We start from the raw sequence: 57,399 nt of genomic DNA on the forward strand, positions 1-57,399 counted from the left end.
CTTCGAGGTCCTTTCCGACATGTTGCATCACCTCGAGACGTTGGGCTGAAAGTACAATGTCCATTATTCAGTTTGTTTAAAATTCAAAAATAGGCAGGGCAAAGTAAGTGAATTTCGGCTAAGTTCCACATGAGATTTCTCATTTACTTCGTTACATTTTTTCGAATCAAGCGAGTTTTAAGCTATTTTTGCAAAAAAAACCGGCATGAAGAAGATTATAGATTACCTGCTTAGCGTCATATATCTGATACACTTTGGATTAACTCTGCTGGTATTCCATGTAATACAAGTTGTTGCATATAATTGCTTCGGAAAGAAGGCGCATAAGATTGTGGTAGACTATCTAAATTTCAGTCTGAACTTCGGATTATATCTGACCGGCACACGAATTTCACATCAGGCTGCAGAAAAAATTCCTACCAATCGCCCGATTATATTTATCGCCAATCATCAGAGTATGTTTGACATTTCGGGAATGGTTTGGTACTTCCGCAAAAACTCTCCAAGATTCGTCTCTAAAATAGAACTGGCTCACGGCATACCCAGCATATCGTACAATTTAAGGAAAGGAGGGGCTGCTATTATCGATCGTAAAGACGGAAAACAGGCGATTAAGGAAATTGCCCGATTGGGGAAATTGATAAATGATGAAAACGCAGCGGCAATGATTTTTCCGGAAGGAACGCGCACCGCTTCTGGAAAAATGCGGGACTTCCAGCCTGGCGGTGTCGCCACGCTTCTGAAGCGTGCGCCGGGCGCGCTTATTGTTCCTGTTGCCATCAGCGGAACAGGCAAGTTAAATCCGAAAGGTATGTTTCCACTTACCTCATTCACTCCGATATCATGGACTTCCCTAAAAGGTATCGAACCATCAGGGAAAAGTGTAGATGATATCCTGATGGAGGCTAAATCCGCCATCCAGGCGAGCCTGGATGGGCTGGAGTATGAAAAGCAAACCACAAAAAGCTAAAACAACTTCTTTGAGTTTTTAATATTTGAATGTAAAATGTTTACGACAGAAAGGCGGGGAATCCGATTTCCAGCTTTCCTACATGCCTTTTCATCTGAATATAGAAAAAAGGCATTTTTTGACTCCACAAGCGTCGTCTCACCAATGTTTTCAAATCAATAGAAGGATGTAGTTCCATGACAGGGTAGGTTATGGTTAGTTATTAGTACAAAATCACTCATCCCCACAAAGTTAAGACAATGTAAATGTAAATTACAAACCTTTTAATAATTATTTCTACACATTATTGCGAAGTTTACTTGTAATGTTTTTTTAGTATCATAGAGTTACTACCGTAGCCATTAGTGGTCAGCGTTTTGCACTATTACTGGAGACCTTGTCGAAATAATTTTTTTCTTTTTGCTTAACACTCATTAACACGGCCAGTTTAAACCCTGGTCTAAGGTTTCTCTCTAACCGACGAACTTTAAATTTTTTGTGTCATGAAAAGATTCCTTAGTGTAGCACTAGTTGTATTTTTTGGGCTTTCAACTGCATTTGCCCAATACTCACCAGACAGATATAATGATCAAAGAGACGGTCCACGTTACCGCGATGACTATGATTACAGAAGAGGGCGTGGCAATAATGTGGATGCGTTACAACGAGAAGCACGAGCAACCATTGATCGCGGCATACGTAGTGGGCATCTGTCGCGCCGAGAATCTCATTTGCTCATGATGCAATATGATCGTATCGCTCACCAGGAAAGAAAATTCAGCTCTCATGGCAGATTGTCTGGAAGAGAAACGAGAATATTGAGTGCGGATTTGGAAAGGTTAATAGCTGAAACACATCGGCTTAGTCGCCATGGAGTGCCTGGGGACGGCCGCCGTGGAGACGGCCGCCGTGGAGACGGATATGCACGGGGTTACAGAGACAGGTAGATTTGCTGAAGGTTTAAGGTAATCCAAAAAGCATCTGATTTTTGATCAGGTGCTTTTTTATAGCTGTTTGCTAAAAGTACCTTACAAGCTTCACATGCGATTTCTCAAAACCTTCTCTTTGATAAAAACGGTGGGCGTCTTCGCGATAGGCTCTTGATGTAACTTCAACCTGAATGGCACCGTTGCTTTTTGCGAAAATTACGAGTTGCTTCATCAGTTTTTTACCAATTTCCCTTGAGCGATAGGAGTCGTCGACATACATTTCCTGGATCTCGGCTACAAAAGCGGTATGATGCAGGAGTGGTTGAATATGGCAGCTGCCCATCCCGACCGGAATTCCGTCGCTTTCTGCAATGAAATATCTAACCCAGGGATTCTTCATATTGTGTTGTATTACAAAATCAAAGTTGTCTCGATCCAGGACCTTGTCTTCGAGTTCACAAATCATTTTGTACAGACTATCGGTGTCTTGCAAGTTGGCTTCTCGTATGGAAAGCGACAAATCGGGGGTCATTTCTAAAAATTTTGTAATTCATCAGATTCGTGAATAAATATACCGTTTTCTGGCTTTTTAGCAAAAGAAACCATGGCATTAGCCACCTTATTCCCTTCAATTGATTTGTATTTCTTCAACTTGCCGATCATGAGTGGGTTAAAGAGTTTAAAAACCGAAGCTCCAATCTTTTCTCCCAATCGTTTTTCGTTGCGTTCTCCGAGCAGGAGTGAAGGTCGTAATATGTGAAGAGTAGGATAATTCAGTTCTTTCAACTGTTTCTCTACTTCACCTTTTACCTTATTATAGAATATCGATGAGCTTGGGTCTGCTCCCATCGCTGTTACGATTAGAAAGGACGATGCTCCATTTTTTCGCGCCGCCTTCGCAGTTTCAACAGGATATACCAGGTCCACTTTTTCAAATGCAGGTTTGGATCCCGCTTTTTTTATCGTAGTTCCCAGGCAGCAAAAGATATGATCTGCTGCGATAACAGATGCATCTGGTTTGTCGAAATCAAAGATGATCTCGGTTAATTTAGTATTCTTTATATCCAGCGGTTTTCGGGTGAGGATGATCACTTTCGAATAGTATGGGGAGTGCAAGAGTTTCGTAAGCAAGAGATTTCCCACCAGACCTGTTGCGCCTGCAATTAGTGCTGTTTTACCGTTTGTGTCTGACATTGAGTAAGTTATTTAGTATACAGATCAGGGTAGTTTGCAAATGGTAACTAAAAAACCGTTCCACGAAATTGCACATTCTAACTCTGTTTGTAATCGATATAACTAATATACATCGTTTCTGGACGGACACAAAAAAGGTATCCGTGAATGCTCTCAAAAACATTTCAGGATACCTCTTTTATTCCAGTCAAAGGAAACTTATTTTTTTTGCTGAGATAAGAAAGTGATCAGCGATGCGAATTCCTCGTAAGATAAGGCACTTGCCAAACCCGTCGGCATCATTGAAGTTTCCATTTCTTTTCTGCTCAAGATGTCGGAAACCTTAATGTTATACGTCTGACCAGTTATGTCGCGAAGCACCAGTTTTCCAGCTGATTCCTCGGTAACAAAACCCATATAGCTCTTGTCTCCTTTGGCTGTAATCAGCACAGAAGCAAAGCCTTGTGAAATCGATGCGTTTGGTTTAAGGATTGATTCAGCAATTTGTTCACGCGTCATAATCGAGCCAATTTGCCCCATAAATGGTCCCTTCATCGTTTCGGTACGGCTCAAACTATGGCATGCCACACACCCCTGGTTAGTGAAAAGTGTTTTTCCAATTTTCGGATCACCATTTATTTTGGCCATCGCCAGCATTACGTCTTCAATTGATGACTCGCCTACCTGTCCTTTTTTATTTCTGATTTTTTCCAGATCAACCTTCACCTCTTCCTTTGCCACCGTTTTTTCATCCCCGCCAAACTCAGTGATTTCCATACGATGTCTTGAGTTCAAATCGGCAAAGAATTGTTTGTCAGCGCCAGGCTTCTCAAATTGTTTAGTAAGAAATGCCTTGATCGCGTCTGACGATCCCCAGGTGATACCTTTATAATATGGCCCATGCGTGTCCGGACGTGTACTCCACCACCATGAACCATCATATGGTGCCTCTTCCAAATAAAGGCGAGACAGCGTGGTGATGATCTCATTTTTAGTATTCGCGTCACTGGTTTTGTCATATGCCGCAATCAGGCCGCTCACCGCTTTTGGATCGTGCATATATTTAAGTGCCCACAAAGCAAGCGCTGAATTCTCTGTGCCGATAGCCTTCACACACGCCTCTACGGCATTGATACTTACAAGCGCCCTAACCGCCAAATGTGGTGCGACAATTGCGGAATTAGGAGTAGCGTGAGGACCTTCAGTATCTTTTGCAGGAGGTGCGAAGTTCGCGGGAACAGGTACTTTCAACAATGCTGTAGCCGCTTCAGCTCTTCCAAGCCGGCCCAGCGCGATTGTAGCAGCCGTTCTCACCCTTGGAGACTCGTCGTTGAGTGCTGCAACGAATGGAGTAGTCGGAACATCTGCAAGATTGCCTTTTCTGTCAGTCACAGCGCGAATTGCATACTGCTTCATGTCCTTGTCATCCACCAGTGTAAGGATATTCTTCGTTCCCGATGCGCCGGTAATCTGCGAATACGTGTAAAGTGCTGCAACTCTGCTATATAAGGGTGCTTTTTGGTCGGCCGCAATTTTCCAAACCCGAGCCGCAGTCTGAGCTGCCGGTCTTGACAGTAATTCCTGCTGAGCGGCCAGACGGTTAACTGCGTTCTGAGCCTTTAACAGATCGCTAAGTTTAGCAACAGACAATTTAGAGAAGACAGGCTGTTGCTCATATTTCCAGTTTTTCGGAACAGCACGCACTACAAATCCTTTTCCAGGATTTCCGGAATATCCGGCTCCGTCCCATGCTGATAAGTACATTGTCCCGGCACCGTCAATATCAACGTCAGTGATCTGTGACAATTTGATAAATTCTTCTTCCTTTTGAGTAAAGGTAGGGCCATCAGGTTCAACGCGATGAACATAAAGCTGATTTCTGCCCCAGTCGGCCATCAATGGTTGATTATTGAATTTTTCAGGCCATCTGTTATCATTTATGAACAAGGAACCCGTCCCGGAGCCGCCGCCAAGATCAATCAGAGCCGGAATAATTTCGTTCGTAAAATGCTTGAAAAGAACCGGATAGCCATATTCTCCAGACTGGATCTGGTTGCTGAAGCGTATATTCCATCCGCCACCGTCATTCGTATTGTCGCGGGTGAAAACATTCATGTATGGGTCAATCGCTACATCGTATATATTGCGCATTCCGTGTGTGTAGATCTCCATTTCAGTACCGTTCGGGCGAACGCGCACAATACCTCCACCAAGCATGGTCATCTTTTTGCCGGAGCGATCTACCGCATCATGAAAACCAAAGTCACCAACGGCAATATATATCCAGCCATCGATACCCATTCGGATTCCGTTTGTAGCGTGGTCAGTACCACGGCTTTGCAGGAATTTTGGGGAACAGATATTTTGAATTAAAGGTTGCGGACCACCATCGGCCACGCCATCCTGGTTCTTGTCTTCAAATACAACAAGATCCATCCCGCTCGCTTTTTTCGTTTCAGCTGAAAAAGTGGTATGAAGAACATATACCTTGTCACCCATTGCAATGATTCCGCGTGGGTTATCAACTCGGGCAAAAACGGTGCTTTTGTCCATTGTACCGTCGTGATTGGCATCAACAAGGCGGACGATACTTCCCTTATCCGGCTGTTTTCCTAGTGAACCCATCATATCAACACCCACATATACCTCACCGGAAGCGGCGACAGCCATACAGGCCGGACTAGGTGTGACGTCGTGACTGGTAAAGTTTGTTACATCTAATTCTTCGGGCCATCCTTTCGCATTGGGTAGAGAATCTTTTGGTGTAACGACGATGGTTTTTCCCTGCTTTTGTGCTGATTTGAAGTAATTACTGTTCCAAAAGAGCAGCAGGAAAGCGGACAGAATACTTAAGGTTAATCTTAACATTTTGAAAATGGGGAATAGGATTTAGGATTTGAAAGGGTGTTGTTAATGAGGACCAGATGTCTATAAAAGAAAAACACGCAGGTTTCAAGACGAACCCGCGTGTCAAATTACACTTCATCAACAAACTAAAAACCAAATAAAACTAATACGAAAAAATTCGCTTGTCAAGTTTTTTTTGCTGTAGGAGGGGGATTCGAACCACCCACGGTGCGGTTAGCTACGGTACAAATACTGTTGGTGGTCCACCCCAGTCGGCCTAAGCCGGCATTATGCCGCGTTTATCCCTGATTCACCACCCCCGAGACAGGAGGGCATGGCTGCCAATTTCATCACCCTACAATGATAATCAAATCGAAATTTTAATGTCAATTGTCGATTTGATAGCGCAAAAGTAAGACGAAAAAATTTAAACCTAAAATATTTTCATTGATAATTCGTGAAATTTACAAATATTCCATAATTTGAACTCTATTATTGCGAATTATTCAAACGTTTAACTACTTATGCATAAATATTCTGAGATCGATAATACTGATTTAAGGATCCTTTCTTTACTAATTGAAAACGCGGCCTTACCTTATACTGAGATAGGAAAACGTGTGTTCGTTTCAGGCGGAACCGTTCACGTGAGAATGAAAAAATTGGAACAGCTGGGTATTGTCAAAGGTTCGCAACTCGTGATTGATCCTGCAAAATTGGGTTGGGATATAAGCGCTTTCCTTGGTATATATTTAGAAAAGAGCTCTTTGTATGAGGAGGTTGCTTCTTATTTGGAAAAAATTCCTGAAGTAGTGAATATCCATTACACTACTGGTATATATAGTATTTTCATTAAAATAGTTTGTAGAGATACGGGTCATTTGAGGGAGGTTTTGCATGACAAAATTCAGAAAGTGGATGGTATTCAGCGGACTGAAACTTTTATATCACTGGAGGAGCGGATCAATAGATCGGTGCCGCTGACGGAGGTCTGAAAATTATTTCATGATTTTTTGTATATATAAAAATCTTATATATATTTGAATTGAAAATTAAACTGATATGGATAGCAACGCGACAAGTAACGAATACGTTAGAGGGACATTGAAAACTATTGTCCTCAATTTATTGGCCGAACACGACCGCATGTATGGCTATGAGATAACCCAGGAAGTGAAAGACCGCACGGATGGAGCCATCGCACTTACCTTCGGAGCACTTTATCCGGTTCTTCATAAACTGGAACAGGAGGGTTTGTTAATAACGGAATCAGTAGAGGTTGACGGAAGACTCAGGAAATATTATTCCCTTACAACACCTGGAAGTGAGGCTGCTAAGGCAAAAACAAATGATCTCGAAAGATTTATGGAGGCTGTTAAGCTACTGCTTGCTCCCAAGATCCTTGCGACTGAATAAAATAGCATCATGGCGCACATTTAACTTTTTGATATCATGAAACGTCTTGACAACAACAAAATCGATCTTTTAAAAGAATATCTCCGAAACAATAATGTTTCAGGGGAATTGTATGATGAAATATTAGATCATTTGGCATGTGAGGCAGAGGAGCAGCTTTGGGATGGGAGGACCTTTGAAAAAGCTCTGGAACAAATTGTGACAGAGGCCGACGCGCAGACATTACGTTTTTTGAATGTTGAACATAAACATCTGTTAGCCATGGAAAATTCTTTAAATGACATTGTCTTCGAAAACAGAAACAAACAGTACGGAGCATACGACCTGCGTAAAGGATATGGAGAAACGGTACAACGGTCTGTTATTCTAGGAGTTACGTTTTTTCTTTTAATGGTTCTGCTGCCAAACTTATATGCGCGGTTGAAACCTGAACCGAAGAAAGATGATATCGCCTTCGAGGGTATTCTGGATGTGATTGATATCAAACCCACCGAAATAAAACAGGTAGTAGCTCCACCGGTTCAGCCTCCGGTGAAAGAGACGGTAAAGTTTGTTAATGTGCAGCCAACACAGGACTATCTGGTGGATCATGAAAGCACACCTCCGGTAGTCGAGGAACTGGATAATGCTGCACCAGGACAGGAGACGGTGGCAGGAACGGCAGATATTGATATCATTGAACCGCCGGTATCGGGTGTTGCTGACGCAAAATTGGAACGTGTAGAAGTGAAGGCGGAATCTGAAGCACCATACTTGACAGTGGAACAGATGCCGGAATTTGCAGGCGGCATGAAAGGGATAGGAGAGTTTCTAAGTAAAAATCTTAAATATCCGAAACCAGCTTCCAACGCTGGGATTGAAGGAAAAGTGATCGTAGAGTTCGTTGTCAATAAAGACGGCAGAGTTCAGGATGTAAAAACATTAAAGGGGATTGGATTTGGATGCGATGAGGAAGCAACCAGAGTCATTAAACTATTACCTTCCTGGACACCCGGAAAACAAAATGGTCGGGCTGTTAATGTAAAATTTGTATTGCCGGTTACTTTTGAGCTTAATTGAAAATAAAAAGCTTGCAGCGTAAACCCTTCTTTCCCATTTCACTCCTTAAGGTTTACGGACTTCCTCTATATCGAACACTTATTTGCGTATATAGTTTAGCGTTGAATCTGCAATAAGATTTTTATGGCTAAGTTTCTAAGAACAATTCGGAGAAAGGCGTCCGAAAAGGTGTTTTAAACTCGTATCGATTTCTACCTTAAATCAATTTCATATTATGAGAAGGACAAGCAATTTGTTTCTTACAGGGGTTCTTGTACTCTTGTTTGGTTGCCACGGAAAAGAAAATTCCAAAATTTCCGGAAATTTAAAATCTTCAAATCACCAACTGGAAGGTAAGATGGTGTATCTCGTCAATTTAAATGATTCTCGTAACCTGCTGGATTCTGCATTGGTAAGTTCAGGGAAGTTTGAGTTTAAAATGAAGAGAACGAAGAATGATGTTCCAGTTCGAATGGCCATTAAATATCGAGATGAAAGTCGGGGCAGTTATCTTCGAAAGGTGGGATATGTAAATCCATTTTATGGAAATGTGGTAGAAAGCCAATTCTATTATGATGGCGGTGATGTTAAATTGGAACTGGACCATAGCCGTCTTGACAAACTGATTAATGAGGAAATTGTCTTTAATATCAAAAATTTAGATATCCAGACGGACGTTGCCTTTCGACATCATCAATTTAAAAAGGGTTCTAATGGGCAAAAACATAATTTGAAGTTGATTAAGGAATATCCAAATTCTGTTGACCTTGTTTATCAGCTCTGGTCGGCTAAGGAGCAGTTTTCGAAAGAGGAAATTCAGGAGATGGTGAATGCTTTTGACCCATCAGTAAAACGGTCTGTTGATTATCTTGATCTGGTATGCTACTTAAATGATCCACTCGCAGACGCGAATGTTGGTGAAGTGAAATACATATTTGTAAATGATTGATTATGAATGGTTAGGTTTATTGAATAGCGCAGAGTGAAGAGTCTCCTTATTAACTGGAGACTTTTTCTATTATATTTGTGGGGTAAAAGGAAATATAAATCAAAGAAGGGTTCGCAGGTTTGCCGATGTATGCAATAGTTGATATAGAAACGACAGGAGGAGGACCAGGTGCGCGTATCACAGAAATTGCAGTTTTCAGGCATGATGGTACTGAAGTTGTGGATTATTTTCACTCTCTCGTGAACCCTGAGACATATATTCCCCCATTTATCACACGCCTGACCGGTATTGACAATGCCATGGTCAAAGATTCTCCGACGTTTGAGCAAATTCAGGACTCAGTTCGCAGATTGACGCAGGATGCCTGGTTTGTTGCCCATAACGTACATTTTGATTATGGTTTTATCAAACGCGAGTTCCAAGCCATTGATGAATACTTTCAGCGCGATTTATTGTGTACAGTGAAGCTCAGTCGCAAGATATTTCCGGGGTTTAAGTCGTATAGTCTGGGGAATCTTTGCAGCAGCCTCGCGATATCTCTCGAAAACCGTCACCGTGCCCACGGCGACGCAGCCGCAACTGTAAAACTCTTTGAGCTTCTGTTACAGAACGATAGTAAAAAATTGATCCCATTCAATTAAGCTCAGCAGCAGTCATATGTCACTAAATGGAGAATGGTAACCAATTTTTCGATTGGATAACTATACCTCAAGAAGACTGGAGCATACCCGATTTAGATCTTGCAGGAATCCTGACATGTAAACGAAGTGTGCTCAGCTCAGGCCTATATTCAACCCTTCGGCATTTCAGGTTGGAATAGTTTTTGATTAACGACCATAATTAATTATTAACTAAAAACTGATCAACTTATGAAAGCGCTTATCAATTTGCTCGTTGTCTTATTTTTCGGATTGTATATGACCAGCTGCGAGCTAGTAGGAACTATCTTCAAAGGAGGCGTTTGGACTGGAGTGATATTGGTTGTTGGGATACTTGTTGTTGTGATATGGGGCCTGGCGAAAGCATTTGGCGGGAGCAAGGATTGAAAATAGATATTCTGAGCCGCGAATTTTGTCCGCAGAGGCCTAATCTGGAGTTTCTAAATAAATATCAAAAGATGTTTGTAATTGCAAATTCAGAATAACATCTTTGCACACCAATTCGCGAGGGGATGTAGCTCAGTTGGCTAGAGCGCTTGCATGGCATGCAAGAGGTCGTGGGTTCGAATCCCATCTTCTCCACTTGATAATGAGGCACTTAGCAAAATTTGTTAGGTGCTTTTTTGATTCTTGACAGTATTCTTGACAGTACAAATTGAAATCACTGCTCAAAACACACTTAAAATGACCTCCGAAAAAAAGAAACCAGGTCGACCGAAGAAGGATCCGGGCGATCTGGCCAGTAACAAAAGATGGCAGGAGAATGCTAAGATTACGGACTTCCCGGAAAATGGTGAGATCCATAAACGGTTTTTCCATGCGTTGAATTATTTGGTAGAAAAGAAGGAAATCAAAAGCGTATGTGCTTTTGCGAGAAAGTATAACTTGAATACAAGTAACTTCTATGCGTTTAGAGATAACCCGTCAGAGGTGCCAGCCCTATATCTTTATTGGTTGACTGAGGAGTATCGGATATCAAGCCATTGGTTATTGACGGGGAGAGGGGAGATGGTTAATCGTTGACATGGTCAAACAAAAAACAAATATATGACTGGCCTTTGCTTGCTTTGTCGCGAACGGCCTGCTGAGAAAAAAAACACTCATTTTCTCACTGATGAAATTATTAGGCCTGCGCTTAACCTAAACGGTTCAACGAAGCGCGATAAAGGATTTTATTTTCGCTTGAATTCGACTGATCCTTTCACTAATGTCAGCATTCAGCGGAGCACACCAATTGAGATCGTGGAATCAATTATTGGGCGAGCAGTCGAATCATCAGAGATCAACTCGGCAAAAAAAAATACTGCGTTCTCGATCGGCTACAAGTTTTGTGCACGCTGCGAGTTAAAATACTTTGGACAGATTGAGCAGGACTTCTCAAAAAAAATTCTGCCATATCTTAGACGGGCTAATTCTCCAAGATCAAAATATAATGAGGAGGAATCCTTCATAATCAGTAATGTACGTTTACCTCCAATTATGGAGATATCAAGAGTGTTCGGATGTGGTATTCATGAGTAATGAGTCTCTGGAAATTATAAGAAACTATATATTAAACTATGGCACAGATTCTATCAACAATGTGAAACAATTTCCGTTGTATGTCGCTTTCCTGTTTATCGATATTGCGGGAAGAACAGAGGAAGCTTATAACAATGAGTTCACCTATCATCATGTTGGCACGGTAAGTATAAAAAGAGGCAATCAAATTCATTACATACTTTTAATGAATGACTTTGTAGTGCAATTCTTTGATAAAGAAGAGGATATAGCATTCTATGACCTATACAGCATTCACACTGAGGAGATTTTCCTGAAATACTTAAACGTTAATGAGAATTTCTTTTTAATCAACATAGTTTCTGACAAAAATCGACAACAATATTTGCGTAATATGGCAAAATTCCATTCCCCGGAGTTGAGCAGGAAGATTCGAGACCACATCATCAATAAGTACTTGTTTTTGTTTGGCAGGCTACCAGATCCTTATTTTATTGACTGTTTTGTCAATTATCTTCAGGAATTACCCTTTCATGCCGATAAAATGTCTCAACGCGGGCTTCATAATTATTTTATTGACTTCCTCCAATCATGGAGAGGCGGCGGCCCTCGTTTAAGGTAAAATTTAAAGCTACCAATTATTATCATGCACCCCAGCGCCATACCAAAAGCCTATTTGACCATATCAAGGTAATCATAGCTCCTCCGTTCAGCGTATAACCACTGGTAGCGCCTCTCAGAATATTGTATAGATAAAGGCTGGTCGTATTATTGCTGTTTAGCACCCTGATCTCCTTTCCATCTTTAATTGATAATAACTGAGTGTAAAAGAAAGGCCAACAATACCGGATGCATTCGGGAAAATATCAATGAAATCGTATTTTAACGGATCAAGCAGACGCGTGATACTTGTTGTGATGGTTTCTCTATACGTTGCCCGGCCATTCATTTGTGCCTCAGATGAATAATTTACCCCGTCTGACGAGAATATTGAATAATTTCTGAACCCAGCACCTGCATTCTTCGCGGAGGCAACTAACCCGAAATTATCACCAGTAGCATTAAGCTCCCTGAAACTCAAAAGAGTACTGCTGATATAGCTTTTACAGATGAAGACAGGATGGTTCTGGAAAACTATTTGAAAGAAACAACTTTCAGTTATATCTGTTCAAACGGTACATGCACTATGCTTTTATCCGACCTGCTGAGCTTCGTAATTTGAAGGTGAGGCACATTAATGTCGCGCAACGAGCGGTCATCATGCCAGGTGAGATTGCAAAGAACCGGAAAATGTCGATGGTCGCGATTATCCAATCTGTTTTGGAGATTATTGATTTAGCAGGTTATCAACCTGATCACTTTCTTTTTGGTGCGGGTCTGAAAACCGGATTGAATGCATGTTCTGAAAATATGCCTTTGAACTGGCACGCCGAGGTACTAAAAGCGACAGGCTTGAAAAACAAAAATTATACTCTTTGCTCTAGGAAACACACCGGAGCGGTAAATGCTTATCGCTCCGGTGTATGTATTCAATCCTTTCCTGATCAGTTCCAGCCCTAAACGGGTTTTGTCCCGTTAAAAAAGATGGCAAGTCCTCATTGGATAAAATATAAATTCATCATTATATTAATATCCAGGGTTCTGGTACATTCTCGTTGGATCGAGCTTGTACTCGTCAAACGGGATAGGGTAGTAGCGGTCTTTCACCCCAAAGTTGGACAACTTTGCCAGACCGTAGTTCGCCTGATTTTTAGCTTTCATATAAGTGACCAATTCGTCTGTTGTAAAGAAACGCAACAAGTCGAACCAACGATGGTTTTCGAACGCAAGCTCCACACGGCGCTCATGTAAGATGGCTAGCTTAAGTGTTGGGTATTTTGCCTGATATGCAGCGCTTTGTCTAGCCACTTCATAAGTTGGCATTCCGGCACGCTCTCTAACCTGATCAAGAAATCCGATGGCAGCGGCTTCATCGCCCAAATACATATTAACTTCAGCAAGCATCAAAATTACATCAGCATAACGCATTAATATCCAGTCGTTTCCGCCATATCCGTTTGTCGTTGCAGCCTGACTCGCGTCCCGATATTTGGTTATGAAATAGTCACGAACGATGGGATCTTCGGCAAATTTGACGGAAAAGCTTTTTCTAACATCATTTTCTTCATAATCCTGAACAAGGTCCGCTTTTACATTGCCACCTGCACCGGTTGATGTTACCAATGAATTGATTGTTTCACCTTTGGCCTGGTTGTTACGCGCGATGGAAGACGAGAAGTTGATATCACCCTGGCGGTTTACTACCTGGAAAATGATTTCCTGTACTGTAGATTTCTTGGTTACGTCAAAAACATCACCGTAAGGGATTTCTTTTAACTGCCCAAAAGTCCGCAGGTTGTAACTTGCCATCAAGTACGTTTTAGCTTCGTTCAGATTTGCAGTACGGCTGGCTGGATCCAACGTTGTAGCCATCGTCAGGTATACTTGTCCAAGCAACGCGTTGGCAGCAGCTTTCGTTATCTTACCTTTCAAAGCAGCTGTTTGTACAGCGGGTAGAGAACTTGCAACCGCATCTTTTAAATCTGCTACAATTTGCTGAAAAACTACCACCTGTTTTTCACGATAAGTGACGGCCTGCACTTCTTCAAGGGAGTTCAGGGGCGTTGTGATCAAAGGCACATCTCCCCACTTACGAACCAAATGGAAGTATATCAATGCGCGCAGGAATTTGGCTTCGCCTTTGTATTTCTCTTTCAGAGTATTATCAGTAAAAGTTACTTTTTCAATGCCCTGCAACACCTGATTGCTACGTGTTATAGTCTGATATAGAGCCAGCCAGTGCGTTTTTAAATAAGTGTTACTAGGCAAAAGTGAAAAGTCGTTGAACTGAAATGGCTCACCTGCATTCGACTGATTGTCGTTTCTTCCGGTGTTATCAGAGCGTTCTTCGCTGAAAAGTGCGCTGGTTTCGCCGATACCGTTTCCATTTCTAAGGGAATTATAGATACCGTTGACGGCCGCTTCAACGTCTCCTTCAGATTGGTAGTAAGTTTCGTTGGAAACCGCATTTGGATCTGAGAGATCAATGAAATCAGAAGAACAAGCGCTGAGTAATGACAATATCAATGCAGCGAGAATATTGTTTATTTTATATTTTTTCAAAAGCATGGTCTTTCAATTAAAAGGTGATACGAGCTCCGATATTGTAGGCGCGAGCCAATGGATATTTACCATAGTCAACACCCGGAGTAAGGTTCGAACCATTGTTGTAATCCACCTCAGGATTGTAACCCAGGTATTTGGTCAAGGTAAATGCGTTGTCAACACCAACATAAATACGCAAATTGCTGATTGCGTTTTTGCTGAATTGCGCTATCTGAGGCACATTATAAGCCAAGGTCATATTCGTGCATCTCAGGAATGAGCCGTCTTGGAGATAGAAGGTAGAAAGACGTGTACTGTTGCTCTGCGTTCCGCCACGAGCTGCACGGTAGATTTTTCCGTCACCTGGCTCAGCTTCCGAACGGTACCGATTCAATACTTTTGAATACTGGTTACCCGAACCCTCCATATTGAAAATATAATAATCCTGTCCGTCCAATACCTGATTTCCGTAAACACCGTTGAATGAAGAGCTGAAATCAAAGTTTTTGTAGCTTGCCGTAATCGCGAACCCATATGTGAACTTGGGATGCGGGCTACCAATCACTTGTTTGTCAGCGTCATTTACTACGCCGTCGTTATTGATATCTTCGAAATACAGGTCGCCCGGGCGAAGCGGGTTGGTAGAGGAGGATGAACGGGCTGGACCTTTCAGTACATATCCTTCGGGAAATTTCTGTGTCGAAGCGTTAGAGACCGCGTTGTCAGCCGCCAGGTTTTCCATGTCAGATTCTCGCACCATACCTTTCACCTTGAATCCGTAGAACATACCAATAGGCTGGCCTTCTTGAGTGATATGTGTAACATATGAACGCTCTGCACCAGTAGATAAGATGGTGTTCGCACCACCCATATCAAGGACTTTATTACGATTTAGTGAGAAGTTTCCGCTCAAATTCAAGTTGAAATCTTTTCTTGAAACCACTCTTGCATCCATCTGGATATCAAATCCGGTGTTTTGAACTTTGGAATTTCTAAGGTTGGTCAGGATCGTTGAAGAACCTGATATCGCTGAAAGCGGCTGGTTAAAAAGCAAGTTAAACGAACGGCTCAGGTAGTAGTTGGCAACGATAGAAAGACGGTCCTGGAACAAACCAAGGTCCAGTCCGACATTGTACTGAGATGTCGATTCCCAGCCCAGGTTTTTGTCTTTGATACCATCCGCCCAAAGCGCAGTATTGACTGTCCCATTGCCAAATACAGCTCCACCAGGGCTGGCCATAGTTTGAAGGAAGTTGTAGTTACCAATGTTGTTGTTACCGCTCAAACCCCAGCTTGCACGAAGTTTCATTGTTGAAGATTTACCAAGGAAATCGCCGTAGAAAGATTCGTTCGAGATATTCCAGCCAGCAGAAACAGAAGGGAAATTACCCCAGCGGTTGGTGGGGCCGAAACGGGAAGAACCATCGGTACGGAAAGATCCAGTCAGGTAGTATTTGTTGTCGAAATTATAGACAATACGTGCGAGATATGAAAGCAAAGTCCAGTTGGTCTTTCCTGTTCCGTCACCTTCCGGGTTGCCTGAGTTTAATGCAAAGTAAATCGCATCAGCACCTTTTGCAGTAATCTCCTCAATACGGTCGTTCTGGAAGCCTCTGGAAATCACTGAGATAACATCGCGGTTGTTTTCCTGAGCAGAGTATCCCAAAAGTCCGTCAATATTATGTCTGCCCCAGGTTTTCTTGTAGTTCAAGGTAAACTCGGCCAGCTTGTCCATGTAGTTTACGGTACGTGCCAATGCGTTGGCCGCGGCAATCGCCTGCGGTGAGCCCGGAGGATTAGCACCACTACTCAGGCTGGTAGGGAGGTAGTATTCGTATTTCTCGTTGTAAGACTGCAAACCAATGTTGGCCTTAAGATTCAGGTCCTTAACGATTTCAAAAATGGCGAAACCGTTGTAAGTTCCTCTTTGGGCTCTACGATTGATATGCGTTTCTGTCGCCAATGCCACGGGGTTCTCGATAGACTGCAAACCATATCCTGAGCTCATGGCGGCAGCCTCGTTCTTGGCAAGTGTTCCATCTTCATTATAAGCCTTAAAGATCGGCATGTATACCAATGCGCCGAGGATCGGTCCCTGGTTGAACCGGCCTTCCTGAACCTCACGGTTTTCATTATACGTATATGCGAGATTGGCTCCGACTTTCAGTTTCTTATTGACATCTGCGTCAATGTTTGCGCGGAAATTGGTACGGTCTTGTTTAGTGCTCAGGATGATACCTTGTTGCGTCAAATATCCACCGCTGATCGAATATCGCAATCCTTTCTGGCCCCCAGAGAAATTGATATTATGACGGCTTACATGCGCGTTGCGGTAAAGCTCATCCTGCCAGTCGGTATTATATTTTGGCGTAATCAGAGTTTGGCTTGGAAAATCGTACAGATCCGTTGGGATACTAACAGAACCTGCGCTTCCACCCAAATTTTTGATACGCGTGGCATTGTCATCGGAGAACATTCCGTCGTTCCATGCTTTTCCAGCATTAACCATCAGGTCGCGGTAAGTATTGTTACGGCCGTCGATCAGCAATTGTGCAAACTCCGAGGAGTTAAGCATATCCACTTTTTTGGCCAGCTGATGAACGCCGAATTGATAGTCATATTCCAGCTTGCCTTTTCCTTCTTTTCCGCGTTTCGTCGTGATCAAAACCACACCACCCGCAGCACGAGAACCGTAAATGGCGGCCGATGCAGCATCTTTTAGGATATCAATGGATTCGATATCGTTTGGGTTAATAAATACATCATTTCCAGCAGGATATCCGTCAATTACATATAGCGGATCTGAACTGGCATTGATCGAACCAACACCACGAACCCTGATTTTAGTACCTACATAAGGAGCACCACTTACCTGAGATATCTGAACACCAGCCACTTTTCCGACAAGGGCTTGTCCGATAGTTGGCGTGGTAAGGTTCAGTTCTTTAGCTTTAACGCTTGATACCGCCCCGGTTAAATCACTTTTGCGAAGAGTCTGATATCCAACGGCTACCACCTCATTGAGCATCAGCGCGTCTTGTTTCATCTGAATACTGAGCGGCTTGTCGTTGTTGACCACCACTTCCTGCGCGATAAATCCAACAAATGAAAATACAAGCGTATTTCCAGAAATAGTTTCGATCGAGAACTCACCATTGATATCGGTAACAGCGCCACGATTGTTGTTTCCCTTTTCAAGAACGGTAACGCCAAGAAGTGGCTCACCATTTTCGTCTATCACCTTGCCGGTAACGGTGATTTTGGGAGACTCAGCATTTCGTTGTAACTGACTTGCTGAAGGCTTTTTTTCTATGGATGCCCACAGCGGGTACCCCGGAATTAACACCAATGAACCAGCGATTACCACGGTAATAATTGGTAAAAGTTGTTTTTTCATAAGTAAATAGAAGTTTAATTATTTTGAGATTATCTCGTGAGTAGCAAAGCACTTTTGAGGTATGCAAATGCCGAAATGCGAGTGCAAAAGTACATTCCTCCCATTAAGCCAAAGGGAAGTAAGTGTTATCGTAATGTGAAGAAAACTGGATTTGTATTTTGTGTGACTACCAGCTGATGTCCAAAACGTGGGCGTTGTTTTTACGAGAAGATGTAACAGCCAGACCATTTGAGAGGTTACCCAAAAATGTAAATCCTTCCAGCTCGTCGTTCTTGTCGATATCAATTACCCGAATAATCTGCGCACTGCCTTTTTCAACGGATTTTTCAAAATCAATAAAAGTGAACCTCCATTTTCTGCCTTCAATCTGATTTTGGATTAGCAGCAAAATGCCCTTATCGTCCACCCAATGCAGGTTTTGAACCCACGGGCCGCAATCGAACTTTTTATATAAAACGCCTTTTTCGCTGGTCCTTGCAGCTTTTGCCAGCGCGGCAGGATCATATAGCCGCACCTCATTTTTCTTGTCACCATAATCCGCGGTAGCCACAAACCATTTGTTTTTAAAACGAACATACTCCGGTCGTGTGCCTTGGATACATGCGTCGTCTTCGATATTGCTGATCAGATTTCCGTCCAAAGTTCCTGTTTTTTGAAGCCCCGACCAATCCACCTGATGGATTACCGCCTTCCACAACGTGCCCTCCGTATTAAGCCGGATACTGTTTCCGATGAAAACCGGCATATCAGGCCTCCAGGCAATGCCAGTTGGATGGTTTATGAGATCCTTTCCATTGAGCGTAAGTTTAACTTCCCGGTTGTCGAAGTTTAACGAGTCGTTATTCACGGAAAATTGACGTATCATACCCACTTCGCGGTCACCATACAGATAAACTTTTCCCTGAATAAAGGCAGCGCCCTGACAGGCTCCGAGTGAATCGATGGTACCTGAAGAACGAAACGTGATTTCCGGCTGAACGATGGTTGCGACGCCTAATGATATGGTGCTTATGAAGGCAAGTAAGGTTTTCATAATGCTATGGATCTAATGGTTCGTCCGCGTCGATATGCAAGGCATCAAGTACAGGCGTGAATTCAAAATCCGTTTCGGAAAGTCGTTTACCCAGTTTGTAAGGGATATGGTTGATCTCGTTCATGCAACGTTTCTCGAAAGCGGGATCAGTGATATAGAAACTTTGCGAACGCACTGTCGATATAAGACAAGTCTTGTCTACCGGCATTCCATATCGAAAAAGCAGGCGAACAGCATTTCTGATATTCGTTGTGGTGTGGCGCGCATGGGGATCCATGATGATCGCCTCCTCAGGTATATGCAGAGTTTGGATGAGGAATTTTTTCATTTCAAGAGCTTCGCTGTTCTTTGTTTTGTAGGGGTGCACCCGCCCGCCGGAAACGACAATAAATGGCGCGAGACCTTCCCGATAACGTAAAGCAGCGATTCTGCAACGTAATATACTCCCTTCGCTCAATGCTCGCGTGTAGGTATCAGGGCCCGAACCGGGGATGAGAATCAGGGTATACTTAAATTTTTTCCAGTCTATTGATTTTATTTTATTATATGCTGCCCTGTTGACGGTTTGCGTCATCGGTTCAAAGTCTGCCGATTCGTCACGCTCATTCAGTTCTAAAAACTGCAACGCAAAGTGCATTGATGGGCCGAAAAACAACTCTTTATCCTTTGCTTCTTGTCTTACCACGTCTGCACCATCATAGACCAATGGAACAAAACTCTTTGCTGTTCGCTTAAAGCTGATCGAGTCTATGGCAGGATAGTTAGGTTTTTTACCCTCGATATATACCTCAATTGCATGATTTACAGCTCTGGCATCCTGCTCCCAGGCTTTTTTCAAGAGTTCTTTTCCATCGATATTCTTAAAAAGAATATAAGTCCCGGATGGAATCAGATGCTCTTTTACAAGCTTTCCCAAAGCATTATTGGCGGTATATATTTGACCTAAACGGTTCCCGATATCGACTATCTCGATTTCCGAAAATTTCATTCCTGCGGAATAGTCCGGATAGGTAGGTTTTCTGTCTTTGACCGCGTTTTCGAGATAGGTAAATTTGGATTTGGCAATAGTAGCCAGCACCGTATCCGATGCGATCATATGCTTTGCTGCACGAATCTGTTGCAGCAGGGTGAGCAGGTAATAGTTTTTCGACTGAACAAATGACTCCGCCGTTACGAGCCGATAAGCAGGGTCGGGGTTTTGTGCCTGTACGGAAGTTGAAAAACCGCCTGCAAGTATACTTACCAGAATGAATAGTTTACGCATGACCATTTTTTTGGTGCATGCAAAACTAGCTTTCGTGAGTTTAAATGATGTTACCTGAAGGTTAAATCAATATTACTTATCGGTTAGAGACGTTCTCAAAGCCTTAAGTCGGAAACCATATTTTACTGTTGATATCCTGATGCTTTCGGTTTTTTAAAAAGTTTAACCAGCGCCTTAACGCCGCCTAGTATCCCCGCTACGACTACTCCTACAACCAGCCCAATACCGAACTCTTTCAGTATAGCTGGTACGTTCGGAAATAAGTCATGCAGGAAATGAATATTATGTGCGAAAATGCCGCCCGCCACCAGCAAAAGGGCGATCGTTCCAACGACAGTCAATATCCTGATGACCACTGGAAGCGCGTTGATTAGCATTTCTCCCAGTTTCGAGAGTATGCCGTCAGGCTTTGAGCGGGTAACTAACGCCCTGCCCATATCATCCATTCTCACAATTAGCGCTACGATACCATATACACCAACCGTTGCCAGTAATGCAACCGCCGCCACCGTGACGATCCGAATCATCGATTTTTCCATCGAAACCGCATCCAAGGCAATGATTACAATCTCTACCGAAAGGATAAAGTCTGTCATAATCGCCGATTTTACTTTTTCTTTTTCATTGTTTTCGGTTAGCCCCACTTGCTCACTTTCATGAGATTCATGCTTCTTTTTTAAAACAACTTTCAGAAAGTATTCTATTACTTTCTCTGCCCCCTCGTATGCAAGATAACAGCCTCCAAAAATCAGGATATAGATGATCAGGATAGGGAAAAATTCGTTCAGAATTAGTGCAATCGGAACAATGATCAGTTTGTTGAGCAACGAACCTTTTGTTATTGCCCAAAGGACGGGCAGCTCGCGGTTGGCCAAAAATCCTGTCGCTTTTTCAGCATTAACGGCGAGGTCATCGCCTAATATACCTGCCGTTTTTCGTGTTGCCACTTTTGTCGCCAAAGCAACGTCATCCATCAAAGCAGCGATATCATCCAAGATTGCAAAAAAACCTGATGCCATTAATATATCTTTCGGATTTGGTTAAACTGAAACTGTTAGAACCGAAAGATAGGGATACTTTGTGTCCAAATTATCAGCTTGGGCTGGGTTTTATTTCAAAGATGCTCCTGATTTCATTGGTGGTTCGCTCGTTTTCTCCTGAATTCATTTGGCCTCAAGTATGTAACACAGCATGCGTATATACCCCGATTAAGAACCGGGAGAACAGCAATCGGCGGTGTAGACTCTTTGTTTAATGGCCAATATAAACTTGAAGAGGTCACGCCCCGAAAACCCCGCTTTGACTTCACAGTCTCGTGCCGCTTCTGAGCCAGCAGGAAGACTTTGAGAATCATCACCAATCAAGGCGACTTTTTTTGGAATTGACCTAAAAACAGCTCAAATTGAGCTTTTGCTGTGACCTACTGTTAACCTCATTGGTTTATCGAACCACTTAAATTTCAATATGTATTTTATATAACTAATATCTAACCCAAAAAATTTAACCTTTTGATTCATGAATAAAAGAGAGTTTCTTAAAAATGCTGCAGCTTTATCTTCGCTTGCCATCATGCCTGTTGAGTCTTGGGCGTTCGCAGTCGACAAACGATTAAGAACCGCTCACATCGGCTTGGGTGGGATGGGTCAGGCAGATCTCGCATCGATATCTTCACATAGCAATGTGGATGTTGTAGCGCTTTGCGACGTGGATTCAAAAGTTTTGGAAGAGGTGAAATTGAAATTCCCTAATGCAAAGACATACGCTGATTACCGGGTTATGCTCAAGGAAATGGGCAAGGATATTGATGCGGTGATTGTGTCCACGCCTGACCATAGCCATGCGCCAGCTTCGATGATGGCAATGGAAATGAATAAACCTGTTTATTGTCAAAAGCCGCTGACGCATTACGTGAAGGAAGCGAGGGCAATGGATAAAATTGCCAAAGACAAAAAACTGGTGACCCAGATGGGTATCCAGGTGCATTCTTTTTATGACTATAAACTGGCCACTTTGCTCATCCAGTCAGGGATTGTCGGAAAAGTACATACTGTAAGAGCCTGGTCGCCAAAGAATTGGGGTTATAATGGTCCGGTGCCTGAAACCGGCGACCCTGTACCAGCCAACCTAGACTGGAACTTATGGCAGGGAACTTCGGCTGAAAGGCCTTATAAGGATGGTTTCTACCATCCCGGCAACTGGCGAAAGCTGGTCGATTACGGCTGTGCTACCCTGGGAGATATGGGTGTACATATTTTTGATACGCCTTATAACGCTTTGCAATTGGACGTGCCAAGAACAATTACAACGAATTGCAGAAAACCGAACGGGTTTGGTTACCCTGAAAAGAACATGGTTACCTATGAATTTCCAGGAACAAAATACACCGCTGATACTTTGAAATGGGTATGGTATGATGGTGTGGGCGCGGATAAGCAACGCGAAGATCTGATGCTTCCTGACGGCGCTGATCTTCACGACCAGGGCGCGATGTTCATTGGTGAAAAAGGAAGATTATATTTGCCGCATTTTCAGGTAATGCCTAAACTGATAGTTGACGGTAGCTATAAGGATATCGATGTCTCGAAGTTTAAATTGAGTGAGCCAGTCCGGGAGTATAGTTCGGAAGTGCATAAGCATTACCATGAATTCGTGGATGCATGTTTGGGAAAAGGTGCCTGCAGCGCTCCCTTCTCTTACGCTTCCCGTCTTACGGAAACCATATTGCTTGGAGTAATTGCCGGCCGTTTCCCTAATAAAACATTGCACTGGGATTCCAAAAAGGCGCAGTTTGCAGAAGAAGATGCGAACCAATATCTAGGCGGCATGTATCGGAAGTTCTAAACTAATAAAGTAACCCGGGGCCCTCTCAAAAATGAGGATGTGAAAATAGCGTTTTGATCGTGAAGCTACCTTTATATTAATAAACAAGGTATAGATTAAATTTATATCACCTTCTCGGATATTGTCAATATGTTATCAAGCTCCCGTTGAAATAGTTTAACCTGAAAGGTTATGCCATTTTAACGGGATTCTATAAACCACTTCTTCTGGAGAACACCTTCCTCCAAACACAGTTTTACTGTGATGTTGTATAAATGCAGAATCGTTTCATTTTGCAAATAATTGCACGAGTGAAAGTGTTGAAAAGCAGATCGAGGTCACTATGAAAACAATTACCAACGAGCCTCTATAATACTGTCAGTTGTTAAGGACTTTCCTCTCTTATACACAATACATCCTTAGGTGTAACGCTATTGCCAGTGATGTTCCATTCCTTATCTTTTTAGTCAAAGGCCGATCCTTTAAAGCTTCTGCATTCGTACTCCTGGCAAACAGAATTGATCTTACGGATTCTGACGCATCTGTAGTGTCTAACAATGCCAGGCTGGTCGAGGGAAACTCGACGGTGAATACGTATAGGTATAGACCGTGATCACATGAAACTTTGATTCCACTTTCGCAGGATTCGTATGGCTCATCGCAAGTATTGTAAAATTTAAGACAGCCTTCTTAGCGTTAGAATACGTTTTATTGCTAATCCCTTCTAAAAACGAACTATCTGCAACTTCTCGTAGAGTGTTTTTGGTTAACGTATAAATACAATTAAAAATAAATATGCAAACATTTATAATTAATTGTAATTTATTGTAGAATTTTATTGAAATTGGAAGAAATATAAATCTAATTCTAAATCTTAACTCTTGGAACCGATCGAAATTAATTTCTACAAACAAATCCGTTATGGCTGCCTCAGTGTTCTGATGGCGCTATTTGTTCACACGGTGAAAGCTCAGGCAGTTATAGATCCTGGTGGCGGTGAAGCTACCGGATCGGGAGGCACGGTCAGCTACTCGGTTGGAGAGGTCGCTTACTCGTTCAATGAAGGAATCGGCGGCAGGGAGAACCAAGGCGTGCAGCAGCCATTTGAATTTGTGTCACTACCGGTTCGTCTCGCTTATTTCGATGTAAAGGTAGAAAATGAACTGGTGCTGGTCCTTTGGGAAACCACTTCTGAGGAAAACAATGATTTCTTCACAGTAGAAAGAAGCCAGAACGGTGTTGATTTTGAACAAGCTGTAATTGTAGACGCACCTGGCAACAGCAATGCTACCAAGAGCTACACATGGACCGACACGGAACCCTACGGAGGTATTAGCTACTATCGCCTCAAGCAGACAGACTACGACAATTCCTTTTCGTATTCTCAAATGAAAGCTGTCAGAATAAAAACGCTTTCCGGATCGGCTGAATTATATCCGAATCCGGTTCGGGAATACTTATTCGTTAAGGAAGGCAAACAAGGTCAGAGTAGGTCCTACAAAATATTTGACGTTAATGGGCGGGTGGTTGAAAACAAAAAACTCACGCCGGGCGAAGAGAAAATCGACATGAGCCGTTTTTCGCCGAACCTCTATTTGATCCATTATATTAAAGACAACCAGGTACAAAAATTCAAAATCATAAAAAACTGAAACTATGTCATCTTTACTACAAAAATCATCTTCCATATTTATATTATTGATGTTCATCAGCCTGTCTTTATTTGCACAGGCTCCTGAAGCCATGACCTATCAGGCAGTCATCCGAAATTCGGGTGGGGTGCTGGTAGTTAATACCACCGTCGGATTAAAAATCAGCATTTTACAGGCAACATCGGAGGGGACTGCCGTCTACACCGAAACTCATACTCCTACTACCAACGCCAATGGCCTCGTAAGTGTTGCTATTGGTACTGGATCCGGAATAACGGGCTCATTTTCGGGAATCGATTGGGGTTCGGGACCCTATTTCATTAAAACAGAAACAGATCCGGATGGTGGATCAGACTATTCTATTTCGGGAACATCGCAATTATTGAGTGTTCCTTATGCCCTTTACGCAAAAAACACAGCACCAGCCGCTTCCTTGGGATTCGCCGATTTTTTTGCACTAATGCCTCCTGATAATGCGGCAACGATCGCTCCCGGTACAGACGTGAGCTTCCCGCAGGACGGGCCAGCCAGTAGTGGAAGCACCATCGCACGCATTGGACCTAGTAGTTTTAATCTGAGTGAAATTGGTACTTATCAGGTATCGTTTCAGGTGAGCATCAGTGAGGCTGGGCAGCTGATCCTGACTCTGAATGGTGCCGACCTGGCCTATACGGTTGTTGGAAGGGCAACAGGTACTTCCCAAATTGTAGGTGTAGCATTGGTTTCTACCACTTCAGTCAATTCTATCCTCACTGTCAGGAACCCCGCAGGCAATCCTACTGCATTAACCGTAACCCCACTTGCCGGAGGTACCCGCCCGGTTTCCGCGCATTTGGTTATCACAAGGCTTGAATAAATTACTATTAAGTTTTAAGAATATGGCGCGATTAATGATCCTCAGATAGAGGATCACGGGGGTGCCACTATTCATAACAGAAAGACCATGTAAAAAATGATTCATATATCATCTTTTGCATGGTCTTTTATGATATTATCCAATGTTCAATGCCGGAATATTCTTGCCAAGGATTCATCTCAATGTTGTTCGTACTCATAATAAAGGGTTTCCTGGAGCACTGCGGGTGTGTTGGGCATTGCTTTTACAAAAGTTAATCTACTTTCCGGCATGCCACTGACATGGTAAGTGTAGTTGTAACTGGTTTGTGAAAATCCTTGTATTGTTGATGAGACCAAATTGTTTTTGCTCAAGTGGAGGAAATTGTCAATCCCTCCATAATACGTGTAATGTGCGAAATTACCGGTTGTTGGCGATGCGGTTTTGACTGGGGCGGGTATAAGGTAGTTGCCAAAAAAGGGGTTTGGTTTGTCATCATAAATAAAGTCTGTTGTGGTTGTACTTGTCAGTGGGACAGTTCGGATCACGGTGGTGGTGGTAACGACATTGCTAAGATTTTCCTGATTAAAGGTATATCCGTTCAACTGTTCAAATGACACGGCATAAGAAAAATTAAATGATCTTTTGCTGGAAGACAATTTCCCGGAATTGTCATATGTAAAAGTCATGTCGTAAAAATCATTCGGGGCACCTGTGTATTTGATCATTGATAAATGGCCCGATGAATTATAAGTGTAAGTATAGCGCTCCGAAATTGAGGGGCTGAGCGTTCTCGCCATTTGGATTATCCTGTCCGAATCATCGTATTGATAGATGCTTTGTTCCTTTTTCGAAATAGCACTATCAGGCTCTTGATATGAATTTAAAGAAGCAATTTTTCCATCATCAGTATATGAAAATATGCTGATGTACCTCGTCTGCGGGTTGTCAGGCAGCACTCTAGTCAAACTTTTGAGTCGCCACTGGCTTGCTTTCGAAATCTTCTGCTCATTGCATGAAATTGCTATTATAGACAGCATCGCAGCGAAGGTCAGAAGTATGAATAAGGGTTTGATTTTCATCTGTTGAATAAATGATTGAGCTGTCTAAAAATCTTCACTTAAAGATAGAGAATATACATTGTCTATACACTGAGCATAAGCATGATTCAGAATGATTAAACACTACTCTGAATTCATTAAGGCGAAGCCTGAACACTTCGGAGAAAATCTTCACAGGCTCATATTTCAGGCAACCCGCAGGAACTGGCGCCTTCACCGAGCCAGACTACAACCCACGAGAAAGCTTGCTCGATGATTCTATGGTGAAGTGTATTAAAAAATCATTGCTCAAATGATTTAATGAAGGGTGTACTGTATTTTAAGAATATCTTAAGGAAAATTTAAGATAGATTAAAGGGGCCCAGGCTTTAATTAGTGTCTGAGAATATACAAAGATTCGTCAAATTTGATGTTTCGTAGAACACGATCAAAATAAAGATTATAAGAATCCTGATAATAGAAGATGAACGAGGAATTCTGAATTTTCTTAAACAGGGTTTAGAGGAAGAATATTACATGGTGGACACGGCCAGTGAAGGCAAATCGGGTCTTGATATGGCGCTAACGGGGGAATATGATCTTTTACTGGTAGACTGGATGCTTCCAGGTAAAAGTGGTGTGGAGATTTGCCGTGAATAAGATACTCCCGTTTTGTTGGACAGCCAATGGATAAAGTTAATTTTAATTAAGATGCTTTTGCATCAAAGAACAAGTCATTAGGAATAAATCCAGTACCGGTGTGTTTACGTTGACCGTTATAAAATTCGACGTATGCTTTTACCCCTCTATACAGATCCACCCCGCCGTTGGGTGGGTTTAAGTATACATATTCTTGTTTGAGCGACCTCCAAAATCGTTCGATGAAGACGTTGTCAAGTGCCCTGCCCTTACCATCCATTGATACTTTTATGCCATTCTCTAACAACGAGTTAACAAAGTTTGGGCTAGTGAATTGGCTACCTTGACTAGGCGTCTCCGATCTGTATTAAATATTTCGGGCGGTCCCTCGGTACGAATGGTATCCAAGAGAATTTCCCGGCACCATTCCATGCTCATCGTGTTGGATATGCTCCATCCGACAATCCTTCGGCTATACACATCGATAATGGCAAACATATACATAAATCCACGAAACATCGGGATATACGTGATATCGGCTTGCCAGACATGATTAGGACGCTGTATTCTCAGGCCCTTCAACAGATATGGATATTTGTAGTCAGTCGCTTTGGCCTTACTCAGGTTGCGTTTGGCGGGGCGGCCCGTGCCGATAAATTGTACGCAAATTCATAACCCTATAGAGTCTTCGTATACGCTTTACTCCAACTTGGTAACCTAAACCGCGCAGATAATCAGTCATGCGCTCCACTCCATAAAATGGGCATTCCAGAAACTTCCGGTCTATGGCTTTCATCAGGCGTTGATTTACCAACGATTCCCCCTTGGGCTTAAAATAATAGCTACTCCTCTGTAAACCAATTAGTTTACATTGTGCTGAAACGCTGAGATTGAGGTATTCCGGAGAAATAAGTTCGCGTTTTTCCATGGTTGTCATTTCCCCAAGACTTTTTTTAGGAAATCGACTTGGACTTGAAGCTCCCCAATCTTGGCGTACAGTTCCTGCTCCTTGGAGTTCTCTGCCTCATTTGCTGCCGGTGCCTCTTTGTCGAAAACCAACTCGGCTTTTTCCAGAAACTCTCGTTTCCAGGCCGCAATCTGTGTTGGATGAATTTGATACTTGGAAGCTAAGTCCTGGACGGTACTTACTTCCTAGATGGCCTCTATGGCCACCTTGGCCTTGAAGCTCGAGCTGAATTTTCTGCCGCACCGGCGGCCCGGGTTCTCTTTTCATAGTCAACTACTAAATTAGAAATTTTAGCGGCTGTCCAATTATTGGGGAGTATTATAGTATTTGGCCAAGTCATTATTCTGATCGTTTACCTTCCCATTTTTACATTGCAGGGCATTGAAGGAAAAATGTTCAAACCAATGGCGCAGACCGTAGCGTTTGCACTTCTGGGCGCAATTCGATATCGTGGAGCTTAAGGTAACCTCAATAGACAAACCCCGATTTACACCTGTTTTAGATGACCAAGCATATATTATCCCTTTGAAGAGTAGTTGGCCTGTGTTTTATTTGTAAGTATAGAGCTAATCTATTACTCAATACAAAAACAGCCAATTGAAATGAAAAGTAAAACAGTTTTAATGTCCGTAATTCTGACCAGTTTGTCTTTGGCCTGCAATAATTCCGGAAAAGCAGATAACCTTCGTGAAGAGTCCATTTCACAAAATGATACTACTTCATCTCTCCAGGAAACGCTCAAAAATGTACTTCCTGATTCCATTGATCTTAGTAAACTTCCTTTCAGTGAAAAGGAGTTGGCTGCGTTCCCCTTTTTTAACCCACCGGCAGATATAGTCCCTCTGAATAAGCCACTTATCCGCGATTTCGACCGGGTGTTTTTTCCGACAAAGCAAGGTATGATTCCTATTGAGGGAAAAGTTTATAAAGCATTTTTAACGAGTGTTACCGGCAAAGAATGGTCTTTGCCCTATTTTGAGAAGAGTTACAGAGAGCTGATCACAGAGGCAGGGGGTATACTGCTATTTCAGGGAAAAGTGCCGCAAAAGGAGCTAGACCGTATCAAGGACGAGGCTACCTATTTCGGCGAAGAGGGTTCGATTGATTACACTAACACTTTGGTGAAAGTTTACGCAATCCGTAGAAAAGAGGGAGATCATATATTTGTGCAGTTCTCAGGATACAGTGCGGGAGGGTCAATCCAGATTCTTGAACTGCCCAAGGCAAGCAAATAATAACAAGAGTTTAAATGAAAAAACCTTGAATATCGCCGAAATCAGCTATTAGTTCAAATCTTTAACAGTGAATATTTTACGGAAAATTCTTCGATTCGCAATCCGGACATTCCTGACTTTCGTCTATTTACTAGCTATTCTAGTCTGGCTTTTTTTCATCGAGAATGAGTTAATTTAAAATTCAAAGTGGTTTTTCATCGATATAATGCCCCGCAAGGGGCTTTTTTACGCCCTGTTCCCTTTAAACACGCTGATTTTCTTACGATATGAGGACAGCCCGATTGATAATTTGAGACCCCGTTAATGTGGAAGAAACTTCAAAACGAAAACCCGGCTCTCAGCGTAAGCCTGTTGAAGTCTTCCAGATTTTCCTGGAAAGCCTGTGTTACGGAAGATCTTTGAAACCGATAACCGGCAGCAATGGTAAACCCGGTGTTGCCGCTAAACAATATTTTTAGTCCGATCCCAGCCGAGAATGTGGCACCTCCACCGAAACGAACGCTATCCACATCATTGGAGGTAGCATTAAATCCATAACCACCTTCCAGAAAATAGAATGGGATCTTGGAGCCTTTATCGGTAAAATCGCCCCTAAGGCTTACAACCAAAGGCACAAATGTCTGCACGGCATATAAGTCCGCACCGATACCTAAACCAGTGTAAATCCATTGGTTAAACTTGTAGCCGTTCGTTGTCTGAAAGGAAAATGCGGAAGTGGTAACACCATTGGAAGCACGGTTGCTCATTGCCAGCGGTCCAAGCTCGGTATAATGCACAAATCCCTTGTGTTTATAGCGAATGTTTGGGTTGACAAGCTTTTCAGTAATCACCGAGTCGACTTCCTCTTTTTGAAATACCCAGATGCTCTTGTCGTAAGTTTCTAAATGGTAGCTGCCACCTGTTTCCAGCAATCGGCCACGGATCACTGAACCGTTTTTCAGGTGCAAGCTGACTTCCGAGGCTTGCTGACCATGTGCCATGGACGCAATGCCCTCGATGAGAAAGATCAGTATCGTATATAGCAATTTCATATAGTGAAGGTTGAGTAGGTTAAGGTTTGATTTCCTAGTTGTCAAGCCAGTTCTTAAAGTCATGGCTTTTGTATTTGCTCACAAACACATCCTGATTAAAGACAGGCTTCAAAAATACTTGCAGCCGGCTGCTGAGCAGAGTTTTAACTTTTTGGATGGCCTCAATTCTCGCTATGACTTTTCTGTTAATCCTGAAAAATAGAGCCGGGTCAAGTATTTCTTCGAGGCTTTCCAGATTACTGTCCATCAGGTATTTTTTTCCTTCGTTCGTTACGAGGAATACCACCTTGTCATCGGCATAGAAGTAGGCAACTTCTTCAATATTTTTGAAATGAATAATGTCACCATACCGGACTAAGAACCTTGTTTTGTATTTCTTTGTCAGTGACTGAATAGTCATTCTGAGATTTTCTATATCGAGGTTGGAAATGCCTTTTCGATCAGGTTTTAAGTTATGGTATTTATCCAGTGCCCGGGAGAGCTCGGCTTTGTCAAGTGGTTTGAGCAAATAATCAATGCTATTAATTTTAAACGCCTGCAATGCATACTGATCGTATGCCGTGGTGAAAATTACCGGACTTTTTACCGTCACTTTTTCAAAGAGGCCGAAACACAGACCGTCAGATAAATGGATGTCCAGCAGCATCAGATCCGGTTCAGGGTTTGAATTTAGCCAGATGGCAGCCTCTTCTATTGAGTCCAGTACCTGCTGAACTTCGATGTTGGGGTCATATTCTGTCAGTAGTTGGGAAGCTCTTCTGGCCGAAAGGGCTTCGTCTTCTAAAATGAGAACTTTCATGGAAGGTGAATCTGAGTGTTATAATGTCAGTCATAAGATGTCAAATCGTTGAGTATTGCCTGCTCACCATTGAGGCGGATCAGCGGGATCGTCACACTAAAATACTGGTCAGTTTTCGATACCACCACGCCGTGATGCCCCAGGAAATCGTATCGTTTGGCTATGTTGGTAAGGCCTAGTCGCGTCGATTGATCATCTTCAATGATTTTTCTTTGTAAATTATTTTTTACGGTGATAGACTCATTGTCAAGGCAGAATATCTCAATGTGCAGGGGTCTGCCTCTGGAAATAATGTTGTGCTTTACAGCATTTTCTACAAGCATTTGAAGCGAAACCGGAAGAATGTACGCGGATAGGCAGCCTTCGGAAACGTCAACCTGAATGCTCAGGCCGGATTCAAAACGGGTCTTAAGCAGATATAGGTAAGAGTTTATAAATTTCAGTTCTTCCCCTAACTCGATCAATTCCTTTTCATCACTTTTGAGAATATAGCGGTACACATTTGAGAACTGCTTGACAAATTCCACAGAGGCGGCTGTATCCTGGGCAATGAGCGCTGTCAAAACGCTCAGATTGTTAAACAGAAAGTGAGGGTTTACCTGATTTCTCAGCGATTGGAGTTGGGCCTGGCTGGTTGTTCTTTTGTAGGTCTCCAATTGCTGATGGCTTTCTTCGAGCTTCTTAACGTAAAGAAAAATGACGTGGATGGTATTCAAAAATAAATTCACCCTGAAGCAGAACATCAGCAGCAGTTTTAAGGGGAGTTTCCAGTGTAGCCAATCAGAAGTTAAGCTGTAATACGCGGCTGGAATGCCCAGCAGTAGCGTTACCAATGCTGTAATGACTACGCTTCCCGCGAGATTATATCCTATCCGCTTCCAAAACGGCTCAATGTCCCTGGTAGAGAGCCAGTTGTCCCAAAGCCGGTTTCCTTCCCATATACCTGCAGTTAATGCCAGGAAAAGCAGGAAGATCAGCGACTTTTCAACGCCGAGGTTATAGTAGTCGAAGGTTTCGAGCAGTAATGTATTCAGGAAGGAGTAGGCCCCTAGCAAAAACATAAACGCGAACCGATACCTGATATTGAACATGACCGCAGCGAGTTAGGCAGAAAGGAAAAAATTGGCAAACTGATTTGCAGGGCAAACCGTTTGCCAATCTGCTGTTCTTATAGTTTAGGGCATTAAAACCTTGTCTATTACGTGGACAACACCATTAGTGGCAAGAATATTTGCTGACGTAATATTGGATGCGCCGCTTGTTGAACCCACCACTTTCGCCCCACCAGCCAAATCAAAGGTTATCGATGTACCTGTATTCGCGGTAGAAACAGGCCCTGAGACATTAGGCAGATCGGTAGAAAAAACGCGGCCGGGAACGACATGGTAAAGCAGAACACTGGTAAGGAGCGCTTGGTTCGCGGGGTCCAAAAGGGTGGCTTTCGGTGTCGTTGTATACAGCTGGCGGAATGCGGCATTGGTTGGAGCAAACACGGTAAGGCCATTTCCTGCTGTGGTAAGTGCTGTGGCCACTGCCGGGTCAGCTGCCAGGACAAGCGATACCAGCTCGGTAAAACTAGTGTCCGCCTGCGCAATTTCCACCAGCGACTGGGTAGGAGGGACGATCACATTGTCAATCACGTGGATCACGCCATTTGAAGCAGCAACATCCGTTGCAATTACCTTAATCTTTCCATTGATAAAAACTCCGTCAGCGTTCTTTGACAAGTAGATATCATTGCCAGTATTCATTGTTTTAACGGTCCCGCTTTGTACATCCGCCGCTTTCACTGATCCGTTTATAACGTGCGAAGTCAGTATTGGCATTAAAGCGTCTTTGGTCAATGGATCCAGACTAGTGATGCCTGCGGCAGTAAAAGCGGTATTATTCGGCGCGAAAACGGTGAAAGGACCTGTACCTTGAAGGGTAGCGACGAGTTCAGCCTTGGTAAGCGCCGCAACGAGTGTAGAAAACTGGGGATCTGCCGAAGCCACGGCAGGAATATTGCCCACTCCCGGATCCACAGTTTGGTCGTCATCGTCGTCGTTACAGGACGAAAGTGTAAAGGCCAACATAGCTGCGAACAGACACGTTTTTAGTTTTGTCATTGTGTTGAGCGTTTTCATGATTTTGAAATTGGTAAGGTGTGGTTAAAGTTTAACTTACAATCAATTTAAAAACCTCAGCTGCTGCTCGATCCGTTCTGTGTTGGGTGTCAATCGCCGCAAAAAAGGTGTGAGCGTCACTTGGGTTGGGATGAATGGACCCAAGTGCAATTGACATGCATTACGTATTTCATCAGAAAGCTGTTGGCTTACCCGTTTCAGTTCCCTTTTACAATTCAGAGTTTCTATTAATTGTGTTTGCTCTGAAAATCTTTCAGTTTTATGATGCTGATGGCTTGTCGCCAGTTTAATATCCCCACTTTTTAAAGTAAGTTTCGCATATCCGCTCATATAATCAAGTGGCTGGTTATCTGAACTGTTAAGGCATTAATGGTTACTGCTCATATTTCAGGACCGTTTAATCGAGCAACCCCGCACTCCATTGGAGAGCATACGCTGTTTTGAAAAATTTCGTTTTCAGCTCGATGAGTTTTTGCCGCGCCTCCAAGGCTTTATTTTCCCGGCTGTTGATCAGGAATAACGAGCTTTCCCCGTTAGAAAACCGCACTTCTTCGGCTTTCACCAGTTGCTGGTAATTCGCATAATTCAGATTTTGCAGGGTGATCTGCTGCTTGAGAGTATTAAACTCATTATAGTATTGTCTGACTTTGACTTCGAGGTTCACCTGCTTTCGCGATTGTTCGAGCCTTGTCTCCTGAATTTTGAGCTGAGCTTTTCTGTACTCCCCACGCCCGGCAGAGAGCCGCAGCGGCATTTCAAACTTGAATCCATATTGGTAGTTGTTATCAAAAATACCGTACTCTCCCACGCTGGCAAATGCATTATACCCTTTGCTCAGATGGTTGTAGCGGAAATCAGCCTTCGGTAACAGTTGTTGGAATTTGAGTTTTCTATCAATATCCAAAGCGCTGAGTTTGAAATCGTATGTTCTAAGTTCGGGATGCGTCTGCGCTGTTGCAGTAAGCAAACTAGCCAGATCTAAGTCGAAGTCTTTCATTTGCTGCTCATCCTCCCAGTTTGATGGAGGTACAATCGTTTCCGGCAAAGTGTAAGGCTCGCCTGCATCATTCCACAGAAAAGCAGAAAGCTGGAGGCCCGCATTGCGAAATTCCATTTGGTATTGATTTTGTTGATATTGAAAGCTCTGTAACTGCGCCAACGCTTCAACGGTATCTATGGCAGCACGCTCGCCGTTCATGAGCGACTTGCGTATGAACTCCAGCCGCTGGGTATTGACTGCGACATTCGCCTCTACAATCAGATATTGATTATAGTAGCTTACCCACTGCCAATACGCGTCCATAGCATCCATCAGCAGGTCATTAAGCACCAGTCGCTGTTCGGTGTCTGCCATGGACCTGAAAATCCGGGCTTGTTTCAGAAAAGCCCTACGCTTGTCCATAACCAGACCCTGTGCCAGCGGGATACCAACACCGATAAATGCCGATTGTCCCTTGCTCATTGTCGGGTCGAGCCGCTCTCCCGTATAATTGTCAACGCCGCTGCGCACCTCAATGCCATACCAAGTAGGTATTACGATTTCCGGAGAGGTCTTGTGGTAATAATTAGTGCCGTCAAAGCGCTTGCGCGAAACGTAAGCACCCAAAATTGGGTCAAATCCGCCGCGGGCTATTAGCAGATCGGCCTGAGCCTTGTCAATATGGATACCGGCCTGTATGGCAATGGGATGGAACTTTCTTACCAGCTCCATCACTTGTGCCGCACTTAATGTTTTTGTAGAATCCTGAGATTTCGCCGGGTTTAAACCTATCAACCCGATCAGAAGGCTCAATTGTATTACTAAGCTTCTCATATGCAGGTGATATTATTTCGCTTTATTTGGACTTTTCTGCACGGGTTCCTGCAAGGTGTAGTAATCTGGTGGGAATCCGTTGATGTTACGCCAGAGTTCATACCATAGCGGCACATCTTTCAGCAACGCGATGCCTTGCGCTCCTGTTCCCAGTTTTAGTTGCTGTGGCCAGGGCCGGTCAGCGGCATCTTCGGCCACAAGCACCCTGAACATACCGTTGGCACTGATGGTATGTTCGAACGCGACCACCTTTCCGCCAAAAGTTCCGTAGCTATTTTCAGGCCAGCCACTAAATATGATGGCGGGGAAGCCATCAAACATAAACCGGACTTTTTGCCCGATGCTGATCAGAGGGAGGTCCACAGGGCGCACGTACATTTCCACGGCATAATTCACACGGGTCGGAACGATCACCGTGATCCTTTCGCCGTCTTTCAGTATCTCACCAATCCCGGCCTTATTAGCCTGGACGATCTGACCATCCTGCGGTGCCAGAATGACGTACATACCATTACGTATGGTATAGTTGGCGACCTGGTTTTCCAGTTTCGCCATTTCTCCCTGGCCGGATGCGATATTGCTCAGACTTTGCAGCCGGTCTCCTTCTGCCTTGCTGATCTTTTCAGCATACTCCTGCTGCACGCCATTTTTTTCAATCTCCACAATGAGCATTTCCTGCCTGGTCTGTGCGATCTTGTTTTCAGCGGCGATTTTCTTGGCTAACGCATTTTGGAACGTGGCGTTGCGTTGCTGAAGTTGTGTCTGGGAAACAAGCCCCTGCTCGAACATTTTCTGCTGGCGTTCATATTGATCTTTGGTCAAATTAAATTCATTAGTCACGGCTTCCAGTTCAGCCTGCTCGCCCGCCAGTTTGTTGTTGAGTTGCCCCAGCTTGTTTTCAAGTTGCCTGAGCTTGAAAGTTTTAGCGGCCTGCAATGCTTCCATTTGAGACACAGAGGTCGCCGCTTTTCCTTTATAGAAACTGATCGACCCCTTTTTTGCGTCCACCTGCTGCTGGGTACGGCTGACCAGATTGGGGTCCAGATAGTCTTCCTTGATTTCAGATATCTGCATGATCGTGTCGCCTTTCTTAACGAAGTCACCTTCCTTGACAGCCCATTTGACGATTTTGCCAGGAATGGGGGAGTTAATGTTTTGAGGGCGCTGTTCCTGATAAAGCGAAGTGATATCACCTGGGGCTTTGATATTCTGTGTCCATGGTAGAAACAGCGTCAGGCACAGTAAGAAAATGATGCCGTAAAACCAATACCTGACCTTGCTTTCCTGGTCTTGCAGGTAAATGGCATCCAGGGATTTGAGCGGAATTTTATAAGTTGGCTGATCCATCTTCTGCGTTTCGGATTATGGTTGCTGTTGCATTACTTAGAACTATATGGTAGTCGCACCTTTTAAGGAATTCAGGGTCACTGCTTGCCACGACTACCGTGGCGTGGCTGGCTTTACTGAATAAATATTCCATCATTTTTCGTTTTTCAGATCCGCCCATGCCTTCCCAGGGATCTTCCATCAATAAAAGGATTGGCTCGTCCAGCAATGCTCTGAGCAGCGAAATACGTTTGATGTACTGGCTGGGCAGATTCTTACCACTCGGGTCGACCTGTGTTTCAAATCCATCGGGCAAAAGATCCAGGAATCCTGACAAACCAGTCTTCTCGGCTAGGCTGATTATTTCTTCGGAGCTGATATGGTCTCTGCCAACGATGATATTCTCCCAGACCGATCCGATAAATATATCTTTCTGATTGAGATACATCCCTGTTTTTTTGCGAAGCGATGCCAGTCTATAATTGCTGAGTGGCACTTTATTGAAAAGCAGCGAACCAGAAAATTGCTGAAAGTGTCCGCCCAGGATTTTTAAAAAAACAGATTTACCTGACATGCCACTTGCAACAACGCCTACAAGGCTGCCTGGGGGAATATGAATGTTCACATTGCTGAAAATACTTTTATCACGGAATGAAAAGGAAAAATTGATGAGGTCGATGCCGACGCCATGATACAGAGACTCCAGCGTCTCCTTCCCTTCTTTTTCTGACAGATTTTCGGTTACGGTCGCCAGTTTTTCCAGGCCAGTTGCTACGTCGTATACACTATCCAGATTTACGATCAATTTTTCAACTGCATTGATCACAGTCAGAACCACAATTTCAGCCGCAATGAATTCACCGACATTGAGTTGCTGTTCGAGCAGAAGGTAGGAGCCCCCCGCCAGCATCGCCAGAGTGATCGCCACTTTTGTAATGACCAATGTTTTGTACTGAAAAAGTAATACGGAGAAGTGATCCGTGCGCGAATGCAGGTACTTGCTCACATTTGTGTCGGTCCTCGTAAGATTTAAATGGGCATCATAACTGAGCTTGAATGGATTGATGACCCTTGCCATCTCTTCCAGCCAGCCCACAGTCTTGTATTTATTGACGCTCTCCTGAAGGCTGGTTTTTAATCCGTTATAACCAGTATTTCGAAAAATCAGTATCAACACAAAAACCAATGTTAACCCAAACACAATGAAGAAAGGGTGATAAAGAGCGAGCAGAACCAGACCAAAAATAATCTGTATACTTGCCACAGGTACGTCCAGCAACAATTTTGACAAACCTTTTTGTACATTGAGCACATCGAAAAACCGATTGACCTTTTCAGGAAGGTAAAAGGCGTCTGTCTTCATTAGGTCGAAGCGAGGTATCTTGTCAGCGAATTCAAAAGCATAGCGCATGAAAATCTTCTGCTGGACTTTCTCAATGATTTTCATTTGATTGATCTGCATAAAGCCGACAGCGGCAACACCAATTACCACAAACGTAATCAATACATATATCGACGTTACCATCGAGGCGCCCAGAACAAAGCCAATAATGGCTTGAATACCTAGTGGTAGGCTCAAATTGACCACCCCACTTAATATGGCGTAGAAGTAGATTGCTCCAATATCGGACCTGTCTATCAGGATAAGATCCCATAGCCGTTTAAACGGCTTAATTTTTTCCATCGTCTTAAATATTTCGCGTTTCGCAAATATACTCTTGCTAAAATTAATAATAGTAATGCTATAATAAAAAAAATTAATTTAATATTTGTAAAACAAAAGCTATTTTTAAGATGAATTACACTATCTCAACTTTTTAGCCTATCTGATATGGATTTTCATCTAAGTTTTCACGTAAACGAAAAGGTTTATCTGCGCGACCCTGAAAGTAGTGGGCTTGGCAAACGATTGGTAAAAAGTGCCATAGATCTGATTTATGAATTAGGATTTGAGCAATTTACATTCAAAAAGCTGGCAGTAGAAGTTGCTACGACCGAGGCGACAGTTTACCGCTATTTTGAGAACAAACATCGCTTACTGCTTTATATATTAAACTGGTATTGGAGCTATATGGAATTTCTTGTTGTATTCAAGTTGCAGAATATGACCGATCCAAAAATAAAGTTGCAGACTATTATCGAACTGCTCACACACGAACTTCCGGAAAGTAGCGGTACGATGGATTATAATAAAAGGTATCTTAACCAGATCATCATTTCCGAAAGCAGCAAAGTTTACCTGGTAAAGGAAGTGAAAGAGATCAATAAATCCCAGGTTTTTAAGCCATATAAAGATTTGTGTGCTAAAATCGCAGAGGTCATTACTGATTATAATCCAGGGTACCAGTACCCGAGATCCTTAAGCAGCACGCTAATTGAGACATCGCATTTTCAGCAGTTTTTCAGCAACTATCTTCCCAAGCTGACAGACGTAAGTGAGGTGGGTCAGAAAGATTTCGCAGCCCAATTTTTAAGCAGCCTACTCTTCACCGTTTTAGACGGCCAACGCCTCAGCTGAAATTATTATTATGAAAGCTGTTGATGAAGTATTGGCAATAAGGGAGTTCAGCATACGCCGGATCGAATGACAGATGTCAGGTATGAACGTGTAAGAATAGAGCGCTGTACCTTGCCAGCGTCAAAATGCAGGTCACTGAAATAAAAGAAGGCATCCACTTTTTTTTGTCTACCTCGGAAATATCAACAGGGCGGAGCAGCAGTTTTGATCCATCGATTCTGATCGCAGGTGATACTTTGAAATTCATGGGAGTATGGCCTTTACATTACTGATGATGGTTAAACATCCCCTGCTTCAATATTTCTGTATTTCCGTTTCAGTTGTATCACCTTGAACTTAATATTATCATAGACCATTCCCATGATTAGAATTAAAGCCGCAATAATCAATACATGAAGGTTTATGTTTGCGTAAAATATGCCACCGGCAATTCCGCCTGCGAAGAAAAAGCTGATGATTGTCAGCCTTAATTTAATCAATGATGTCAGTTTCTGCCTATGCTCGCCGGATTTGTAAAAGAAAAGTTGGGAAAGTTCGATACCCAGGTCAGTAAATAAACCGGTAAGATGTGTTGTTCTTACCGCTGCATTGGATATAGTTGTAACTAAAGAGTTTTGCAAACCCATTGCGAAAAGTAAACTGAGGGCAATAATATCAGGTCTTTCTGTAATCATATCAGGATACCATATGCCTACAGCAAACAGTATTAGACTCTCCATAATAAGAGGGGCTGCATAAATGAGCCGCTCGTTCTTTCTGGCTACTATCTGGGTAAGCATTCCCGAAACAAAAGATCCCAAAAAGAAGAAGAAGATGTAGAGGAAGTAAGTGAAGCTCGCCCCAAAATTCAACTTGAAAATTTCATCTACGAAAAAGGCGAAATGTCCGGTTACGTTGGTTGTTAACCGTTTTACCGCGAGAAAACCTCCAACATTAACGATACCAGCTACAAAGGACAGAAGGGACGCAATTTTTAGATTGTGCCTGAGTGTGCGCGTTTTTCCTTGATGCCTGAACAATTTGAATAGATTTACAGGCAAAGTTACCGAACTACCTTCAGGAAAGGCTATGATATTGGTCAGTTTTCAGGATTGTTGATCTCAAGCAATGGATTAACCCTTCACAGCGGTTTAGTGAGTAAACGAAGCGCATATGGTGATATTAAGGCTCGTCAGCAAAATGTCCTTGTCACCAATAAGGGGTTCTGTTCTTTACTTTACAATGATAAAATAGAAAAGCTGATTCGATCGTGAATAACTCATTTTAAATTTATTTTAGCCCCATTTTTAAGATCATTCCGTGGATTGGCAACGATCTTATCGCCAGCATGTAGATTTCCAAACACCTCTGATATAGAATCAGATTGTTGGCCGGCCTTAATATCAACGTATTCAGCTACACCATTTCGCACTCGTACCACATATTGTCTTTCAGTGGAGGTCAAAATAGCAGAAGTTGGTACAGCCAGAGCCCCTGTTGTTCCTTCAGAAGCCATGCTGATTTCAGCAAACATTCCTGGCTTAATTAATCCAGAGGCATTTTGCACATCAATTTCAACCGTTTCTGATCTGAATTTTTGGCTCATATTCCCTGATAGACGGCTAATCTTACCTGAGAATTTCTTACCAGGTATTGCATTGACTACGAAGGTTACAGCCTTTCCATTTTTAATACCCAGACTATAAGTTTCAGGGATATCCACGACCAGCCTCAGGCGGTTTTGTTGCTGGAGCATAAGCATTGGTCCGGATATCCTGACCCCCGATCCAACCAACGCACCGGGATGGACATTCCGTTCTGTGATAACTCCATCAAATGGAGCACGAACCACCAGATATGATTTGATTTTGACCAGTGCCCCGAAATTTGCCTGCTCACCCATTACTGCTGCGCTGTCAGCCATCATTTTTGCGCTGGCACTTTCTAAATCCAGGGCGGATACGGAGCCTGTGATTTTGCTCCCCGAAACCAACCTTCGGTAATGTTCCTTGCTGCCGACCAGCATCGCCTGTGCTTTCAGGTAATTTGATCGGGCTGCGACGAGTTGCTCCTCAGTTTCCGGTGCTTCGAGGACCATCAGAACCTGACCTTTGTGAACAATAGAACCCCTGTCTACCAGCACTTTTTCGACGAATCCGTCGGCTTTTGGATAAATATCAACTTCCTGAAAAGGCAGAAACTCGCCAGGTAACTGGATTTCCTGCCCAACCTTCTTGCTTAAAACAGTTCCAAGTTCGTAAGTCGGAGTAAATTTCTTTTTCTTATTTTTTGAATTGACTTCGGCGGATTCTGACGAGGAACAAGCGCTTAATATGGCTAGGCTGAGGGCCAAGGACAAACCACTATATAGTATGCTTTTCATAACTTGAAGATTGATCTGGATGAGACGTGCCATTGGAATGAACGATAAATTGAGAATCATTGACTTTTTCAGGTAATAGCGAGGGATCTTCGAAGGCGGTTTTGCCCTGCAACCAAACGTAAACCTGGGGTACAATATAAAGAGCCGCCAGTGTTGAAGCGATTAATCCGCCTATGACTGCGCGACCAAGCGGTGCCACTTGCTCGCCCGCTTCGCCGGTTCCCAAAGCCATCGGAACCATACCAGCAATCATGGCAAAACTGGTCATGAGCACAGGGCGAAGGCGAAGGCCGGCACTGTCCAACGCGGCGCGACGTACATCCCTGTACTCCCAGCGGAGGCGCTCGGCGTTTGTAACAATCAGAATTGCGTTTGCAACGGAGATGCCCGTCGACATAATGATGCCCATATAGGATTGTAAGTTCAGCGTACTTCCTGTCACAAGTAACAGGGCGATTGATCCCGCAATAACGGCTGGAACGGTTGAGAGAATGACCAGTGATAACTTCAACGACTGGTAGTTGGCAGCCAGCAGAAGAAATATTACGACAATGGCGATGCCGAGACCTAATTGTAAACTATCCAGCGTTTCGGTGAGCAGCGAGGACATTCCTTTCACCTGCGTCACCAGTCCTTTGGGGGCTTCACCCAGACTGGCAATTACCTTTTCGACTGCGGTTGTAGCTGTACCTAAATCCGTATGGTGAAGATTTGCAGAAACAGTCACAAAACGCCGCGGCCCGATTCTGGCATATTCGCCTGGCAGGGTATCGATTGAAAAAGTTGCTACGTCGGCCAGGACCGGGCGAACTTGTCCGGCCACAAGTGGAATCTCCTGAAGTTGGGAAAGATTTCGCATGGCAAACTCAGGGATCTGCACCTGTACCTGATAGGTGTAGGCGGCCTTCGCATCAAGCCACTGATTTTTCTCGGTAAAGCGACTGGATGAGGTTGACGCGGTGATCGAACGCGCTGTTTGCTCCAGATTAAGGCCCATTACGGCCAGTTTCTGGCGGTCAAGTTTAATATTGATCACTGGAAATTTTAAAGGTTGGATGATACGGACGTCCCGAAGATTGTCGACCTTTGATAAACCGTGCACCAACTTATTGGCATAGGCTTCGATCTGCTTCATATCACGCCCTGCCACCTGCACCTCTATTGGGGTAAAAGCGCCGCCGCTCATTAGTTTTTCCGTCAGGTCAGCCGGTTCAAAAGACAATGTCGTATTCGGCATCTGCTCTTTTACAGCTTCTCGAATCCTTTCTTTTAAATCCTGCATGTTGGTATGATACTCCGTATCAAGCCCAACTTTTATTACCGCATCATTAGAGCCGCTGGTGCTGACATATAAGTTTGTTGTTGCGTAATTGGTAGGGACAACACCGACATATGCGGAAGAGATGGCCAAATGGCCATCTGCTGCCTGATCAACAATTGCCATTAGCTCACTTACTTTTTCCTCTGTCCTTTCAAGTCGTGTACCATCAGGCGTTTTTAACCGGATCACCATCTGGCCGGAATTTAGTTGAGGAAGCATGTCTTTGCCTATGAGCATAAATCCAACTGCGGCCAGAGCCAATATCACCACCAGATATACTACTACAATCAGGCGGTTGCTGCGTAGTAATTTTCGGTTTTGGCCGATGAAGCGTTCACGAACGCGGTCGAAAAAGGAAGGAGCATCAGGTGTGTTATTTGAATGCGTATGGCCTGAATGGTCTTTCAGCATCCGGTTTGCCATAATGGGTACCAGACTTTGGGCGAGAAAATAGGATACGGTCATGGCAAAACCGATTGATAAAGACAGCGGAAGAAACATTGCTCTGGGTACACCGCTCATAATAAATGATGGCGCAAAAACGGCTATGATACATAACAGGATCAGTAAGAGTGGCAAGGCAACTTCCTGGCAAGCATCGAATATGGCCTGTTTTTTAGGCTTCCCCATTTCCAGATGCTGGTGGATATTTTCAATCGTTACCGTTGCCTGGTCAACCAATACGCCAATGGCGAGTGCCAATCCTGATAAAGTCATGATGTTGATTGTTTGCCCGGCCAGACTTAGAAACAGCACCGCTGCGATGATCGAAATGGGGATCGTGACAATTACAATGAGTGACGATCGCCAGTCGCCCAGAAAGAGCAGGACCATTAAACCTGTCAGGAGTGCCCCAAGGCCTCCTTCAAAAAGCAGGCTTTTGACCGCATTGATTACAAAGATAGACTGGTCGAACTCGTAGTTTACTTCAATATCATCAGGTAGCAGACTCCGCATTTCAGGCAGTTTGGATTTCAACGCCGTCACAACATCCCAAGTAGACGCGTCTGCTGTCTTTACCACCGGTATATATGAAGACCGGCTTCCGTTGACTATTGCATAGCCTGCCGTAATATCAGAGCCGTCCTGGATATTCGCCAGGTCTTTTAAGAAAACGGTCCGGTGCCCCTCGGTTGTAACGGGTATCTGACCGAAATCAGCCACCTGTTCTTCAAGGGAATTTAGTGTTGTAATATAGGAGGTATTACCAACCCGGATATTACCCGATGGGGTCATTGCATTGTTTGCTGCAAGTGCTTCAACAACTTCATCCGGAGAAATATTCAAACTCCTGGCTTTCTGGGGATCCAAATTGATCACCACCGTTCTGGCATTGGTTCCAATAGGAGGAGGTGCAGTCAGGCCCGGGACCGTGGAAAACAGAGGTCTGATCCTGGTAACAGCCAGCTCGTGAATTTCTTTCAAAGAGCGTGTCTTGCTACTGAATACCAGATCTCCAATAGGTACAGATGAAGCATCATACCGCACAACCTGCGGAGGCAATGCGCCAGGGGGAAAGAATTTCATAGCCCTATTGACCTGTATGGCAACTTCGGCAGACGCCTGCGCCATGTCGCTGCCTTCATAGAAAGCCAGTTTGACAACAGTCAACCCCTGCACACTTCGGCTGGAAATTTCCTTTATCCCGCCAATATAAAGAAACTGGTCCTGCATACGGGTGGCAAAAAATCCTTCCATTTGTGCAGGTGACATACCGCCATACGGTTCGATGACATAAATCACGGGGGAATTAAGTCGGGGGAAAATGTCGATTGGTATTCTGGTCGCCGACATGACCGAGAAGACGATCAGCCCTGCGACAAGTACCAGGATGGAAATCGGCCGTTTTAATGAAGTTGATAACATAAATCTGATTTGTAAAAGGATTTACCGGCGACGGAAAAGCGCGAAAAAGTCTTCAAAATTATTTGTGGCAAGGGCTCTTTGCAGGCGAACATTGACGGCACTTCGCTGCACATTGACGGCTTGTTTTTCGACGGACGTCAACAATTGTAGTGCGTCAGTGAGGCCAAGAATGTTTTCTATTCCGTTATTATACAGCGAAAGCCGCTGCTCATAAGCGCGTTCTGCTGAGCTTAGTGCGGTTGGCAATTCCATCAATGCCATCCGGACAGTGGCCATTACAGAATCGGAAGTAGTGAGCATGTTCTGAAGCTGGAGCTGCTGCGTTTGTAGTTGGCTACGAGCTTGTTTAATTCGCCAATCTTGCAGGTGAGAACGATTTTTTATTCGGTGGTAGTCGGTCAGGTTTACTGTTGCGGCAACACCTACCAGAAAATTGGTTCTGCTATAACCAAATCCTGATCGCAGAGGGCCAAAGTTATTGTCTATATCAAGGCTTGTCCCCCGTGCCCAAGCTGACGTGAGTAGCGATATTCTCGGCAAGGCAGTTTTTCGAATCAATTCGAGTTCTGTGGTTTGTCGGTTAACCAGATCTGTTCGGTAGCGCAGTAACGGATGATCTGCTGTAAGTTTGATATCAAAAGGCTGAATTAAAAGCGCTTCCTGCTGAAAAGTGGAGTCAACTTCGAGCAATTTTGCCGGTCGGCCCGTAAGTGTAGCTAGTTGAATTGAAGCCCGCTGAAGCTCCTGCTGCATTTGTATATAGTTAAGTTTAGCACGAGAGAATTCCACGGAAGCCAATGAGGAATCCAGACCGGGACGAATTCCGTTATGAACTAAATTGGTGATGATCCGCCTGACCGTATCCACACGAGCAAGGTTCCGTTCTTCGATTTTTAAAGTTTTTTGCAGCCAAAGCAGATCCAAAAAAGTATTAATCACGGTTTGACTGATAGCAAATTTTTCGTTTTCTAAAGCCGCCTCCCCGACAACTATATCCGCCTGTGCAAGCTGGTCTTCGGCTCGAAATCGTCCGAAATTAACCACTTCCCAGTCGGCTGTCGCCAAGGCAATATTGCCTGAAGCCAGATCCGAACTATTTTCTGGACGTCGTCCACCGGACGTCGGCACAATGATCCCCATCGAAAAGTAAGAGCCGGAAAGCCCGTTGGCAGTTCCGATGTTGATCTGGTCGTGAAGACGCAGGTTAGGTAGTCGATTGTCTTTGACAACCCGGGCATTTTCCCGCACCGCTTCCAGGGCTGACTGTGCTGCCGATAGTGAAGGGTAATTAGAAAGGGTTGTTTGGACAGCCTCTTCCATGCTCAGAGCCTGGGCGGAGAGCGTCGAATGGTAAATGAAAGCGATAAAAATGCCGATAAAAAGCCGTGATATTTTACTCATGATTTAATAGTTTCTTCGCCAATTCAGGGGCTCTATATGTCATATAATCTTATTGGTCTTGAAATGCTGTTTTAAAAAATAAGCCTTGGTCTGTCAGACGAAATCTTCGCAGCTTGCAGAGCTACTTACACGGTAATCAGAATGCGTCTGACTAGTTGGTATTTCTGAAAACACTGCGTCATTATATTGATATTCAGCTAGATATGTAGGTAGTTCAGCTTTATGTTTCACTGTCTCAATACCAAAGTCCAAAGTAAATACGCATCCGATTAGAGGGTGGTTAGAGGGTTATTAAAATGTGATTAGAGTGGCCTATTTAAGATAGGGTTCCGAACTGGATGATTAATTTTACCATGTGAAGTTTATTGAGAAAAAAGCCTATGAACGTTTTAGTCGTTGAAGATGACGTTGAGTTAACCCAGTTTATTCAAAAAGGTCTGCAGTCTGAAGGAGTTGCGGTTTCAGTCGCCTTCGACGGAATTATCGGACGTAGCATGGTCAATGAAAACCGTTTTGATGTTGTCGTACTCGATGTGAACCTTCCAGGTATGAATGGCTTCGACCTTTGCCACTTTATTAAAGAAAATTGGCCTGCTATCCCAGTTATTATGCTCACTGCGCTGGGAAGTCTGGAAAACAAAGTGCTAGGTTTCGAGGCGGGGGCTGATGATTATTTGTCAAAGCCATTTGCTTTCAAAGAATTGTTGTTTCGCTTGAAAGCTTTGGCAAGAAGGCACCCATCCAAGGCTCCGCGACCTAAGCGACTGCAATTGCTGGATCTCGAGATTGAGACGGATTCACACAAGGTTTGGCGGGCTGGCGAGCGGATTGACCTCACGGCACGTGAATATGCTTTATTGGAATATCTGATGCTCAATCAGGGAAAGGTAATTAACAGAATTGACCTCCTTGAAAATGTTTGGGACGTTCATTTTAACACCAATACAAACGTGGTGGATGTGTATGTAAACTATCTGCGAAGAAAAATTGACCGTTCTGAACCCAGGCTTCTTCACACTGTTTTTGGAGTTGGCTATATGATTGGGGCCGAACCATGAGTATCAAACGCAGAATAACTATAGGTTTTGGTGTGTTGGTGGCAACGCTCCTTCTTTTGTTCTCTGTTTTCATTTTTCAGAATTACGAATCTTACCGGAGGTCATTGATGCGCAACCGGCTTCAGAGACGTGCACAGGCCGGCCAGCTCTATTTTCAAAATCGGCTCGAGTTTCATCGGTCAAGCTATCTTACGCTGCCCGAGCAGCATGAAAAAATATTTAACGCCAAGAATGAACTCGTTTATCATTCCTCAGGCGATGACGATTTCCCGTTAACACCTAAACTACTTGATCAAGCCAGGCATAGTGTGGTGTATTTCAAGTATAATTCAAAACTTTGGCCAGCACCGAAGGAAGGCGTTGCACTTTCTTTCAAAATAGCCGGGATCCGCTATGTCTCCGTCGTAACTGCTTATGATCTGACAGGCAGACAGGCCAATGAAAGCTTACTTTTTATACTGATCAGCGGCAATATTGTGATGCTGGTCATTGTAGCTTTTGTGGGATTTTGGTTTGCTCAAAGAGCACTTAGACCATTTGATGGTCTTATAGGGCAGATGAATCCAGCGGCGGTAAATGATTTTTCTTTTCGTCTTTCCACCCATTCCAGAAACGACGAAGCGGCTTATCTGGCAAGTTCTTTCAATGAATTATTGAGCAGGCTGCAAACGCTGGCGATGAGCCAAGAGCATTTTGTCGCATATGCTTCGCACGAAATTCGTACACCGCTCACAGTTGTGAAAGGTGTTTTGGAAACGTCTTTGGCTTACGATCAAGATCTGGCTGACACGAAACAGAGTTTAGAAAAGGCCCTGATACGTTTGGAAGGCGCGATTAACCTCGCGAACTCGCTGTTGCATCTGGCTGAAGTGGAAGGGTTACAGGCCGGACAATTCAGGGAGGATATTAATATTGTCGATACCATACTGGATACGATCACCTATTTTGGTGAAAAGCACCCCTGCCAGCAGATTGAACTTCAACTAACCGATAGTTTTACAGAAAATGCTTCGGCACTTCGAATCCTTGGAAATTCGACGCTACTTCGAACAGTACTTAATAATATACTGGAAAACGCCAGCAAGTATTCTCAAAATAAACCCGTCTCGATGATTGTTGATTTCGATCTCAATTTGGTTATGATGAAAGTGATAGACCAGGGGATTGGTATTCCTGCGGCACAGTTGGACGATGTATTTCTGCCTATGATGAGGGCTGCTAATGTCGGCAACCTTCCGGGCTTCGGATTGGGACTTACTATTGCCAAGAAGATTATTGACATGCACCAGGGACAGCTTACAGTTGATTCTGCTGCCGGCCGTGGTACTACGGTTTGTATTCTTCTACCAGCGTTATCGTTTTCCTGATTTTTTAGAGGTAGCCCTGTAATACGTCTTTCTTTCGACAAGCTAGTGAAGCCTTATTTTACCGATCGTAATATATGTAATATGTGGTTTTCCTCAGTCAAAGCATGTCGTGGAAACCAGTCTTTATCATCTTATTTTGGCAGCCATTCGATGCTATTTCTCAGCAGCCTGATCTTTTTGCCCTGCTCCATTTTTTTTAGCAGCCTTGATACGACCTCCCTGGAGGTATTCAAGTCGTTGGCAATTTCCTGATGAGTAATGGAAATAACATTAACCTTACGACTATGAAACTGATTCTTCAGATAAAATTCCAATCTCTCATCCATACCTTTGAAAACGACATTGTCAAAAACGGTCAGCAGTTCTTCAAAGCGGGCCCGATAGTTGGCAATAACAAAATAGTACCAGGTTTTATATTTCTGCATTAGCTCGTCCATCAACTGGATCGGAATCATGATCGCCACGGTATCCTCGACTGCTCTGGCCATAATTTCGCTGGCTTCCTGTTTTGTATTACAGATCATAGACAATGCACAGGCACTTCCCGGATCCAGATCGTAAATGAAAGCTTCTTCACCATCATCGCCAAGACGATAAAGTTTTACCCTTCCGCTGCCAATAAGCACGGTATGTTTGATATACTGGCCAGTACGCATGATCACCTCTCCGGCAGGGATCTCTTTCAGGATGCAAGCCATCGTTAAATGCTGCTTTAGTTCTGGCTCAAAATCAGGGAAGACTGTATCAAGATAATGCGAAATATTTTCACTCATAATCAGCAAAATGGTTAATCAAACGCAGTTTTATAAATCAAAGCATTTCTAAAAAGTTCCAAATTGTGCTTTTGACAAAGAACAGAAGATGGGGTGGCGTGCACCTTTTTTGTAAAGTTGAAAACAATATAGTTTGTCTTATGTGACTTTTATCACTTTCCGGCTGTGCGGTGCTTCTGATTTTTGTATGACAATTTATATTAAAATGGAAACAGCAGCTTACCTGGCATCTATATTCATTGGGGTTTCACTCGGACTGATCGGAGGGGGAGGGTCTATACTCACCGTGCCGGTACTTGTATACATGTTCGGGATTAGTCCGCTCGTTTCAACATCCTATTCCCTTTTTATTGTGGGTTCAACCAGTCTTGTCGGAGCTTACAGCAATTTCCGTAAAGGTACTGTTAAGATTAGAACTGCGCTCCTGTTTGGGAGCACATCTATCACAACGGTTTTTTTGACGCGTAAATTTCTGATTCCGATAATCCCCAAAGACCTTTTCAAAATTGGCGAATTCCAGATCACCGAACCTATACTGACAATGATTCTTTTCGCAGTGCTAATGGTGGCAGCGTCCGTGGGCATGATCAGAAGTAAGGAAAGAAAACCAGGGTGTCTTGAATGTGATTTGAAAGGCAATATAATCAGGATGTTATTGAGCGGCGTGGGCATCGGACTAACCACCGGTATTTTGGGAGCCGGCGGAGGTTTTCTTCTCATACCAACTTTGGTACTGGTGCTTGGAATGCCCATGAAAGAAGCAGTTGGTACTTCGCTTCTGATCATCGCCCTTAATTCGCTGATCGGATTTGCCGGCGATATTGGTCATTTTATGATTGACTGGATTTTTTTACTAAAAATTACTGCTATCTCGATCACGGGAATTCTGATTGGCGGCATGATATCAAAGCGGGTTGATGCTGCGTCATTAAAAAAAGGGTTTGGCTGGTTTGTGTTGGTTATGGGGATTTATATCATATCATCAGAGCTACTGAACCTCAAATAAATTACGGGCTTCATTCCATTTATAAAGCAGGATCCTTCTCACTCCGTATCTAGATTATGAACAATATAGCCAGAGGATCCGAAGGTTTTTGTCTGAATTGAAAAATTTTATCGACGATTTTTTGCTAGGTGATAAATGTCACTGACGGCCTGGCCCAACATCCCGAACTTTACAATATTAATTCAAATAGAACTTTAAATCTTAAAATACGGGGTATGCAAATCCAGCAAATCTATACGGGTTGTCTTTCACAAGGCGCGTATTATATCGAAAGTAACGGTGAGGCGGTAGTGATCGATCCGCTTCGCGAGGTGGAACCTTATATCAACCGAGCTGAAAAAGATGGTGCCAAAATAAAGTATGTGCTTGAAACGCACTTTCATGCCGACTTTGTATCGGGCCATATTGATCTGGCTGAAAAAACTGGCGCAAGGATCGTATTCGGGCCAACGGCCAATCCGGGTTTTGATGCTGTAGTGGCGGTGGACGGCCAGATACTAAAAGTGGGCGATATTACCTTAACGGTACTCCATACTCCTGGGCACACGATGGAAAGCACTTGTTACCTGTTAAAAGATGAGCATGGGAAGGCGGCAGGTATCTTCACAGGCGATACCCTATTCATCGGTGATGTGGGTCGCCCCGACTTAGCTCAGAAGGTGGCACCGGAATTGACACAGCAAAAACTGGCCGAGCATCTTTTTGATTCCTTGCGTGATAAGATTATGCCACTGGCTGATGATATTATTGTGTATCCTGCGCATGGCGCGGGAAGCGCCTGTGGTAAAAACATGAGTAAGGAGACTACCGATACGCTGGGCAACCAGAAGAAGTTCAATTATGCCCTTCGGCCGAGTATGACCAAGGCCGAATTTGTTGAAGAGGTTACAAATGGCCTGATGCCGCCACCGGCGTATTTTCCTGAAAATGTGATGATGAATATCAGAGGCTACGAAAGCATTGACACGGTGCTCGAGCGCGGAACACATGCACTGGAACCGGCGGCTTTCGAAGCGGCAGCAAATGAAACGGACGCGGTGATGCTCGATACAAGGGATGCAGAAATTTTTGCCAAAAGTTTCATACCCAACTCCATCAACATTGGAATTAATGGAAGTTTCGCGCCGTGGGTAGGAACACTCATACCTGATATCAAACAAAGAATATTGCTCATCACCGATCCGGGCAGGGAAGAAGAAGTGGTGACACGTCTTGCTCGGGTGGGATATGACCATACAATCGGCTATCTGAAAGGCGGGATCGATGCCTGGACGAAAGAGGGTAAGGAAGTGGACCAGATCGAATCGGTGACCATAGAGCAGATGAAGGACCGCCTGAAAAGTGATCCGTCAAATGTGGTGTTGGACGTGCGCAAAGCCAGTGAATTTGGTTCTGAACATGTCATTGGCGCAGAGAACATGCCACTTGATTACATCAATGAGCATTTGGCACAGATCGATAAAAATAAAACATACTTCGTACACTGTGCGGGCGGTTACCGTTCCATGATCTTCAATTCTATCCTGAAAGCAAGAGGATATAATAATCTGATCGACGTAAAAGGAGGCTTCAAGGCGATAAAAGAGTCAGGTCAGCTCGCAGTAAGTAATTACGTTTGTCCGAATACACTTCTTTAACAAGATAATGGGAATTATATCGGTATTATTCGGACATAACAGGACAGACTTCAAGAGTCTGATTGACAACGGCGCACTTATTGTTGATGTGCGTAGCCCGCAGGAATTCGCATCCGGCCACATTGAAGGCAGCGTCAATATGCCGTTGGGCACCATAAACAGCAAGGCGGCGTTTTTAAAAAAAGGTGGAAAGCCGATCATTACCTGCTGTCGGAGTGGTGCCCGGAGTGAGGTGGCCACAGAAGTGCTGAAAGTGGCCGGGATAGAGGTTTACAACGGAGGTGGTTGGGAAAAACTCAGAAAAAAAATTCAATAGCGATAACTTTATTTTATGCTGGAAATAATCAAACAGCCCTGGCCATGGTATGTGGCCGGGCCGCTGATAGGGCTCACAGTGCCTGCCTTGTTGATCCTTGGTAATAAATCCTTTGGTATCTCATCATCGCTGCGCCATTTTTGTGCGATGTGTGTACCGGGAAATATCCCGTTTTTTCAATATGATTGGAGAAAGGAGCTTTGGAACATATTTTTTGTGTCAGGTATCTTTTTCGGAGGTTTGATCGCGATGACATTTCTGGCCAATCCAAAACCAATGCAACTCAATCCAACGCTGGTGAAAGAATTAAGCGTATATGGTATAACGGATTTTTCGTCACTGGTTCCCGTTGATCTGGTGAGTTGGGACAAACTTCTGACACTTCCCGGTTTCATCATGATGGTAGGCGGGGGCTTTCTGGTTGGATTCGGGGCGCGTTACGCCGGAGGATGCACCAGTGGTCATGCTATCATGGGGCTTTCCACGCTGCAGTGGCCCTCGCTTGTAGCGACGCTTTGTTTTATGGCTGGCGGATTTGTTATGGCAAACTGGATATTGCCTTTCATATTATCTTTATAATTCAATAATGGAAAATTCAAAAAAGGTAAAATTTATCCAGCACCGTGAACATGATATACGGGCCACAGATTCAATTTGTATCAACGAAAGTGATAAGCAGCACAAGTGGTATTACAACCTGAAATATCTGATGGTTGGATTGCTTTTCGGCGTGTTATTTGTCAAAGCCGAAGTGATAAGCTGGTTTAGGATCCAGGAAATGTTCCGGCTCCAATCTTTTCATATGTATGGTATTATCGGGAGTGCCGTTGTTGTCGGAATGGTTTCAGTTTGGCTCATCAAGCGTTTTGATATCCAGACTATTTCAGGAGATAGAATCATCTTTACGGACAAGAAGTTTAATAGGGGACAGATTTTCGGCGGTTTGCTTTTTGGGATGGGCTGGGGATTGACCGGTGCTTGTCCCGGACCACTTTTCGCACAAATCGGGATGGGTGCCACCGTTGTGCTCGTCACGTTGATTAGTGCTGTGGCAGGGACGTGGGTTTATGGACGTTTTAGAGAAAGTTTGCCACACTAAAAGAAGCCACATCAACCCGGAGCCTTCTGAGATTTGATTCAGCGTCAGCTGGATTCTTGCCAAATGGGTATTGGGATTTAACCGCTTGGGCAGGCATGCTGTTGCTTTCGCGTGACAGTTGTTACATTTTTGTAGGATACCAGTCTGATTTATTCTTATTTGAACTACGTATTTATGAAAGTCTATATTTCCACCATACTGATATTGTATGGAGCAATTTTTTTTCAAAACTCTGGTTTAAAGCTTGAATATATTACTGATGCACCTATAAAAATAGATGGAGGGTGCAGTTTCTACACTTATCGGGATACGTCACTATTCTCAGGTAAAACAATTTTTCTTGTCGACGCAAGTCAAAAAAAACTTGCTCTAATTAAGTTGAATGGGCAATACAAATTTCTATATCTGAAAAATAGACGATTACGACCTGACGGTTACGTGGACACATATTCCGGCGATTCTTATTCGGCGGTTCTTGATGTTAAAAAACAAAGAAAGCTGGCCTCAGGAATGGAGTTTGCTGGGACACTAACTATTCAAAATCCGAAATCAAAAGGAACCATTGCGGTTCATGGAAACAATGAAGAGTTTGATTTCAATCATTAGGCTGATCGATTTATAACCGGGTCGTCTATGACTAATACTAAATAATGTGAGAGACATTCAATTAGTTTCCATATTGAAGTAATGCATATCCTCACCTTAAACTAGCTATAACACTGGAAGATATCCGGGCGACAGTTGTTGAGACTGTAGGGCGCCATTAGATGCAAACCGTACTTCGACCACAGATTTTTTAGTGTTATTCTAATCGAGTTTTTTCAGCGTCCCTCGGCAAGGCTTGCCAAAAGTTCTTGCCATTGCAATCGCTTCTTCCTCCAGCTACCGGCCTGCGGGCATGATTTCCTCGATTTCGTTGAGTTTCCGCTCTTTCCTGTGGAACTTCATTTGCTGTAAAAATACCGTCATTACTGAAAGCGAAATAATCGATATTTAAATATTAGAGGGAAATAATTTTGTTTTTTATAGAATAGTTTATACTATTGTATGGAAGTGTCAATTTGACACATTACTATTGATTCAAGAAATGATTTCGGAACCCAGTTTGTATGCTATCCAATATTAGAAAGTGCACAGTGCGAGAACTCTGTTGGGATGTGAAAGTTAAAGTCATTGGCATATATATGAGAATAATTTTCGGTCAAGAATGCTAAGCATTATAATAATTCAAATCGTTGATTAAGATTAATAAAAGATGAGTAAATATTTTACCTCGGCAATACTGGTTGCGCTTACTTTTTTGGGAAACGCCGTTTTGGCTCAGACAACTACGCTGGTCAACCCGATTTTGACGGGTTTTTATCCGGATCCAAGCGTGGTTCAGGTTGGTACAGATTATTATCTTGTAAACTCCACATTTTCCTATTTTCCCGGCATTCCGGTATTTCACAGTAAAGACCTGAAAAACTGGAAGCAGGTTGGGAACGTCATTAGTAGGCCGTCACAGATGGATTTCATGGGTGAGAAGTTGACGAGAGGGCTTTTCGCGCCGGCAATCAGCTATCACAACGGCACGTATTATGTCACTTGTACGGACATTGATCATGACGGAAATTTTGTTGTCACCGCTAAAAATCCGGCCGGCCCCTGGAGCGATCCCGTCCGGGTTCCGCAGGTACGTGGTATAGACCCTTCTTTGTTTTTCGATGAAGACAATAAAGCTTACATTATCTACAACAGCGATCCTCCTGAAAGAAAGTCATTGTATCCAGGTCACAGAACGATCCGGATCTATGAAATCGACCCGGTCACTTTAAAAGTAATTGGCGACGAAAAACAGTTGGTCAATGGGGGTGTGGATTTGAGTAAAAAACCAGTTTGGATTGAAGCGCCGCATATTATGAAACGAAATGGCTGGTATTATCTCTACGCTGCTGAAGGTGGTACATCCGTCAATCATACAGAGGTCGTGTTTCGTAGTAAGTCGGTTTGGGGACCATTCATTCCTTATGAAAATAACCCGATCTTAACACAAAAAGGACTTCCTGATGACCGCAAAGATCCGATTACGTCGGCTGGTCATGCACAGTTTGTCGATGGGCCGGACGGTAAGACATACGCCATTTTCTTGGCAGTAAGACCCTATGAAGGCAATTTTTACAATACTGGCCGAGAAACTTTCATAGCGCCCGTGGAATGGAGAAATGACTGGCCGATCATTAATCCGGGAAGCAAAGAAATTAAATATGAATACACAGCCAACTATAAAGAAGTAAAGCAAAAAGGCGCCCTTCCACAGGCAGGCAATTTTGAATATACCCTTACTTTCGAAAAGGCACTGGATCCTGCTCTGCTTTTTATGAGAACCATTGATAGCACTGCTTTCTCGTTATCCAAAAAAAATGGGCTAACCATGAAATTAAAGCCCGAGACTATCATGGAATTGGGCAATCCTTCATTCATCGGGAAACGTCAGCAGCATTTGTACTGCACGGTTGATACAGAACTTGATTTTTCACCCAAATCAGATAAAGAAAAAGCAGGTCTTACCGTTTTTCAAGATGAATCTCATTTTTATTTTATTGGTAAATCCGTCGAAAATGGTAAACCGGAAGTGCAGCTTTACAAAAGCGGTGCGGATAAAAAGAGCATGGAATTGCTTTCTCAAATGCCGATAGCTGATGCTTCCAAACCCGTTAGACTGCGAATTGTAGCTGAAGGCGGTTTTTATAACTTTTATTTTTCAAAAGGTGGTTCATGGGAATTGCTTAAAGACAAGGTGGACGCAAAATTTCTGAGCACGCAAGTCGCGGGAGGTTTTATCGGATGTCTGTTTGGCATGTATGCAACCTCTTCCGGTGAGCCAACTAACAGTCTGGCCTCTTTTAAATATCTGAAATACAGTGGTAACGATCCAATGTTCAAAGGGGTATCAAAATAAAGTCTTGGGTAGTTTCATGCAAAATCCGTTTTGTTTACTTTTTGAATTAACAACCTATACCAATGTTCCGAAATAAATTTTTTTTTGGTTTGTATGCTTTACTAATAAGCAATTCAGCCTTTTCTCAGTCCAATTTTACCAGCAAATCAATTGGAGTCGGCGTGGTTGTCGCGGATATGGCTCGCTCACTGGACTTTTATGTCAATGGAATTGGGATGATTAAAGTCGGTAACTTCACTATTGATGGAGAATTTGGAAAACGCGGTGGACTGACGGGAGGAGTGGCTACCGATGTCAACATTCTGAAACTTGAAGATAGTCCAGAGGCTGGTGAGTGGAAATTGATGACTTTCGGTAAAAAGGCTTCACACCCTCAGCAAAAATTCATTCAGGATGATACAGGTATGCAATATATTACAATTCATGTCAAATCATTGAAGCCCATTATTGAAAGATTGAAAGAGCGGAAGGTCACTTTTATGGGAAGTTCACCTACACCATTAAACAAAGATGCTCACTTCGTGTTGGTGCAGGACCCAGATGGAAATTTTGTAGAACTTATCGGGCCGATCGAATAACGGAAGCGGCGCGTACCTTTTAATCTTATGAAGGAGAAATATCTGAACACCTTGTTTTTCTGTGTTTTCTTTTTGATATCGATTTTATCAAATGCGCAAAAAGCAAAAAATCCGATCATTTATGCTGATGTGCCGGACATGGCGATGTTACGCGTAGGAGATATTTACTACATGAGCAGCACCACCATGCACATGAGTCCGGGATTGCCAATTTTGAAATCAAAGGACCTCGTGAATTGGCAATTGGTAAGCTACGCTTATGATACGCTGGCCAACAAGGATGAACTCACGCTGACCAATGGAAAAAGCGCCTATGGGAGAGGCTCTTGGGCGAGCAGTTTTCGCTATCACAACGGCCTGTTCTACGTCACGACCTTCGCTCAGACCACTGGAAAAACATACGTTTTTACAACAAAAAACATTGAAAATGGACCGTGGAAAGTTTCGTCATTCTCGCCTTCGTACCATGATCACAGCCTGTTTTTTGATGACGATGGAAGGGTTTATATGGTTTTCGGTTCTGGAAAAATTAAGATAATTGAGCTGGAAGCGGATGCTTCTGCTGTGAAAAAAGG

The 57,399-nt window shown here is 43.4% G+C and carries 54 protein-coding genes, 1 tRNA gene and 2 pseudogenes (2 of these 57 running past the window's edge); 30 read left to right on the forward strand and 27 right to left on the reverse strand.

Annotation, left to right across the window (positions count from 1 at the left end; translation table 11 throughout):
• Positions 1-64, reverse strand: partial view of an acyl-ACP desaturase gene (locus tag AC1XUD_RS19125; protein ID WP_483362650.1) — the start only. The gene continues 920 nt to the left of window position 1, outside the view; only the first 64 of its 984 coding nucleotides appear in the window; it begins with the start codon at positions 62-64; the stop codon falls past the left edge of the window.
• Between the two features lie 141 nt (positions 65-205).
• Here AC1XUD_RS19125 and AC1XUD_RS19130 point away from each other — a divergent pair, with 141 nt between their 5' ends.
• Both AC1XUD_RS19130 and AC1XUD_RS19135 read left to right on the forward strand, forming a co-directional pair.
• Positions 206-970, forward strand: coding sequence for a lysophospholipid acyltransferase family protein (locus tag AC1XUD_RS19130; RefSeq protein WP_483362651.1), 765 nt, complete (start codon positions 206-208; stop codon positions 968-970).
• 482 nt (positions 971-1,452) lie between these two features.
• On the forward strand, positions 1,453-1,896 hold the full coding sequence (locus tag AC1XUD_RS19135) for a hypothetical protein (protein WP_483362652.1): 444 nt from the start codon (positions 1,453-1,455) through the stop codon (positions 1,894-1,896).
• A 70-nt stretch (positions 1,897-1,966) separates the two neighbouring features.
• On the opposite strand, the gene AC1XUD_RS19140 is transcribed toward AC1XUD_RS19135, so the two are convergent.
• The 3 genes from AC1XUD_RS19140 to AC1XUD_RS19150 form a co-directional block, all read right to left on the reverse strand.
• A complete protein-coding gene (locus AC1XUD_RS19140) occupies positions 1,967-2,410 on the reverse strand; it encodes a GNAT family N-acetyltransferase (RefSeq protein WP_483362653.1) in 444 nt (147 codons plus the stop codon).
• Positions 2,411-2,412: 2 nt separating this feature from the next.
• Positions 2,413-3,072, reverse strand: a complete 660-nt coding sequence (locus AC1XUD_RS19145; protein ID WP_483362654.1) for an oxidoreductase — start codon at positions 3,070-3,072, stop codon at positions 2,413-2,415.
• 198 nt (positions 3,073-3,270) lie between these two features.
• Entirely contained in the window at positions 3,271-5,919 is a 2,649-nt protein-coding gene (locus tag AC1XUD_RS19150; RefSeq protein ID WP_483362655.1) for a DUF7133 domain-containing protein, read from the reverse strand.
• 503 nt (positions 5,920-6,422) lie between these two features.
• Here AC1XUD_RS19150 and AC1XUD_RS19155 point away from each other — a divergent pair.
• From AC1XUD_RS19155 to AC1XUD_RS19195, 9 genes are all read left to right on the forward strand, one after another.
• Positions 6,423-6,893: an Lrp/AsnC ligand binding domain-containing protein gene (locus AC1XUD_RS19155; RefSeq protein ID WP_483362656.1), complete on the forward strand. Its 471-nt coding sequence runs from the start codon at positions 6,423-6,425 to the stop codon at positions 6,891-6,893.
• 67 nt (positions 6,894-6,960) lie between these two features.
• A complete protein-coding gene (locus AC1XUD_RS19160) occupies positions 6,961-7,314 on the forward strand; it encodes a PadR family transcriptional regulator (RefSeq protein ID WP_483362657.1) in 354 nt (117 codons plus the stop codon).
• A 36-nt stretch (positions 7,315-7,350) separates the two neighbouring features.
• Positions 7,351-8,373, forward strand: a complete 1,023-nt coding sequence (locus AC1XUD_RS19165; RefSeq protein WP_483362658.1) for an energy transducer TonB — start codon at positions 7,351-7,353, stop codon at positions 8,371-8,373.
• A 214-nt stretch (positions 8,374-8,587) separates the two neighbouring features.
• Positions 8,588-9,301 (forward strand): DUF4369 domain-containing protein, encoded by a 714-nt coding sequence (locus tag AC1XUD_RS19170; RefSeq protein WP_483362659.1) that lies wholly within the window; start codon positions 8,588-8,590, stop codon positions 9,299-9,301.
• 125 nt (positions 9,302-9,426) lie between these two features.
• Positions 9,427-9,942, forward strand: coding sequence for a 3'-5' exonuclease (locus AC1XUD_RS19175; protein WP_483362660.1), 516 nt, complete (start codon positions 9,427-9,429; stop codon positions 9,940-9,942).
• A 228-nt stretch (positions 9,943-10,170) separates the two neighbouring features.
• Complete coding sequence (locus AC1XUD_RS19180; protein ID WP_483362661.1) at positions 10,171-10,347, forward strand: hypothetical protein; 177 nt, start codon at positions 10,171-10,173, stop codon at positions 10,345-10,347.
• A 121-nt stretch (positions 10,348-10,468) separates the two neighbouring features.
• Positions 10,469-10,542, forward strand: a tRNA-Ala gene (locus tag AC1XUD_RS19185).
• 102 nt (positions 10,543-10,644) lie between these two features.
• Positions 10,645-10,983, forward strand: a complete 339-nt coding sequence (locus tag AC1XUD_RS19190; protein WP_483362662.1) for a hypothetical protein — start codon at positions 10,645-10,647, stop codon at positions 10,981-10,983.
• Positions 10,984-11,473: 490 nt separating this feature from the next.
• Positions 11,474-12,082 carry a hypothetical protein gene (locus AC1XUD_RS19195; RefSeq protein WP_483362663.1) on the forward strand — a complete coding sequence of 203 codons (609 nt, stop codon included), beginning with the start codon at positions 11,474-11,476 and terminating at the stop codon, positions 12,080-12,082.
• A 156-nt stretch (positions 12,083-12,238) separates the two neighbouring features.
• On the opposite strand, the gene AC1XUD_RS19200 is transcribed toward AC1XUD_RS19195, so the two are convergent.
• Positions 12,239-12,541, reverse strand: a complete 303-nt coding sequence (locus AC1XUD_RS19200; protein WP_483362664.1) for a hypothetical protein — start codon at positions 12,539-12,541, stop codon at positions 12,239-12,241.
• 98 nt (positions 12,542-12,639) lie between these two features.
• On the opposite strand from AC1XUD_RS19200, the gene AC1XUD_RS19205 reads away from it, so the two are divergent.
• Positions 12,640-13,020: a hypothetical protein gene (locus tag AC1XUD_RS19205; RefSeq protein WP_483362665.1), complete on the forward strand. Its 381-nt coding sequence runs from the start codon at positions 12,640-12,642 to the stop codon at positions 13,018-13,020.
• Between the two features lie 66 nt (positions 13,021-13,086).
• Here the strand turns inward: AC1XUD_RS19205 and AC1XUD_RS19210 are convergent, their stop codons facing one another.
• From AC1XUD_RS19210 to AC1XUD_RS19230, 5 genes are all read right to left on the reverse strand, one after another.
• A complete protein-coding gene (locus AC1XUD_RS19210; protein ID WP_483362666.1) occupies positions 13,087-14,628 on the reverse strand; it encodes a RagB/SusD family nutrient uptake outer membrane protein in 1,542 nt (513 codons plus the stop codon).
• Positions 14,629-14,638: 10 nt separating this feature from the next.
• Positions 14,639-18,001 (reverse strand): SusC/RagA family TonB-linked outer membrane protein, encoded by a 3,363-nt coding sequence (locus tag AC1XUD_RS19215; protein ID WP_483362667.1) that lies wholly within the window; start codon positions 17,999-18,001, stop codon positions 14,639-14,641.
• Between the two features lie 166 nt (positions 18,002-18,167).
• Entirely contained in the window at positions 18,168-19,034 is an 867-nt protein-coding gene (locus AC1XUD_RS19220; protein WP_483362668.1) for a hypothetical protein, read from the reverse strand.
• Between the two features lie 4 nt (positions 19,035-19,038).
• The gene (locus AC1XUD_RS19225; RefSeq protein WP_483362669.1) at positions 19,039-20,298 is read right to left on the reverse strand and encodes a YdcF family protein; all 1,260 of its coding nucleotides are present in this window, start codon (positions 20,296-20,298) and stop codon (positions 19,039-19,041) included.
• 122 nt (positions 20,299-20,420) lie between these two features.
• Positions 20,421-21,317 (reverse strand): DUF808 domain-containing protein, encoded by an 897-nt coding sequence (locus tag AC1XUD_RS19230; protein WP_483362670.1) that lies wholly within the window; start codon positions 21,315-21,317, stop codon positions 20,421-20,423.
• 496 nt (positions 21,318-21,813) lie between these two features.
• Between AC1XUD_RS19230 and AC1XUD_RS19235 the strand changes: the two genes are divergently transcribed.
• From AC1XUD_RS19235 to AC1XUD_RS19245, 3 genes are all read left to right on the forward strand, one after another.
• Positions 21,814-23,139: a Gfo/Idh/MocA family protein gene (locus AC1XUD_RS19235; RefSeq protein ID WP_483362671.1), complete on the forward strand. Its 1,326-nt coding sequence runs from the start codon at positions 21,814-21,816 to the stop codon at positions 23,137-23,139.
• An 860-nt stretch (positions 23,140-23,999) separates the two neighbouring features.
• Positions 24,000-24,770, forward strand: coding sequence for a T9SS type A sorting domain-containing protein (locus tag AC1XUD_RS19240; RefSeq protein ID WP_483362672.1), 771 nt, complete (start codon positions 24,000-24,002; stop codon positions 24,768-24,770).
• A 4-nt stretch (positions 24,771-24,774) separates the two neighbouring features.
• Positions 24,775-25,626 carry a hypothetical protein gene (locus tag AC1XUD_RS19245; RefSeq protein ID WP_483362673.1) on the forward strand — a complete coding sequence of 284 codons (852 nt, stop codon included), beginning with the start codon at positions 24,775-24,777 and terminating at the stop codon, positions 25,624-25,626.
• 179 nt (positions 25,627-25,805) lie between these two features.
• On the opposite strand, the gene AC1XUD_RS19250 is transcribed toward AC1XUD_RS19245, so the two are convergent.
• Positions 25,806-26,687, reverse strand: coding sequence for a hypothetical protein (locus AC1XUD_RS19250; RefSeq protein WP_483362674.1), 882 nt, complete (start codon positions 26,685-26,687; stop codon positions 25,806-25,808).
• Positions 26,688-27,122: 435 nt separating this feature from the next.
• On the opposite strand from AC1XUD_RS19250, the gene AC1XUD_RS19255 reads away from it, so the two are divergent.
• Entirely contained in the window at positions 27,123-27,305 is a 183-nt protein-coding gene (locus AC1XUD_RS19255) for a response regulator (protein ID WP_483362734.1), read from the forward strand.
• Between the two features lie 46 nt (positions 27,306-27,351).
• On the opposite strand, the gene AC1XUD_RS19260 is transcribed toward AC1XUD_RS19255, so the two are convergent.
• From AC1XUD_RS19260 to AC1XUD_RS19275, 4 genes and pseudogenes are all read right to left on the reverse strand, one after another.
• Positions 27,352-27,591 (reverse strand): integrase core domain-containing protein, encoded by a 240-nt coding sequence (locus AC1XUD_RS19260; RefSeq protein WP_483362675.1) that lies wholly within the window; start codon positions 27,589-27,591, stop codon positions 27,352-27,354.
• Positions 27,585-27,866, reverse strand: a complete 282-nt coding sequence (locus tag AC1XUD_RS19265; protein WP_483362676.1) for a DDE-type integrase/transposase/recombinase — start codon at positions 27,864-27,866, stop codon at positions 27,585-27,587. Before AC1XUD_RS19265 ends, AC1XUD_RS19260 begins: the two co-directional genes overlap by 7 nt.
• 34 nt (positions 27,867-27,900) lie before the next feature.
• Positions 27,901-28,221, reverse strand: a complete 321-nt coding sequence (locus tag AC1XUD_RS19270; RefSeq protein ID WP_483362677.1) for an IS3 family transposase — start codon at positions 28,219-28,221, stop codon at positions 27,901-27,903.
• Positions 28,218-28,415, reverse strand: a pseudogene (locus tag AC1XUD_RS19275) (transposase); the annotation flags it as partial. The pseudogene AC1XUD_RS19275 and the gene AC1XUD_RS19270, both read right to left, overlap by 4 nt.
• 123 nt (positions 28,416-28,538) lie before the next feature.
• Between AC1XUD_RS19275 and AC1XUD_RS19280 the strand changes: the two are divergent.
• Positions 28,539-28,691 (forward strand): annotated as a pseudogene (locus AC1XUD_RS19280) (efflux RND transporter permease subunit); the annotation flags it as partial.
• Positions 28,692-28,853: 162 nt separating this feature from the next.
• Positions 28,854-29,486, forward strand: coding sequence for a hypothetical protein (locus AC1XUD_RS19285; RefSeq protein WP_483362678.1), 633 nt, complete (start codon positions 28,854-28,856; stop codon positions 29,484-29,486).
• A 317-nt stretch (positions 29,487-29,803) separates the two neighbouring features.
• Here the strand turns inward: AC1XUD_RS19285 and AC1XUD_RS19290 are convergent, their stop codons facing one another.
• The 7 genes from AC1XUD_RS19290 to AC1XUD_RS19320 form a co-directional block, all read right to left on the reverse strand.
• Positions 29,804-30,517 (reverse strand): hypothetical protein, encoded by a 714-nt coding sequence (locus tag AC1XUD_RS19290; protein WP_483362679.1) that lies wholly within the window; start codon positions 30,515-30,517, stop codon positions 29,804-29,806.
• Positions 30,518-30,551: 34 nt separating this feature from the next.
• Complete coding sequence (locus tag AC1XUD_RS19295; RefSeq protein WP_483362680.1) at positions 30,552-31,316, reverse strand: LytR/AlgR family response regulator transcription factor; 765 nt, start codon at positions 31,314-31,316, stop codon at positions 30,552-30,554.
• Positions 31,317-31,342: 26 nt separating this feature from the next.
• The gene (locus tag AC1XUD_RS19300; RefSeq protein WP_483362681.1) at positions 31,343-32,407 is read right to left on the reverse strand and encodes a sensor histidine kinase; all 1,065 of its coding nucleotides are present in this window, start codon (positions 32,405-32,407) and stop codon (positions 31,343-31,345) included.
• 84 nt (positions 32,408-32,491) lie between these two features.
• Positions 32,492-33,442 carry a fasciclin domain-containing protein gene (locus AC1XUD_RS19305; protein WP_483362682.1) on the reverse strand — a complete coding sequence of 317 codons (951 nt, stop codon included), beginning with the start codon at positions 33,440-33,442 and terminating at the stop codon, positions 32,492-32,494.
• A 397-nt stretch (positions 33,443-33,839) separates the two neighbouring features.
• On the reverse strand, positions 33,840-35,255 hold the full coding sequence (locus tag AC1XUD_RS19310) for a TolC family protein (protein WP_483362683.1): 1,416 nt from the start codon (positions 35,253-35,255) through the stop codon (positions 33,840-33,842).
• A 12-nt stretch (positions 35,256-35,267) separates the two neighbouring features.
• Entirely contained in the window at positions 35,268-36,602 is a 1,335-nt protein-coding gene (locus AC1XUD_RS19315; RefSeq protein WP_483362684.1) for an HlyD family secretion protein, read from the reverse strand.
• Positions 36,583-38,265, reverse strand: a complete 1,683-nt coding sequence (locus AC1XUD_RS19320) for a peptidase domain-containing ABC transporter (RefSeq protein ID WP_483362685.1) — start codon at positions 38,263-38,265, stop codon at positions 36,583-36,585. Before AC1XUD_RS19320 ends, AC1XUD_RS19315 begins: the two co-directional genes overlap by 20 nt.
• Before the next feature lie 147 nt (positions 38,266-38,412).
• Between AC1XUD_RS19320 and AC1XUD_RS19325 the strand changes: the two genes are divergently transcribed.
• On the forward strand, positions 38,413-39,099 hold the full coding sequence (locus tag AC1XUD_RS19325; RefSeq protein WP_483362686.1) for a TetR/AcrR family transcriptional regulator: 687 nt from the start codon (positions 38,413-38,415) through the stop codon (positions 39,097-39,099).
• Positions 39,100-39,377: 278 nt separating this feature from the next.
• Here AC1XUD_RS19325 and AC1XUD_RS19330 read toward each other — a convergent pair whose 3' ends face one another.
• The 4 genes from AC1XUD_RS19330 to AC1XUD_RS19345 all read right to left on the reverse strand — a co-directional run bounded on the left by AC1XUD_RS19330 (position 39,378) and on the right by AC1XUD_RS19345 (position 46,049).
• Positions 39,378-40,118, reverse strand: a complete 741-nt coding sequence (locus AC1XUD_RS19330; protein ID WP_483362687.1) for a YoaK family protein — start codon at positions 40,116-40,118, stop codon at positions 39,378-39,380.
• A gap of 239 nt (positions 40,119-40,357) precedes the next feature.
• A complete protein-coding gene (locus AC1XUD_RS19335; RefSeq protein ID WP_483362688.1) occupies positions 40,358-41,461 on the reverse strand; it encodes an efflux RND transporter periplasmic adaptor subunit in 1,104 nt (367 codons plus the stop codon).
• Complete coding sequence (locus AC1XUD_RS19340; RefSeq protein ID WP_483362689.1) at positions 41,442-44,648, reverse strand: efflux RND transporter permease subunit; 3,207 nt, start codon at positions 44,646-44,648, stop codon at positions 41,442-41,444. Before AC1XUD_RS19340 ends, AC1XUD_RS19335 begins: the two co-directional genes overlap by 20 nt.
• A gap of 21 nt (positions 44,649-44,669) precedes the next feature.
• On the reverse strand, positions 44,670-46,049 hold the full coding sequence (locus AC1XUD_RS19345; RefSeq protein WP_483362690.1) for a TolC family protein: 1,380 nt from the start codon (positions 46,047-46,049) through the stop codon (positions 44,670-44,672).
• Between the two features lie 380 nt (positions 46,050-46,429).
• On the opposite strand from AC1XUD_RS19345, the gene AC1XUD_RS19350 reads away from it, so the two are divergent.
• Positions 46,430-47,107: a response regulator transcription factor gene (locus tag AC1XUD_RS19350; RefSeq protein ID WP_483362691.1), complete on the forward strand. Its 678-nt coding sequence runs from the start codon at positions 46,430-46,432 to the stop codon at positions 47,105-47,107.
• A complete protein-coding gene (locus AC1XUD_RS19355; RefSeq protein WP_483362692.1) occupies positions 47,104-48,474 on the forward strand; it encodes a sensor histidine kinase in 1,371 nt (456 codons plus the stop codon). Before AC1XUD_RS19350 ends, AC1XUD_RS19355 begins: the two co-directional genes overlap by 4 nt.
• 131 nt (positions 48,475-48,605) lie before the next feature.
• Here AC1XUD_RS19355 and AC1XUD_RS19360 read toward each other — a convergent pair whose 3' ends face one another.
• Positions 48,606-49,247, reverse strand: coding sequence for a Crp/Fnr family transcriptional regulator (locus AC1XUD_RS19360; RefSeq protein WP_483362693.1), 642 nt, complete (start codon positions 49,245-49,247; stop codon positions 48,606-48,608).
• Between the two features lie 205 nt (positions 49,248-49,452).
• Here AC1XUD_RS19360 and AC1XUD_RS19365 point away from each other — a divergent pair, with 205 nt between their 5' ends.
• The 9 genes from AC1XUD_RS19365 to AC1XUD_RS19405 form a co-directional block, all read left to right on the forward strand.
• Positions 49,453-50,253, forward strand: coding sequence for a sulfite exporter TauE/SafE family protein (locus AC1XUD_RS19365; protein WP_483362694.1), 801 nt, complete (start codon positions 49,453-49,455; stop codon positions 50,251-50,253).
• 215 nt (positions 50,254-50,468) lie between these two features.
• Positions 50,469-51,890 (forward strand): MBL fold metallo-hydrolase, encoded by a 1,422-nt coding sequence (locus AC1XUD_RS19370; RefSeq protein WP_483362695.1) that lies wholly within the window; start codon positions 50,469-50,471, stop codon positions 51,888-51,890.
• Between the two features lie 7 nt (positions 51,891-51,897).
• Entirely contained in the window at positions 51,898-52,206 is a 309-nt protein-coding gene (locus AC1XUD_RS19375) for a rhodanese-like domain-containing protein (RefSeq protein WP_483362696.1), read from the forward strand.
• 15 nt (positions 52,207-52,221) lie between these two features.
• The gene (locus AC1XUD_RS19380; protein WP_483362697.1) at positions 52,222-52,785 is read left to right on the forward strand and encodes a YeeE/YedE family protein; all 564 of its coding nucleotides are present in this window, start codon (positions 52,222-52,224) and stop codon (positions 52,783-52,785) included.
• A gap of 7 nt (positions 52,786-52,792) precedes the next feature.
• Positions 52,793-53,305, forward strand: coding sequence for a DUF6691 family protein (locus tag AC1XUD_RS19385; protein WP_483362698.1), 513 nt, complete (start codon positions 52,793-52,795; stop codon positions 53,303-53,305).
• A 174-nt stretch (positions 53,306-53,479) separates the two neighbouring features.
• Positions 53,480-53,911 (forward strand): hypothetical protein, encoded by a 432-nt coding sequence (locus tag AC1XUD_RS19390; RefSeq protein ID WP_483362699.1) that lies wholly within the window; start codon positions 53,480-53,482, stop codon positions 53,909-53,911.
• 649 nt (positions 53,912-54,560) lie between these two features.
• Positions 54,561-56,246, forward strand: coding sequence for a glycoside hydrolase family 43 protein (locus AC1XUD_RS19395; RefSeq protein ID WP_483362700.1), 1,686 nt, complete (start codon positions 54,561-54,563; stop codon positions 56,244-56,246).
• 62 nt (positions 56,247-56,308) lie between these two features.
• Positions 56,309-56,824 carry a VOC family protein gene (locus AC1XUD_RS19400; protein ID WP_483362701.1) on the forward strand — a complete coding sequence of 172 codons (516 nt, stop codon included), beginning with the start codon at positions 56,309-56,311 and terminating at the stop codon, positions 56,822-56,824.
• 27 nt (positions 56,825-56,851) lie between these two features.
• Positions 56,852-57,399, forward strand: the 5' end (the start) of a protein-coding gene (locus AC1XUD_RS19405; protein ID WP_483362702.1) for a glycoside hydrolase family 43 protein. It continues 1,027 nt past the right edge of the window; only the first 548 of its 1,575 coding nucleotides appear in the window; it begins with the start codon at positions 56,852-56,854; the stop codon falls past the right edge of the window.

The sequence above is a fragment of the Dyadobacter sp. HNCC25DJ184 genome, from assembly GCF_056895215.1.

What these genes read in the sequence shown, in the direction of transcription:
- AC1XUD_RS19230 (WP_483362670.1), bottom strand. Translation starts at nt 21,317, where the DNA reads ATGGCATCAGGTTTTTTTGCAATCTTGGATGATATCGCTGCTTTGATG.
- AC1XUD_RS19300 (WP_483362681.1), bottom strand. Translation starts at nt 32,407, where the DNA reads ATGTTCAATATCAGGTATCGGTTCGCGTTTATGTTTTTGCTAGGGGCC.
- AC1XUD_RS19220 (WP_483362668.1), bottom strand. Translation starts at nt 19,034, where the DNA reads ATGAAAACCTTACTTGCCTTCATAAGCACCATATCATTAGGCGTCGCA.
- AC1XUD_RS19400 (WP_483362701.1), top strand. Translation starts at nt 56,309, where the DNA reads ATGTTCCGAAATAAATTTTTTTTTGGTTTGTATGCTTTACTAATAAGC.
- AC1XUD_RS19370 (WP_483362695.1), top strand. Translation starts at nt 50,469, where the DNA reads ATGCAAATCCAGCAAATCTATACGGGTTGTCTTTCACAAGGCGCGTAT.
- AC1XUD_RS19285 (WP_483362678.1), top strand. Translation starts at nt 28,854, where the DNA reads ATGAAAAGTAAAACAGTTTTAATGTCCGTAATTCTGACCAGTTTGTCT.
- AC1XUD_RS19145 (WP_483362654.1), bottom strand. Translation starts at nt 3,072, where the DNA reads ATGTCAGACACAAACGGTAAAACAGCACTAATTGCAGGCGCAACAGGT.
- AC1XUD_RS19210 (WP_483362666.1), bottom strand. Translation starts at nt 14,628, where the DNA reads ATGCTTTTGAAAAAATATAAAATAAACAATATTCTCGCTGCATTGATA.
- AC1XUD_RS19235 (WP_483362671.1), top strand. Translation starts at nt 21,814, where the DNA reads ATGAATAAAAGAGAGTTTCTTAAAAATGCTGCAGCTTTATCTTCGCTT.
- AC1XUD_RS19245 (WP_483362673.1), top strand. Translation starts at nt 24,775, where the DNA reads ATGTCATCTTTACTACAAAAATCATCTTCCATATTTATATTATTGATG.
- AC1XUD_RS19375 (WP_483362696.1), top strand. Translation starts at nt 51,898, where the DNA reads ATGGGAATTATATCGGTATTATTCGGACATAACAGGACAGACTTCAAG.
- AC1XUD_RS19355 (WP_483362692.1), top strand. Translation starts at nt 47,104, where the DNA reads ATGAGTATCAAACGCAGAATAACTATAGGTTTTGGTGTGTTGGTGGCA.
- AC1XUD_RS19390 (WP_483362699.1), top strand. Translation starts at nt 53,480, where the DNA reads ATGAAAGTCTATATTTCCACCATACTGATATTGTATGGAGCAATTTTT.
- AC1XUD_RS19215 (WP_483362667.1), bottom strand. Translation starts at nt 18,001, where the DNA reads ATGAAAAAACAACTTTTACCAATTATTACCGTGGTAATCGCTGGTTCA.
- AC1XUD_RS19340 (WP_483362689.1), bottom strand. Translation starts at nt 44,648, where the DNA reads ATGTTATCAACTTCATTAAAACGGCCGATTTCCATCCTGGTACTTGTC.
- AC1XUD_RS19205 (WP_483362665.1), top strand. Translation starts at nt 12,640, where the DNA reads ATGCACTATGCTTTTATCCGACCTGCTGAGCTTCGTAATTTGAAGGTG.
- AC1XUD_RS19350 (WP_483362691.1), top strand. Translation starts at nt 46,430, where the DNA reads ATGAACGTTTTAGTCGTTGAAGATGACGTTGAGTTAACCCAGTTTATT.
- AC1XUD_RS19365 (WP_483362694.1), top strand. Translation starts at nt 49,453, where the DNA reads ATGGAAACAGCAGCTTACCTGGCATCTATATTCATTGGGGTTTCACTC.
- AC1XUD_RS19395 (WP_483362700.1), top strand. Translation starts at nt 54,561, where the DNA reads ATGAGTAAATATTTTACCTCGGCAATACTGGTTGCGCTTACTTTTTTG.
- AC1XUD_RS19130 (WP_483362651.1), top strand. Translation starts at nt 206, where the DNA reads ATGAAGAAGATTATAGATTACCTGCTTAGCGTCATATATCTGATACAC.
- AC1XUD_RS19295 (WP_483362680.1), bottom strand. Translation starts at nt 31,316, where the DNA reads ATGAAAGTTCTCATTTTAGAAGACGAAGCCCTTTCGGCCAGAAGAGCT.
- AC1XUD_RS19135 (WP_483362652.1), top strand. Translation starts at nt 1,453, where the DNA reads ATGAAAAGATTCCTTAGTGTAGCACTAGTTGTATTTTTTGGGCTTTCA.
- AC1XUD_RS19290 (WP_483362679.1), bottom strand. Translation starts at nt 30,517, where the DNA reads ATGAAATTGCTATATACGATACTGATCTTTCTCATCGAGGGCATTGCG.
- AC1XUD_RS19315 (WP_483362684.1), bottom strand. Translation starts at nt 36,602, where the DNA reads ATGGATCAGCCAACTTATAAAATTCCGCTCAAATCCCTGGATGCCATT.
- AC1XUD_RS19345 (WP_483362690.1), bottom strand. Translation starts at nt 46,049, where the DNA reads ATGAGTAAAATATCACGGCTTTTTATCGGCATTTTTATCGCTTTCATT.
- AC1XUD_RS19165 (WP_483362658.1), top strand. Translation starts at nt 7,351, where the DNA reads ATGAAACGTCTTGACAACAACAAAATCGATCTTTTAAAAGAATATCTC.
- AC1XUD_RS19150 (WP_483362655.1), bottom strand. Translation starts at nt 5,919, where the DNA reads ATGTTAAGATTAACCTTAAGTATTCTGTCCGCTTTCCTGCTGCTCTTT.
- AC1XUD_RS19170 (WP_483362659.1), top strand. Translation starts at nt 8,588, where the DNA reads ATGAGAAGGACAAGCAATTTGTTTCTTACAGGGGTTCTTGTACTCTTG.
- AC1XUD_RS19335 (WP_483362688.1), bottom strand. Translation starts at nt 41,461, where the DNA reads ATGAAAAGCATACTATATAGTGGTTTGTCCTTGGCCCTCAGCCTAGCC.
- AC1XUD_RS19250 (WP_483362674.1), bottom strand. Translation starts at nt 26,687, where the DNA reads ATGAAAATCAAACCCTTATTCATACTTCTGACCTTCGCTGCGATGCTG.
- AC1XUD_RS19320 (WP_483362685.1), bottom strand. Translation starts at nt 38,265, where the DNA reads ATGGAAAAAATTAAGCCGTTTAAACGGCTATGGGATCTTATCCTGATA.
- AC1XUD_RS19325 (WP_483362686.1), top strand. Translation starts at nt 38,413, where the DNA reads ATGGATTTTCATCTAAGTTTTCACGTAAACGAAAAGGTTTATCTGCGC.
- AC1XUD_RS19195 (WP_483362663.1), top strand. Translation starts at nt 11,474, where the DNA reads ATGAGTAATGAGTCTCTGGAAATTATAAGAAACTATATATTAAACTAT.
- AC1XUD_RS19310 (WP_483362683.1), bottom strand. Translation starts at nt 35,255, where the DNA reads ATGAGAAGCTTAGTAATACAATTGAGCCTTCTGATCGGGTTGATAGGT.
- AC1XUD_RS19160 (WP_483362657.1), top strand. Translation starts at nt 6,961, where the DNA reads ATGGATAGCAACGCGACAAGTAACGAATACGTTAGAGGGACATTGAAA.
- AC1XUD_RS19140 (WP_483362653.1), bottom strand. Translation starts at nt 2,410, where the DNA reads ATGACCCCCGATTTGTCGCTTTCCATACGAGAAGCCAACTTGCAAGAC.
- AC1XUD_RS19385 (WP_483362698.1), top strand. Translation starts at nt 52,793, where the DNA reads ATGGAAAATTCAAAAAAGGTAAAATTTATCCAGCACCGTGAACATGAT.
- AC1XUD_RS19270 (WP_483362677.1), bottom strand. Translation starts at nt 28,221, where the DNA reads ATGACAACCATGGAAAAACGCGAACTTATTTCTCCGGAATACCTCAAT.
- AC1XUD_RS19155 (WP_483362656.1), top strand. Translation starts at nt 6,423, where the DNA reads ATGCATAAATATTCTGAGATCGATAATACTGATTTAAGGATCCTTTCT.
- AC1XUD_RS19190 (WP_483362662.1), top strand. Translation starts at nt 10,645, where the DNA reads ATGACCTCCGAAAAAAAGAAACCAGGTCGACCGAAGAAGGATCCGGGC.
- AC1XUD_RS19175 (WP_483362660.1), top strand. Translation starts at nt 9,427, where the DNA reads ATGTATGCAATAGTTGATATAGAAACGACAGGAGGAGGACCAGGTGCG.
- AC1XUD_RS19360 (WP_483362693.1), bottom strand. Translation starts at nt 49,247, where the DNA reads ATGAGTGAAAATATTTCGCATTATCTTGATACAGTCTTCCCTGATTTT.
- AC1XUD_RS19180 (WP_483362661.1), top strand. Translation starts at nt 10,171, where the DNA reads ATGAAAGCGCTTATCAATTTGCTCGTTGTCTTATTTTTCGGATTGTAT.
- AC1XUD_RS19380 (WP_483362697.1), top strand. Translation starts at nt 52,222, where the DNA reads ATGCTGGAAATAATCAAACAGCCCTGGCCATGGTATGTGGCCGGGCCG.
- AC1XUD_RS19225 (WP_483362669.1), bottom strand. Translation starts at nt 20,298, where the DNA reads ATGCGTAAACTATTCATTCTGGTAAGTATACTTGCAGGCGGTTTTTCA.
- AC1XUD_RS19305 (WP_483362682.1), bottom strand. Translation starts at nt 33,442, where the DNA reads ATGAAAACGCTCAACACAATGACAAAACTAAAAACGTGTCTGTTCGCA.